We start from the raw sequence: 47,071 nt of genomic DNA, 5'->3' as shown, positions 1-47,071 counted from the left end.
CGCATTTTTCAATGCGTTTAAAGGTTTTGGTATGTATTCAACTGTCAAACTCTCGATATTAAAATCCTTGTAAAAAGACCTTCAAAATCTATGAAAATATCCCATTTAGGTATATAATGGTATGAGGAGTGAAATAATTATGAGAAATATAATTGGAATAGGACTGGTAATTTTTATAGTAATTCTTTTGCTTTCTCTCTTGGGGAAGGTTATTAATTTTGCCTTTAAGATTTCCATCATTGTCATAGCTGCTGCTATAATAATGAAGCTTTTAGACAATTATTCAAAAAGAAATGACAGATTCTAAAAGATTTCACGTTATGGTGGAGTCTTTTTTGATTAAGACTATAGATTGATAAAACTTGTTTGAAAGATTAGTAAAATATTGTATGAATGGGCATTATTGCAACAATAGAATTTGTGTTATTACGCCAATATATGATAAAATTAACCGTGAATAATTATGAGGTGACCTATGGAATTTTTAAAAAATTTATTTTCAAGAGGATCTAAAAAAGAGATAAAAAAGATTGAACCAATTGTTGATAAAATTGAAGCTCTTGACAAGAAGATGCAAGAGCTATCAGATGAAGAGCTGAAGAATAAGACACAAGAATTTAAAAATAGATTGAAAGAAGGAGCTACACTGGAAGACCTTCTAGTTGAAGCTTTTGCTGTCGTTAGAGAGGCTTCCTGGAGGGTACTGGGCATGAAACAGTACCGAGTTCAGTTAATTGGTGGTATCATCCTTCACCAAGGTAGAATTGCAGAGATGAAGACAGGGGAAGGTAAGACCCTAGTTGCAACTTTACCTGCTTACTTAAACGCTTTAACCGGCGAAGGTGTTCACATAGTTACAGTAAATGACTATCTTGCTAAGCGTGATATGGAATGGATGGGAAAGGTCCATGAGTTTTTAGGCCTTAGTGTTGGATGTATAGTTCATGGTCTGGACAATGAAGAAAGACAAAGAAACTATAACTGCGACATCACCTATGGTACCAATAACCAATTTGGTTTTGACTACCTAAGGGACAATATGGTTATCTATAAAAAGGAACAAGTTCAAAGGGGACTTAACTTTGCCATTGTGGACGAGGTGGACTCCATCTTGATTGACGAGGCTAGAACTCCTCTTATAATCTCTGGTATGGGCGATGAATCTACGGATATGTATATTAGGGCTGACAGATTTGTTAGAACTCTTACTGGTAGAATAATCGATCCTAATGAGGAAAAACAGGATATCTTCGATAAGGAAATCAAGGAAGAGACTGTGGACTTTGTGGTGGACGAAAAGAAAAAGACAGCTTCTTTAACGGAAAAGGGTACTGCAAAAGCTGAAAAGTACTTTGGTTTAGAAAACCTATCCGACGTTTCTAACATGGAAACTGCACACCATATAAACCAGGCTTTAAAGGCTCACAATACCATGAAAAATGATATCGACTATGTTTTAAAGGACGGAGAGGTTCTAATTGTTGATGAATTTACTGGTCGTATCATGGAGGGTAGAAGATACTCTGATGGCCTTCACCAAGCTATCGAAGCTAAAGAGGGTGTAAATGTTCAGTCTGAATCCAAGACCCTTGCAACTATAACCTTCCAAAACTATTTTAGAATGTATAATAAGTTATCTGGTATGACAGGTACTGCCAAGACGGAAGAAGACGAGTTTTCAGAAATTTACAATATGGACGTTGTGGAAATCCCAACCAATAAGCCGGTTATCAGGGAAGACCAACATGACAGAGTATATATAAATACAGAGGCTAAGTACAATGCCATTGTAGAAGAGGTAAAGAGGGTTCATGAAACTGGACAGCCAATTCTTGTTGGTACTGCGTCCATCGAGGTTTCAGAGATAATCTCAAGTCTACTCAAGAAGGAGAGAATTCCCCATGAAGTGCTAAATGCTAAGCATCATGAAAGGGAGGCTGAGATTGTTGCTCAAGCGGGAACTTTTGAGAAAGTTACCATTGCAACCAATATGGCAGGTCGTGGTACGGATATTATCCTTGGTGGAAACGCCGACTTTATGGCAAAACACGATATGAAAAAACAGGGCTATGCCCAATATATTATAGATGCTTTAGACTCCTTTGTTGAAACAGACGATGAGGAGATTAAGGCTGCAAAAAATGTATATCATAATCTCTATGAAAAGTATAAGGCTAAGACTGATGAAAATGAAAAGAAAGTTCTTGAAGCGGGAGGTCTTTACATTTTAGGTACTGAAAGACATGAGTCTAGACGTATAGACAACCAGCTGAGAGGTCGTTCTGGTAGACAGGGAGACCCAGGTAGTTCTAGGTTCTATGTATCTTTAGAGGACAATCTAATGAGGCTATTCGGTGGGGAGACCATCCAACGATTTGCTGAAAAAGGCGACTTCCCAGTGGATGAGCCAATTGAGTTCAAGCCGGTTACCAAGGCTATTGAAAGGGCACAAAAGAAGGTTGAGGTCAATAACTTTGGTATTCGTAAGCACGTTTTACAATATGACGATGTAATGAATGTTCAAAGAAAAATCATCTACGGAGAAAGGGAGAGGGTTCTTCAAGGCGAGAACATGAAGGACTATATCCTTGAAATGCTTCATGAGATAATCTCTTTAGCTGTAGATAACTTTACTCAAGGGGGAGACAGTCCTCAGTCATGGGACATGGAAGGTCTTATCCTATATCTAAAGTCTGCCTTTATGCCAGAAGGGTACTTGGACTTTTCAAATATGGAATCTTGGAAGAGAACTGATTTGAAGAATTACTTGACCGAAAGGGCATTACAGGCCTATGAGGACAAGGAAAAGGAAATGGGCTCTGAAAGGTTTAGAGAGATAGAACGGGTTATCCTTCTTATGGTGGTTGATAGAAAGTGGATGGATCATATTGATGCAATGGACCAACTACGTCAAGGTATTGGACTTCGATCCTATGGTCAACAGGACCCTGTTAGAGCATACAACGAAGAAGGCTTTGATATGTTTGAAGAGATGAACCACTCTATTAAGGAAGATACTTTAAAAGGGCTATTTAATGTTAGACCTGTTGAAGAGATTGAAAGAAAGAAAGTGGCTAAGGAAACTAAGACTTCCGAAGAACAAACTACTGTTGTTAAGGGCAAAAAAATTGGACGAAATGATCCGTGCCCTTGTGGAAGTGGTAAGAAATACAAAAAATGTTGTGGAAAGAATGCCTAGGTGATCCATGGACGTATATTTGATAAATGAAGAGATAAAGTCCTTAAATTCCAACTTACAGGAAGTATGTGATTCACTTTGACTTACCAAAGTTAAGAGAAGAACTTAAAAAATTGGAAGAGAGCACTTTAGAGGAGAATTTTTGGGATGATAGTGAAAGAGCCCAAGGGATATTTTCTGAAATAAAGGACTTAAAGGACAATATTTCTGAATATGACAATCTGAAAGAGGACTTGGAGGACTTGGAAACTCTATTTGAGTTGGTAAAGGAAGAAGAGGCTTCGGAATATGAAAAGGAAATACAAAGTAGACTAAGAAATTTGACAAAAAACCTGGATAAGCTAAAGTTAAAAACTATGCTTGATGGGGAATATGACAAGAACAATGCCATATTTGCCATAAACTCTGGTGCAGGTGGAACGGAAGCCCAGGACTGGACGGAAATGCTTCTTAGAATGTATACAAGATGGATTTTGGATAGGGGTTTTTCCTACAATATACTGGACTACAACCGGGATACTGAGGGGGGAATCAAATCTGTAACCATTTTGGTAAAGGGAGTCTATGCCTATGGATATTTAAAAGCTGAAAAGGGAGTCCATAGACTTGTAAGGATTTCGCCCTTTGACTCCAATAAGAAAAGACATACTTCCTTTGCGTCGGTGGATGTATATCCGGAAATTGAAAACCACAAGGATATAGACATAGATCCAAATGATTTGAGAATTGACACCTATAGGGCAAGTGGTGCCGGAGGACAACATGTTAACACGACGGACTCTGCCGTTAGAATTACTCATATTCCTACGGGAGTGACGGTTCAGTGCCAGTCAGAAAGAAGTCAAATTTCCAATCGTGAAACTGCTATGACCATGCTTAAAGCAAGGTTAATTGCAATAAAAGAGGAAGAAAACAGAGAAAAGATTGAGGACATTCAAGGACAATATAATAAGATTGCCTGGGGTTCTCAGATAAGGTCCTATGTATTTCACCCCTACTGCTTGGTAAAGGATCATAGAACTCAATATGAAACTGGAAATATCCAGGCGGTAATGGATGGAGAGATAGACGACTTTATTGACGAATACTTGAAGATGAAAGCTATAAAAAAGAATTAGAGAGATTATGCTCTCATGGAAATCAATCAGGCACTCGATTTTTGTCTAGCCTGTCAAGGACTCGAAACTTTTGAGGAATTGGCCAAGGCTTGATGAGGAGTGCCTTATTTTATGAGGTGGACATTGAATATAGATTTAAAAATTGCTAAGGAATTAAATATTACGGAAAAACAGGTTAATAGTACCATAAAATTGATAGACGAGGGAAATACCATTCCCTTTATTTCAAGATATAGAAAGGAAGTGACTGGAAATCTTACGGATGAGGACTTGAGAGCCCTTGAGGAACTTCTCAACTATTTGAGATCTTTAGAACAGAGAAAGTCAGACGTGCTTAGGCTGATTGAGGAGCAGGGAAAGTTAAGCCCAGAGCTTAAAGAAGAAATAGAAAAGGCAGAGCAGCTAAAAGAAGTCGAAGACCTCTACTTACCCTACAAGCAAAAGAAACGTACTAGGGCAACTCAAGCAAGGGAAAGGGGACTTGAGCCTCTTTGTGATTTGATGCTTGAAGCTAATAGTACCAGTGAAGGTTTTGAACAATTGGCAAATAGCCTTATAAATGAAGAAAAGGATGTAAATGATTCACAGGACGCAATTAAAGGGGCAATGGATATAATTGCAGAAAAGGTATCAGAGACAATTGAATTTAGAGATATTCTAAGGCAGTCTGCAAAGGAAAACGGTGGAATCATATGTTCAAAATCCGGTGAAGACCCATCAAAGACCTATGAGATGTACTACGATTTTCTTGAAAGGTTGAAACACTTAAAACCACATAGGATACTGGCTATGTTTCGTGGGGAAAAAGAAGGGGTTTTAAAACTTAAATTCGATTTAAATGATGTGGAAAATATCCAAAAAATACTGGAAAAATTCGACTATTTACAAGAAAAATCCTACTATCACTATGTACAAGAGGCGGTAGTTGACGGTTATAAAAGGCTTTTATTACCATCTATAGAAACCGAAGTAAAAAATGAATTAAAAGAAAGGGCAGACAAAGAGTCAATCAAAGTGTTTGGGAAAAATCTAAAACCCTATCTTATGCAACCTCCTATAAAGGATTGTGTAGTATTGGGGATTGACCCAGGGTACAGAACTGGTTGTAAAGTGGCGGTGATTTCAAGCCATGGAAAACTTCTTGACTACAAGACCATCTATCCTACTAAACCAAAGGAGGATATTGTGGGATCCAAGAAGGTGCTTAAAGATTTAATTGAAAAATATCAAGTAAATCTAATATCCATTGGAAATGGAACTGCTTCTAGAGAAACTGAAAATTTGGTCTCTGAACTCATTGAAGAGTTAAAGAAAAAAGACCTCTTTTACACCATTGTAAACGAGGCTGGAGCATCCATCTACTCTGCTTCCAAGCTTGGTCAAGACGAGTTTCCAGAACTTGACGTTACTATAAGGGGAGCGGTTTCTATAGCTAGGAGAATTCAGGATCCTTTGGCGGAACTTGTTAAAATAGACCCAGAACATTTGGGAGTAGGACAGTATCAACATGATGTAAATCAAAAGGAGCTTAAAGAAACCCTGTCCAACGTGGTGGAGGACTGTGTAAACTCTGTTGGAGTCAATGTAAATACTGCATCGGCATCGTTACTTAACTATGTATCTGGAATTAGTAAATCCGTTGCAAAAAACATTGTAGAATATAAAGAACAAAATGGTCCTTTTAAAAATAGAGAAGAATTAAACAATGTAAAGGGACTTGGACCAAAGGCATTTACCCAATGTGCAGGATTTTTAAGAATACCAGACTCAAAAAATGTCTTGGACAATACAGCGGTGCACCCAGAAAGCTACTCTATTGCACAGGAATTACTTAATAGAGACCTTAAAAAAGTACAAGTGTCAAGGGTTTCAGTGGAACTTGACATAGGAGTGCCTACCCTAGTGGACATAATAAAAGAATTGAAAAAACCAGGAAGAGATCCAAGGGATGAAATGCCAAAACCGATTCTTCGTTCCGACGTACTTTCCATAGAGGACTTAACAGAGGGAATGGTACTAAAGGGAACAGTAAGAAATGTTGTGGACTTTGGATGTTTTGTCGATATAGGAATAAAAAATGATGGACTGGTTCACATTTCACAGATGTCAGACAAATTTATAAAACATCCATCGGATATGGTTGAAGTTTCAGATATAGTAGATGTTAAAATCATAAGCATAGAGAAGGAGACTGGAAGAGTAGGGTTAAGTATGAAAGGGGTTTAACAACCCCTTTTAATCCCCGTTTTTAGGATTTGAAATATTTTATTCTTTTTAAATAATCTAGGGAGGAGATTAAGGGGGTTGCGACTCCCCCTCACATCCCCTCCCTAAAACCCACCCCTTCTACACCCCTAAACGCTTTTGGGAGTTGCAATCCCAAAGGCCCTAGCTGTAAAAGATGTAGGAAAGCTGTCGGCTTTCCTTCAAAACTCCGTAGCGGGCACTCAATCCACAATAATATTAAAATTTGGTAGATGGAAATAAAACTTGAAAACTAATATATTTGTAATTTGATATTGAGTGCGGGATTACTTCTCATTAATTCTAGCACTCAAATTCTTCTGTTTTAATAATTCGTTTTAAAATGTTAAGATTTGTCAACAATCCCTATTTAATCTTTTTTTTTTTTTTATTATATGCTATTCTTTTATTGTAAGTAAAACAATTGTCAAACGATGTTTTATGCATTTTCGAATTTGAAATTAACGACTCTTGACTTTTAAAAATTAAAGTGTAAAGGCCTTTAATTATCTAGAATATTGTGATATTGAAATAGAAAAAGGACCTTCTGGATGGATAGGAACTTGTGAAGGTAAATGGAGTCCTGATTCTATTTAAATAATAAAAGGCTTTCTATCTAATTAATTTATCGAGGTGAAATATGTTAAACAAAAAGAGACTTATACTCCTAACTTTAGTAACTTTGGCAGTTGTCATAGTAGCGGCTTATGTTTTTACTGGAGGAGGTTTTTCTTTAAATAGTGTAGATGTTGGTGGTAAGACTTTAAGACTTAAACAAAATGATAGTATATTTGGATTCACAAGTGGGGAAAAGTATTCTATTAATGATACTATTCACGGAAGGTTTTTGAATGTTACTCTTGACAATGCTGAAATAATTGATGACTTGGGCGACTTAAAGGTAGCAGATAAAGAGGATTTAGAGTTTTTTAATGGTACTAAAGTCAAGGAAGGATATAAGATAGTCAAATTGGATTTTACTCTGGAGAATATAGGAAGCAACGAAGAAAACATCAATTCAAACTATCTATATTCCAAAAACATATCTCAGTATCCTAGATTTGGAAGTGAAATCAATGAGGAGGATATAGTTCATAGTGCTTTTTTAGTTAAATTACAACCTGGAGAAACAAAGAAAAATTCTATAGGGTATTTGCTTTCTGAAGATGAATTAAAGGAATCAAAAGGCGATGAATTTTATTATCAATTTGTTTTACCTTTAAGGGAAAAAGTTAAGGATGATGAGGTTAGCCAGGTAGAATATTTCTTTTTCAACTTTAATTAATTATCAAAAACGGCGAATCTTATAGGGGATTGATAATGATACATTTATTAAAAAATTCATGGGAAAAAGATAGAAAGATAATTATGCCCATTATAATTATTGCGCTTGCTGTAGTCCTTAAATTTTCTTCTATAGCTGGAGGAAAATTAAAGGATTACTACTTTTATTTTTATGAGGGAATGGACTTGTTTGAGCCCGAAGGTTCCCAAATTTTTGAGTTGCCATATTTATGGTTTTTGCTACATTCCTACATTCTATTTATTGTCGGTAGAGATTGTACGGATCAACTTGATGTCCTGGAAACAAAACTTTTACTTGAAAAAGGTAAACTGAAATTTCAAATTATGAAATTTATTTTCTTATTATTTAAAGGGGCATTTTCATTGATTCTTTTCTTGATCTTTATTTTCTTTTTTAAAGAAACTGTAGGAAGGTTTATACCTGGGATTGAGGGACTTGTGTATTTTAGTGAGGAATATTTCCCTTTGCAATTATATGATGAACAGGTTTTATATGTAACGGTTATTAGGGATTTTTTTGGAATTTTAATATTTTCTGCAATCGAACAAATTTTAGCTTACTTTGTTGATAATAGGATTAGCTTTTTAATTGTAAACCTAATTATGATAATAGGAATATTTACAGGAATCCCTACCTTATTAATAAATGGAATGATGGTGAGAAGATATCTAGTATCTATGGATTGGTATTTTTATGTGCTAGTTTTACTTGTTTTAATTTTAGGAGCGTTTTTTATATTTTACTTAAAGGAAAAAAGAAAAGACTATATAGGAGTATTTAGATGATAAAGATAGAAAAAGTGACAAAGAGATTTGGTGGAAATACTGTCCTTGACAACATTAACCTAAATTTTTATCCTGGGAAAATTTATGGTATTCAAGGGAAAAATGGGTCTGGAAAGACTATGCTTATGCGAGCGATTTCAGGATTGCTATCTTTAACTCATGGGCAAATAGAGGTTTTTGGAGATGTAATTGGAAAGGATAGAGATTTTCCTAGAAGTATAGGAATTCTCATAGAACATCCTGGACTTTTAAACGAGCTTACGGGATTTGAAAATATTAAAATGGTAATGAGCATAAAGAATATCGTTTCTGACGGTGAAATAAGAAAAGCTTTATCTGATTTTGATTTAGACCCTAACTCTAATTTAAAGGTAAGAAAGTATTCCTTGGGAATGAAACAAAAAATTGGTATTTTAATGGCGATCCTAGAAAAGTCAGAAGTTATCATTTTAGACGAACCAACCAATGGGCTTGACGAGTCCTCTGTTAGAAAACTGAAAGAAATGATATTAGATTTAAAAGATGAAAATAGGATTATTATTGTAGCTTCCCATGACAGGGAGGATTTGGAAGAGATAAGCGATGAGATTATACAGATGGAACTTGGGAGGGTTAGTAATTGAAAGTTAGACGTATTAAACTAATCATTCCCTTTTCTCTATTTCTATTTTTAGTTTATGTTGGTGTTGGAGCTTATAAAATAAATAAAAAATACCCAGATTATATTCGAGAAAATTATAAGATAGGTGATAAATTTACTTTTGGTCAAAATGAGAATATTAGCATTATTGCGACTGATATGAGATTTGAAGATTTTTCGTCTGATGCTGAGGACCAACAAGGATTAAATAAAGTTTTGTTAATTGACTTTGAATTTGAGAATAAATCTAATAGGGAGATTGGTTTTACTCCAATGATCCTTTCTATAAGGAATAATAAAGGATATATAAATGGGGTTCCTTATGAGATAGTTAGAACTTATAATGAGAAAGAGGAACTTGACAAATTTAGCAAACAAAGAATGGTTCCAAATAGTAAAGCAAAACTAACTTTACCTTTTTTTACAGGATATAACAAAAGTGAAGAGTTAAAAACCGATGAACTTGAAAATTATTATATAGTTATATCTCAATATCCTAGGTATCAGCGATTGTTTTTAAGGAGATAGTATGAAGGATTTTAAAATAGAATTAAAAAGAGCTTTTTATAATAGAAAATTTTTAATTGCTCTACTATTGGGTTTTTCTATTGCTATATATAATTATGTTACCAACATAGGATTAACCGATATATACGAATTTGGCGTTCAATATGAAAAGTATAACATGGAAACACCACAAGGGTTATTTACTCATAATATCATTAGTGCTCCACTTGAACTTCCTATTACCTTGTTCTTTTATGGAATTATTATTTTGGGTGCATTGCCCTATGCAGATTCTTATGTAATAGATAAAAATACGGGATTTAATAAAAATATTTTAAGTCGTACCAGCAGGAAAAATTATTATATATTCAAGTGGATTGCTGTGTTTTTTTCAGGTTTTATTACTTGTTTATCGGTAATTCTATTTAATTTTCTCCTAAACATGACAATTTTACCCTTGCTTTCACCAATAGTTGACGGTATGGGAAATAGTTATGGACAAGACAGTTCCCAATTTCTTCTTGATTTATTTACAAACCATCCCATATTACATTTTTTGTTATTTGCCATTATTATAAGTGTTTACATTGGGGTTATTTCTACCTATGGCCTTTTGAGCTCGTCATTTTCAGAAAATAGATTTATAGCAATACTGACTCCCTTTTTAATCATACAGTCACTGGGAGTAGTGCAAAAACTATTGAGGAATGATTTAATCTATCTACCTATTAATATAAATACTGGAAATGGTCAGATAAACTTAACATTAGCATTCTTCGAAATAGTTACTATGGGAATAGTTTCTTTCATAGTCTATACGTTCTTAGAAGAGAAGAGGAGCCACAGTCTTGGAGTTTAAATTCAAATTAAAGTATTTTATAATATCCTGCATGATGCTTTTTATAATAGGATTTGCAATTGGTATGACAATATACTCAAATAATATTTTAAATATTTTGCCACCAGGAGTTAAACCTTCGGCTTTAGATTTAATAAATGAAATATTAAACAATAACATATTTTCGACTTTTCTCCTGCTATTACCCATATTCTTAAATGAAATTTTGGAGAGAAGAGAAATCTATCTTGAAAGTATGATAATAAGGCATAGGAATTTTAAGGATATCTTTTATAGGGAAATGAAAAATCTAATAATAAAAAATATTGTCTATCTTGTCATTTCAGTGATTTTTATAACTTTGTCCATAAAATTACATGGGGAGTCTTTTAAATTAATCAATTGGAATGTAAAGGAATCATTTTTTAGTTTACAAAATAATATGACGATAGATAATATAGAATTGACTACGATATTATTCATTACAGGAACCCTTTTACTTTATTTTTTAACAGGATTTATAACCAAGTTAGGTTACTTTTACAATAGAAGTTTTTTTCCGGGGTTTATATATTGTTTTGTAATATTTGTTCTGGATTTAGTCGGTAGGAATTATTTAAAAGAGTTGATATTTCCATATGTTAATACAGATAGAAGCATAGAATTTGTCTTAATGGCTCAAATAATACTAGTTGCTTTAATAATAGTAGCAGCCACATTTTACTCTAAAGTAGGAAAAGAAAGGTTTTTATTCAACACAATAAAGTTTAAAAACACAGAAAACTAAGAAATATGAAGATATAAGCATAAGAAAAGCACTCAGATTCGAGTGCTTTAATGTTTTAGTATTTGTTTGGATTGTATTCTTTATGAACATTACCTGAAAGTTCAATACTTGGCTTTAGTACAGCCTTTCCTGGCTCCCAACCAGCTGGTGTTGCATCGCAACTATTTTCATGAACGTGTTTTAAAGCTTGTAATGTTCTGATTGTCTCTTTGAAATTTCTTCCAACTGCCGGTGCTATAACTTCATAGGACTGAACATTTCCTTCTGGGTCAATGATAAATCTTCCCCTCATGGATACAGAAGCATCCTCACTATATACGCCATAGGCTTTAGAAATTTCACCGTTTTGGTCTGAAACCATAGCAAAAGGAATTTTCTTTCCATCTAACATTGGAAGAAGCTCTTGGTCTGACCAAGCCTTGTGAACATATGGTGAATCAACAGAAATTACGGCAACTTGAGTTTCAAGCTTCTCAAATACCGGACTCATAGCAGCAACTGCTGCCACTTCAGATGCTCAGACGAAAGTGAAGTCTCCAGGGTAGAAAACTAATACAGTCCATTTTCCCCTATAGTCCTCCAAATTAAACTTCTTTACATCGCCATCAATATATGCAGGCGCCTCAAAAAGAGGTGCGCTTTTAGTAACTTCTATCATTTTTCAAATCTCCTTGTAAAATATTTGAGGTTTACCCCTCAATTTGTATTATACCCTAAAATGGAACCGTTTCAAAGTAATCCATATTTATTTAAAAACATAAATAAATATTAATTTAGACAATCATAGAACGCTGGTGGTTTTGTGAAAAGTATGATTGTACATAATGGTAATCTCAAAATCAACTTAATTAGTAAAGTTGACAAAAAAATTTTGATGTAGTATTGTAAAAATAAATATGGATTTAAGATTGCAAATAAAATATCATTCTAGAATTTAAACATTAGTAAAGTTAGGTAATATGTATTTAATTAAAACTAAGTTTACATAAGATAGAAGAGTGTTTTGGAAGAAAAAAGGACTCATCTAATAGAATATTAACCATAATCATAAAAATAATAGATATTTCAAAACAACAAAAATAAAAGAAAATTCAAATCTACAAAAAATTCCATTTAATAAGGGGTCAAAGTATGAAAATAATCAACAAGCTAAATATTTCTCTATATGTCCTTATGATATCAGCAAGTGTGGGTTTTTATAGCAACTTAAATAGAGAAGATTCTATGAAAGCATATTGGATTCTGCTTTTTGTTGTTCCCTTAATTTTATTATCAATCAAAAACAACAAATTATTTACCAAGTATAAGACAAAATTAGTCTATTGGGATATGCTTTTTACCATTTGGGTAATGGTTATACCACTGATAAAACTTCCAAATGGACGTTCAAGGTTAATTATGGCTATCGGTGGTTTTGTGTATGCATATATTGTAGGAAAAAGAAAAGTTAAGCTAATGGGAAGTACTGTAAAAACTAGATAAATAAAGATATTAAACAAAGGCAATTAAACTTGCCTTTATTTTTTTGAATTAAATATAATTAAGTACAAAACAAAGTATATTAGGAAATAAACTGTCTGAAGGAAAGCAGACAGCTTTCCTACTGCTTTTTTAGCAGGGTGTTCAGGGACGGCTAGTCCCTGAATTTATGGAGGGGCAAAGGGTTGGGATTTAAAGGGAAGGGAAAGGGAACCATCAAATAGGTTCCCAAGTCCCTTCCCTTTATTTTGAAAAGAACATAAAACTTTTAAATTGAATTTATCGAAATTTATCAAATTTCGCCAACCCCTCGCCAGGTAGGCAAAAAACAAGCTCCATTATGCCTCCCTCTTTAAGATTAGAAAAGAATATTAAGCTTAAATTACCAAGCACACAAACATGAGTGCTCGGTTGCTTTGCAAAATTCCAAATACAAATATAAAAGGTTATAGGAAAGCCAACAGCTTTCCTACCTATTATCCCGCGGGGTATTTAGGGGCTGCGTAAGCCCCTAAATCGTTGGAGGATTCCCGCACTCAGTAAAAAATAGTGGTTAGTTATTTCTATTCTTTGTCTGTTCTACTGCAAAATAAAAAGAGTTATATGGAGCTGAGTGCCCGATTAAAAAAGGTTGTTTTTTCTCTCACTTCTAACTTCTCACTTCCCACTTCTATTCAAGTGGGTATACTACTTACATAACTATATCTGTGAGGTGGTGCTATGGCAACAAGGTCAGATCTTTTTCTTGGGTTGTCCAATGAAGAGATTGATGAATTTATTTTAAAAAGTGGTGGACTTTGGTCGGTTTATAAAAAGGGAGAAGTGGTTTTTTCTCAAGGTGAAGTTCCTGAATTTTTATTTATTCTAGATAGGGGTTCTGTTGTGGTTGAAAATATTTCTCTTAACGGTCAGCGTTCTATTGTGAACCGTTTTACAAAACCTGGAACGGTTTTTGGGGAGGTTTACCTTTACTTGTCTCCAAGGGCCTATGACTATAGCTGTGTTGCTGATGTTGAGACAAGGATTTGTAAGATTCCCAAAAATGCTTTTTTAATGGAAAATGAAGAGTTTCATAACTCCAAGGTCATAAATAATATGTTACTTATTCTATCCCAAAAGGCCTTTTATCTAAATCAAAAGCTATTGGTCCAGTCTGCAAAGACTCTTAGGGAGAAGTTGTCAAGATTCTTCTTGATGAGAGCATTTGATAAAAATGTGGATTTGGAATTTAATCGTGAGGAATTGGCAGACTTTTTAGGGGCAACCCGGCCTTCTATTTCTCGTGAAATCATGAAGATGCAAAGAGAGGACCTCATTGAAATAAAAGGAAGTAAAATCCTTATACACCGTGATAAGTTAAAAAAATTTCTATAATGTAACAATTGTTACAGAACTTCTGATGTCTAGATACTAAAATAGAAGTATCTTAAAAGGAGGCAAAGAAATGGAAAATATGTTTTGTTACCAATGTCAGGAGGCAAATAATAATATTGGCTGCATGAAGTCTGGTATGTGTGGAAAAAGACCAGAAGTTGCCAATAAACAGGATTTACTTATTTGGGTGACTAAGGGGCTTGGCTATGTTGTTACTAAACTTAGAAAACAGGGAATAAGTATAGCTCAAGATATTAATAGTCTAGTTAGTCACAATCTATTTACTACTATTACAAATGCTAACTTTGATGAAAAAGCAATTGATAGAAGAATTGAGTTGACGATTGAAAAAACTCAAGAGCTTAGGGAACTTTTAAAAGATCAGCTTAATCTTCCAAAGGCCTGCCTATACAATGATTTGAATAGGGAGAACTGGGAACAACAAGCAAGGCAAGTAGGTGTATTAAGTACTATTGATGAGGATGAAAGGTCTTTACGAGAGCTTACAATTTATGGCCTAAAGGGTCTATGCGCCTATGTTAAACATGCAGAAGTTCTTGGAAAGATTGATGATGAGATCGACGCCTTTATTCAAAGGGCATTGGGAGACACTTTAACAAATTTAACAATTGATGAGCTTATTTCACTAGTTTTAGAAACTGGGGAATATGGTGTTAAGGCAATGGCTTTACTGGATGAGGCAAATACTTCTCATTATGGAAATCCAGAAATTAGCAAGGTGAATATCGGTGTTGGAAAAAATCCTGGTATCTTGATTTCTGGTCACGATTTAAAGGATTTGGAAATGCTTTTAAAACAGACTGAGGGTACAGGAGTTGACGTCTATACTCATAGTGAGATGCTACCGGCAAACTACTATCCTAAGTTTAAAAAATATAGTCATTTTATTGGAAACTACGGTTCATCTTGGTGGAATCAAAGAGAGGAATTTAAGTCTTTTAATGGGCCAGTACTATTTACTACAAATTGTATAGTTCCACCTCTTGATGAATATAGGGACAGGATTTACACTACAGGTGCTTCAGGATTTTCTGGGTGCAAGCATATTGAAGGCGAAATTGGAGAAGAAAAGGACTTCAGTGAGATCATTGAACATGCAAAGAGTTGTAAGCCACCTGTAGAGATTGAAAAGGGGGAAATCATTGGAGGATTTGCCCACAATCAAGTGCTTTCTCTTCAAGACAAGATAGTTGATGCAATTAAATCGGGGAAAATCAAGAAATTTGTCGTAATGGGTGGTTGCGATGGTAGACAAAAGGGTAGAAATTACTATACAGACTTTGCCAAGGCTTTACCCGAGGATACTGTAATCCTTACTGCAGGTTGTGCAAAGTATAGGTATAACAAATTGGATTTGGGAGACATTGACGGCATCCCAAGGGTTTTGGACGCTGGACAATGCAATGACTCCTATTCCTTGGCGGTAATTGCTCTTAAATTAAAGGAAGCTTTTGGATTAGATGATATAAATGAACTCCCAATTGTATACAATATAGCATGGTATGAACAAAAGGCTGTAATCGTACTATTGGCACTATTGTCATTGGGAATTAAAAATATTCATCTAGGACCTACCCTTCCAGCATTTTTATCAGAAAATGTTGCTAAAGTGCTTGTGGACAAATTTGAATTGGCACCAATTTCCACAGTGGAAGAAGATATTGCTACTTTAATTTAATATATTGGAATTTGATGATATAATAACTAGTGAATGACTGGTAAAGGAGGCACGAAATGGATAAGGTAATCGATAAAGATATGTTAATTGGTCAACTTGTTGCTCAATTTCCAGAAACTGCACCTGTTCTAATGGGAATCGGTATGCACTGCCTAGGTTGTCCTGCATCTCAAGCAGAGACAATTGCAGAAGCGGCAATGGTTCATGGAATTGACGCAGATGCTTTAGTTGAAGAATTGAACAAAGCAGTAGAAGCGGCTAAGTAACATGGGAATGAAAAGCATAGAGGTTCTGGTTTTAGAACATGAGGAAATTTCACGTCTACTTGAAAGACTTGAAGAAGAATGTGTTAAAATACTGGAAGGCTCAGAGATAGATTATGAATTTTTTGAAAACTCAATTGAGTTTATAAGGGATTTCGCTGATAGAGTTCACCATATGAAAGAAGAGGACATCCTCTTTAAACATATGTCAGAAACCCTTGGAGTACCGGCGCAAAAACTGATAAATAGTGGTATGTTGGTGGAACACCAAATGGGACGACATTATATTACAGAACTAGAAAAGCATCTAGAGACCTTTAGAACTCAAGGGGATATTACAGATAAATTACAGATAATATCCTATACAATGTCCTATGTAAACCTGCTAAGAATGCATATAGAAAAGGAAAATACAGTGGTATATCCCTTTGGAGAGAAGAATCTTCCAAAAGAAGTAATAGAAAAAGTGGAGGAAGAATCGACAAAAAGGCAGGAAGAAGACAAAGTTGAAGAGGACAGAAAAGAAAAACTTTTAAAGAAAATATTCAGATAAAAGGAAAATCGAGTACCCAAAACTTTAGGTACTCGATTCTTCATGTGGAGGCAAATAAAAAAATTCTTGGATATCATGAGATACCAGTGTTCTAATTACCATACAAAAATTTAATTCATATAAAAAAATGGTAAAAGAACAATCTAACACACAACTCTAATATCAGATATTAAACCGGTGCTTGATATATATATCATAACATATATTTAACGAATTGCAAACCTTTTCTTTTTCTCTATGTAAAATCAAGATAATGAAATTATAGTTATAAAATCTCAAGAAAAACTTAGCCTATGTAAAAAATAGTTAAAAATTCAAATCGAAGTAAACCGTCCGAAAATCGCACTGTTTGAGCGGTAGTAAGTTTGCGATTTTCAGGTTTACAAGATTATGAATTTTCCTATTTTTGGAATGAGATAAGTTTTTTGAGATTTTTATCTAATGACAGATTGATCAAGCACTCAAACATGAGTGCTCGATTTAATGAGATATGATCAAGCACTCAGTTAATGAGATATGATCAAGCACTCAAACATGAGTGCTCGATTGCTAGCGCAAGAGGTGGTCCCGCACTCAATATCAAATTACAAATATAATAGTTTACCTATTCTATTTCCATATACCAAATTTTAATATTATTGTGGATTGAGTGCCCGACTACGGAGTTTTGAAGGAAAGCCAACAGCTTTCCTACGTCTTTTACAGCTAGGGCCTTTGGGATTGCAACTCCCAAAAGCGTTTAGGGGTGTAGAAGGGGTGGGTTTTAGGGAGGGGATGTGAGGGGGAGTCGCAACCCCCTTAATCTCCTCCCTAGAATTAGAAAAAAATATAAAACTTAAATCGAAATTTATCAAATTTCGAATAACATTACAATACTAAGGATTAAAAGGTTATAGGAAAGCCAACAGCTTTCCTACCTATTATCCCGCGGGGTGTTTAGGGGCGGCGTTAGCCCCTAAATCGTTGGAGGCTAAGAAGGGGAGGTTCTAGGAGGGGACGATAGGAACATACGAAACGTTCCTTAGTCCCCTCCTAGGTTTAGAAAAGAAAATGATTCTATAAGAATAATTTCTCAAAGTTTTTAACTTTGACTATAAACCTCGCCGGTAGGCGAACTCAAACCTACTGGTTCCCAAGTCCCTTCCCTTTATTTTGAAAAAGAATATAAAACTTAAATCGAAATTTATCAAATTTCGAATAACATTACAATACTAAGGATTAAAAGGTTATAGGAAAGCCAACAGCTTTCCTACCTATTATCCCGCGGGGTGTTTAGGGGCTGCGTAAGCCCCTAAATCGTTGGAAGGGTAAGGGGGAGGGAGATTTTAAAGAGGGAGGCCGTTAGGAAACATTACGAAACGTGTCCTTAGGCCTCCCTCTTTAAGATTAGAAAAGAATATTAAGCTTAAATTACCAAGCACTCAAACATGAGTGCTCGATTTAATGAGATATGAGAGGTGGGAGATGGGAAGTGGTCCCGCACTCAATATCAAATTACAAATATAATAGTTTATCTATTCTATTTCCATTTACCAAATTTTAATATTATTGTGGATTGAGTGCCGGACTGCGGAGTGTTTTGAAGGAAAGCCAACAGCTTTCCTACATCTTTTACAGCTAGGGCCTTTGGGATTGCAACTCCCAAAAGCGTTTAGGGGTGTAGAAGGGGTGGGTTTTAGGGAGGGGATGTGAGGGGGAGTCGCAACCCCCTTAATCTCCTCCCTAGAATTAGAAAAAAATATAAAACTTAAATCGAAATTTATCAAATTTCGAATAACATTACAATACTAAGGATTAAAAGGTTATAGGAAAGCCAACAGCTTTCCTACCTATTATCCCGCGGGGTGTTTAGGGGCGGCGTTAGCCCCTAAATCGTTGGAGGCTAAGAAGGGGAGGTTCTAGGAGGGGACGATAGGAACATACGAAACGTTCCTTAGTCCCCTCCTAGGTTTAGAAAAGAAAATGATTCTATAAGAATAATTTCTCAAAGTTTTTAACTTTGACTATAAACCTCGCCGGTAGGCGAACTCAAACCTACTGGTTCCCAAGTCCCTTCCCTTTATTTTGAAAAAGAATATAAAACTTAAATCGAAATTTATCAAATTTCGAATAACATTACAATACTAAGGATTAAAAGGTTATAGGAAAGCCAACAGCTTTCCTACCTATTATCCAGCAGGGTAAAAGGGATTGCAAATCCCTTCCTCCTTACTCCTTATCTTCTATATACTTAATACAAAGATCTATACTTGCTTGAACTCCTTTAAAGTGGGTTCTTTCCATTGCGTGGGAAGCATCTACTCCTGGGCCTATTAGTGCAACTCTAAGATCTTCTCCTGCATTTAGTGCAGCAGTTCCGTCGGATCCATAGAATGGATAGATGTCCAATTTGTAATCTATATTGTTTTCCTTTGCAATTTTTACAAGTCTTCTCTTTAACTCCAAATCATATGGTCCTGAAGAGTCCTTTGCACAAACTGTACAAGCGTATTCTGAAGAACTTTGTCCTGTTCCTGGAGCCGCCATATCAACTACGATAAATTCGTCGGTTTCCTTTGGAATACCAGTACTTGCACCATGTCCGATCTCTTCATAATTTGAAATGAAGAAGTTTAAGGTGTGCTTTGGTTTTATGTTGTTATCCACAAAGTGCTTTGCTATCATATACAAAATATAAACACATGCCTTATCGTCTAGATGTCTTGATTTGATAAATCCAGAGTCTGTAATTTGAGTTCTAGAGTCAAGATAGATATAGTCACCTACATTGATTCCAAGCTTTTCAGTGTCTTCCTTGGACTCTGTCTCTTCGTCAATTCTAATTTCCATGGTTTCTGAATCTCTAGGTGCTGTCTTTGCATCTTTATAAACGTGGATTGAGGTTTGCTCATGAAGACAAGTACCTGTATATTCTTTACCTTCTAGGGTTGAAATGGTCACATATTCCCCTTCAACAGCAAAATATCCATATCCGCCAATTAAAGTAGTTTTCAATCTACCACTAGGTTTGATTTCCTTTACCATCAACCCAAGGGTGTCCACATGGGCAGCAAAAGTTGATTGCTTTTCGTCAGATTCTCCCCTTAATGTGGCTATCATAGCTTTTTTATTTGTGAATTTGATTTCAAGACCCAAGTCCTCAAATCTCTTTCTTACAATTTCCATAACCTTTTCAGTATCTCCACTTGGAGATGGAGTATTTAAAATTTCTTCTAAAAAGTCCAATTCCTTTAATTTTTCCATCTTTACCTCCTATGCATTTTAAGAATTAATCTGTTCTAGACTTTACTGTTAAGTTCTAGACATCATCTTTATTATACCCTATATTTAAATAAAAAAGATGCCGCCACAAAGTTAATTACTTTGTAACGGCTTCTTATTTGCTCGTATATAGAAAAATATTAAATTTTTTCTGTCAATTTAGTTTGAGACATAAAATCCTCTTTTGATTCTTCTTCCTCGTGCTTTTTCTTATACTCTTCCTTTAGAGACTTTTGAGTTAGACCAACAAAACCTTGCATAAATAATAAGGAGATAATTGAATAGATTCCAGTCTTAAAGTCGAAAGTAAAGAAACCAGCGACAATTATGGAACCGTCTATCAACAGTACCGATATATTTAGAGGTAACTTTGTGTAGTTGGTCAAGGACTGTTCTAATATAGCTGTACCACCAGTAGAACTTCCTGCTCTAAAGACAAATCCAAGTCCAAGACCTGCCATGATTCCTCCCAGAATTGCTGCAAAGAGTTTGTCTCCTGTAAAGATAGGTAAAACTTTTGTTACCTTTACCAACGCAGGCAGTAGGAAGGAACAGTAAATTGTATTAACTGTATATTTCTTACCAAGTAAAAGTAGACTCAATGCAAGTAATGGAAAAGTGGTCCAGAAAATTGTACTTTCAGCGGTGAAGCCAAAAAAGTGTTTTAATATAACTGCAATTCCGGTAACCCCTCCGGAAACTAGATTATAGGGAACATAGAACATATTTACACTTATGGCAAATAGTAGAGTTCCAAAGGACATCAATATAAAATTTTTGACAAAGTGTTCCAAATCATTTTTTTGAATAAATTTCATACACAAACCTCCCTTTCTTCGCCTTTTGACACTAGAAACATTGTAACATATTTGACAATAAAAGTGAAACTTTTAAATACTTTGTTAATTTATCACGTAGTGTAATTTTGGACAATTAAAAACTAAGAAATCGATTAGAGCAAATAAATAAAGTAAAACAATACAATTTGCACATTAAATTACATCTATTTAAAGTATGATGTGCTGTTTTAAAGGCGATTAGATTATTTTTTAGGGTAGTCCCAAATGGAAATTTGGGTAAAATCTGCATTTGTTAAATTTGAAGAGCTTATTCCCAGTAACCTAACGGGTCGGTTAATGTCCACATTTCGAATCAAGTAGGATGACTTTAAGTAGATTTCTCTAAAGTCATCGCTTGCGTTGTCCAAGGTCATGGATCGGGTAATCGTTTCAAAATTGTTAAATTTAAGTTTTATACTAATGGTCTTACCCATGATTTTTCTATCCTTTAAGTCTTGGGAAAGTTGTTTACTAAAGTCCTTGACATAACCCATTAGTTCTTTCATGGAGGAGATGTCTCTTGGGAAGGTTCTTTCAATCCCTAGGGACTTTCTAACTTTAGAATTGTCAACTTTTCTATTGTCAACACCCCTAGCCCTATCATAGATTACTTCGCCCAATTTACCAAACTGTTTTTTTAAAAGTGGCTTTTTAAGCTGTAGTAAGTCCCTAACTTTATATACACCAAAGGAGTTTAACTTCTCCTTGGTCTTTTCTCCCACGCCAGAAATTTTTTCAACGGGCAAGTTTTCTAATATTCTAGGAATCATTTCTTTTCTTATTACAAATATCCCCCTAGGCTTGTTCCAGTCTGAAGCAAGTTTTGCTAAGGATTTGTTATAGCTTATGCCTATGGATAGAGTGAGTCCCGTCTTTTTAAAAACCTCCATTTGAATTTCTCTTGCCAGCTTAACAGGATCTTTTTCAAGGTGACTTATATCCAAGCAGGCTTCGTCAATGGACATCTTTTCTATTAGGGTGGAATACTTTGAGATTATTTTAAAGACTTCTCGACTTTTTTTCTCGTACCTTTCGTGTCTTGTTGGTACGATTATTATATTGGGGCATAATTTTTTTGCCATAAAGATAGGCATGGCAGAATGAAGGCCATACTTTCTGGCCTCATAGTTTGCAGTGGTTATAATACCCCTTTCACTTCTGCCTCCAACAACCATGGGATGACCCTTTAAATTTGGGTTGTCCAGTTCCTCCACAGATGCAAAGAAAGCGTCCAAGTCCATATGTAAAAAATTCAACCCGTCTTTCATACAATCACCTAAAACTATTATAACAAAAGAGCCATAGGTTATGACAATAATTATAGCCGCTTAAAACCTTTAAAAATCTATGAAAATAAGTTATCATATAGCTAGTAGAAATAATAAGGAGGTTATTTCGTTTTAATCCGAAAAAAGATATGAAAGAGGATTTAGTAAAAGACAAAGTTTCCCAGTATTTGGGAACTAAAAGAGAGTTTGTAAGAAGGATATTAGCAACCATCATAGGTGACTTTATTTGTGCCTTTGGCATGACTTTTTTCTTTCAACAAAAGGGATTTTTAAGTGGCGGTGTAGGAGGTATAGGACTTCTTTTAAAATTTATGTATGATATACCAGCGGGGTTAACGGTGTTTGTTCTAAATATCCCATTGGTTATTCTAGGATATTTCTTAATCAATAAAAAATTTACTACCTACGCCATGATTTCAGCATTTGTTCTTTCCGGTGCCCTTTTGTTCTTTGACCAATTTCAAAATCCGTTTATTTTAGAGGATAGTTTTCTAGTTGCTGTCATAGGTGGAGCAATTAATGGTTTGGGAATGGGAATTTTGTTCAGAAATGGAAGTTCTCAAGGAGGTCTTGACATCCTGGCGGGGATTTTTAAACAGAGGTTCAATGTTAACATAGGAAATGCCTTATTTGGTATGAATATTATAATCATTCTAATGGGTTCCTATATATTTACTCTGGACAAAGGTCTCTACACGGTTATTGCCATGGCAGTAGGCTACAATTTGCTGGACAAGATTCAAATGGGTCTAGGTGAAAGAAAACAGATTATGATTATCTCATCCCAATACGATGAAATAAAAAGACAGATAATTCAAAAAGTCAACAGAGGGGTTACCTTTTTGGAAGGTTGTGGAGGATATAAAAATACCAATTATAAGGTTATTTACACTGTAATTGGTACAAGACAACTGGCCCAAGTTAAACAGATTGTCTCAGATGCCGACGGTAATGCCTTTATGGCTGTCACCGATGCCTACGAAGTAAAGGGCAAGGGCTTTACATCTTCAGAACTATAAGACAAAAGATCGTATATACCTAATTTAAAGATAGGTTTCTATACGATCTTTTTAAATTCTTTTCTTTAATTTTTTGTAAAACTAATACTTCTTTTTCAACTGTTCTAAGACATCCTCGTCTTTTCCGCCATAAAATTCATCTACATAGTAGCTGTGGTTTTGTCTGATTCCGCCAAGGCCAAGAATTTTAAAATCTTTATATTTTTCATAATCAAAATATCCCGACACGGTTTCAACTACATAACCCGTTTGACTAAGGGATTTTCTAAGGTATGCCAAGGAATTAGAAACATCTACACTTTCCACCTTTGAAACAAGAATTATATCCTTATTTTTGACCACTTGAATTTTCTTAGTGGAGTTTAACCCAGATCTTCCAATGATTGAAGGATAGTCCTTGAAAGACAAGTTAAGGTCTAAGTTCTTACCAGCTCTTCCGATACCGGGAAAAGCTCCACAGTCCGTATATTGCCAAAGTCCAGTGCTTGACTTCACAAAGGAAGACTTTCTTTGGATACTATAGGTCCAGTGGGCAACCCATGTATCAAAATCTGCAAGGGTTCTTCCCCTGTAACTATGGTTTTGTAAAAACTTATCCCTAAACCATGACCCCATGGAATAAAGTCCAACATAGTATCCAGAACTTTCCACTGTTATCATAAACTCTAGGGCGATTTCTGTAAGGATTTTTCTAGAAAGATTATTTTGACACCTGTCTTCAAGATCCAAATATACAGGATATTCAAAGGACTTTCCCTTAAGTCTTTCAAGAAAGAGCTTGGCTTCCCGTCTAGCACCATCTAGGTTCACTGCATATAGATACCAATAGGCACCAACGTTAACATTGGCATCTTTACAACCCCTATAGTTTTTCTCAAAGGAAGGGTCTACTGTTGTAACACCACTTCCCGCCCTTAAAATTGCAAACTCCAGTCCCTTTTGTTTGGCTATGTGAAAATTTGAAGAAGAATTCCACATTGATAGGTCGACACCTATTTTCATTTTTATCACCTCCACTATTATATTGAAAAATAACAAAATATTTACTACTGTTGAAAGAAATAAGTATATGGTATAATTTTCGTTGATATGAATAAAAGAAGATTGATTTTAATAATAAATCCCAACTCAGGTCTTGGAGATGGACAAAGGCTTGGCAGGGAATTAATTGAATATTTGGATGGAAATGGGATAGCTTACGAAGTCTATTTTACAACAAAACACAGGAATGCTAAGGCGATAGCAACAGATCTTACTAAGACTTTGAAGGAGGATATTTCTCTAATCTCCCTTGGTGGGGATGGGACTTTAAATGAAGTTATAAATGGACTTTATAATCATGCTAAAATTAACCTAACTGTAATCCCCGTAGGAAGTGGAAATGATTTTGTTCGTTCCTTTAAACATCCTAAAACCCCAATTGAAATGTTAAAGTGCTCCTTAAATCCTAGAAAATTTGTGGATTATAATATTGGAGAAATACATTCCAAAGGCAAAAAGAGAAAGTTTATCGTAACGGCAGGGTCAGGCTATGACGGTTCATTGGCGTTAAATGTCAACAATCCAAGTCTACGTAGAAGGTTTAAAGGCTCTTCACTTAAAGGTTTTATGTACATTTACTCCGGGGTCAAGGCCTTGGTCGACTATCGACCTGTCAAGGGAAAAATCACAGTGGATGGGGTGGACAGATCCTTTGAAAACATATACTTTGCAACGGTTATGAACACTCCCTATGCTGGCAAGGGGTTTAATATTGCGCCTATGGCAAAGGGGGATGACGGAGTGATGGAATTTTGTTTAGTCCATAGCAAGAGTAAGGGACAGATGCTACCGATTTTATTAAAGGGACTTGCTTTTGGATTAAAAAAGGGCAGGAACATTAGCTATTATAGAGGAAGGAACTTTTCTTTTTCTTTAAGTGCACCTGTAATCTGTCATACTGACGGTGAATACTTTGGTGAAATTTCCAATGCCGATATTAGAGTATTGGAAGAAAGGGTAAGAGTAGTTGTAGAATAGGTCTACAAATAAAATAAACTATTTATATATCTGCTTACTTATCATAGGATAGACAAATTTTTTAAAGATAAAATAAAATTCAAAGCTAAAATAAAAACTTAAGGATTTTTTCAGACTAATAGGGTAAAATTCTATTAGATAAAATAATAAAGATTTTATGTTTAAGTATTAAATTGGTGGGTATATATCATCAATAGTAAAGTATGATTTTCGTGATGGAGGTTTTCATCCCATTAAACTATATTAAATCTCTATTTTACGAAATGAAGCTTACTTAATTACACGTCTAGTGTAAACTTGTTTTTAAACCTAAGGGGTTAAATTAAAAATAAAAAAAGGAATGGTGATTGTAAATGGATTGGACAGATTTAGGAACAGAAACCGCACAATTGGTAAGAGAGGCTGCAAGAAAGATAGATTCTATACTTCTACCTATAGCTGCAGTAAATAGTTTAACCAACATGAAATTGAAGGTTTTACTAGAAGTTGAAAGACTAGAAAATGCAACAATAGGAGAGTTGGGACTTTCTCTTGGCGTAGCAGGCGGTAACATTTCTAATATGTGTAAAGGATTGGAAAAAGAAGGTCTGTTAAAGAGAACAAGATCTTTAGAAGATGAAAGAGTTGTGCATGTAGCTACAACTGACAAAGGTAAAGAGATTATAAACTCAATAAAAGAACAAATGAATGTAAAACTTCATGATAAATTAGGTTCAATGGAAAAGAAAGACTACGAAAATCTAGTAGACATGTTAAAAGAACTTAATCATTGTTTAGATCTTCTTGCTAAAAACTAGACTGGAAGGTGAGTAGATGAAGAAGGGAAATTCAAAATTTCCTAACAACTTAAGGCCTAATTCCATAACCATGATATTGGTTGGTCTTATTGTTTGGAGTTTGATTTTCTCCTTCCTTTTACCTATGTTTTCAGGTGGCGGAGTATCAGAAGTAACCTATGATAAATTCTGGACCATGCTGGAAAAAGGACAAGTTACCTATGTGGAATTAAATGATCCACTGGAGTTTACTGTCAAGGAAAAGGACGGAACGGAGAAAAGATATAGAACTCCATACACCAACTACGGTTATGATAAAGATCTTATCCCTAAGATGAAAGAAGTAGGCGAAGTATCTTGGAAATCACAAAGTTCCAACGTCTTCACAAAGGTTATAATTCCCTATGTGCTTCAAATTTTAGTGTTCTTTGGAATAATCATGCTATTCTCCAGGTTTTTGACCAAGAGAATGGGTGGAAACTCCATGAGTTTCGGAAAAAGCAATGCTAAAATCTATGTACAGTCTAAGCCAGGCAAGAGATTTGACGATGTTGCCGGTCAGGATGAAGCCAAAGAAGACCTTTTGGAAATTGTAGATTTTCTTCATGATCCTAAAAAATATACAGAAATAGGTGCAGTTTTACCAAAGGGGGTACTACTAGTAGGACCTCCAGGAACAGGTAAGACCTTGCTTGCTCAAGCGGTAGCTGGAGAGGCGAATGTGCCGTTTTTCTCTATGTCAGGATCGGAATTCGTAGAGTTGTTTGTAGGGATGGGGGCTTCTAAAGTCAGAGACCTCTTTAAACAGGCGAAGGAAAAGGCGCCTTGTATCGTGTTTATCGACGAGATAGACGCAATAGGTAAAAAGAGGGACACCCACGGAATTAGTGGTAATGACGAAAGGGAGCAAACTCTAAACCAACTTTTAAACGAAATGGACGGATTTGAAGGAAACACAGGAGTGGTGATTCTGGCTGCAACCAATAGACCAGAAATACTGGATCCTGCCCTTACAAGACCAGGTCGTTTCGACAGGAGAATTCCAGTGGAACTGCCAGACTTAGCCGGCAGGGAAGCAATCTTAAAAGTGCATGCCAGAAAAATTAAGACTGAAGCCGATGTGGATTATAGACAGGTTGCATTAATGACAGCTGGAGCTTCAGGTGCTCAACTGGCAAATATAATAAATGAGTCTGCACTTCTAGCAGTAAAGCATGGCAAATCTCGTGTATCCCAAGTGGAACTAGTTGAATCTGTTGAAATAGTAATAGCTGGACAACAGAAGAAGGGAATGGTCATTTCACCTAAGGAAAAAGAGATGATTGCCTATCATGAAGTGGGACACGCTTTAGTAGCGGCAGCACAGACACATCAAGCGCCAGTTACTAAAATCACGATAATACCTAGAACTTCCGGAGCGTTGGGTTACACAATGCAAGTTGAACAAGAGGAAAAGTTCCTTATGAGTAAGGAAGACCTCTTTAACGAAATTGTAACCTTGACGGGAGGTCGTTCTGCAGAAGAAGTAGTATTTAATACAAAGACTACAGGTGCTGCAAATGACATTGAAAGGGCAACAAACCTCGCTCGTTCCATGATTACCCAATATGGTATGACTGACGAATTTGGAATGGTTGCCTTGGATACTAGAAACAATAAATATTTAGATGGAACAACTTCAAGCAACGCTTCACCAGAAAAGGCTGCCCAAGTGGATAATATGATTGAAAAGATCATTAAAGAAGCACAAGAAAAAGCTAAATCCATCTTGAAGGACAATATCGAAAAACTCCATGAAATTGCAAAATCCCTATTGGAAAAAGAAACAATTACAGGCGAGGAGTTTATGGAGATATTAGAAAACAAGAAAGCAGAAGAATCTAACGAAGACGTTGCAGAAGAGAATAAAGAAGAAATATAAAATCTTATTTAATCGAGTACTCGTGCATGGGTGCTCGATTTTGTAATTAATATAGTTTTCAAAATCTGAATTATAAAACTCGAAAGAAATCCCACGGATTTCTTTTTGCTTTTTAAAAATAGGGAAGAATATTAAGCTTTAAAATTATAGTTGCACAGAATTTGAAAAATTCCAAATACAATTATAAAAGCTTTTGAAGGAAAGCCCACAGCTTTCCTACTCCTTTTACAGCTAGGTTTTTAGGATTGCAAATCCTAAATCGTTGGAGGTTAAGAAGGGGTGGTTCTAGGAGGGGACGATAGGAACATACGAAACGTTCCTAAGTCCCCTCCTAGGTCAAGGAAAAAATATACAACATTAATTTACCAAGCGCTCATACATGAGCGCTTGGTTGCGAGCAAAATTTTATCGAAATTTGTGAAATTTCGCATACAGTTTTTGCCCTTATTAGGGAAAAATGATATGATAATCTGTAGTGATTTTATTCTGATACCAATAAAATCTCTCTATTACTGATGGATAGAAAGGTAAATTATCATGTCTTATAGTGAAACTTATATTAAAGAGATAACAAAGGAAATGCTTAACTACTATGATTTCCTTCATGGTGGCGAAGGATATAAAATAATGGATGCAACTGCTGGTTATGTTTCAAAGCATTATATTGACGGCGAAACTGTAACTGTAGCATGTAACGACATCGTCTATAAAAACAGTGCATATTTAGGAGAACATATCGTATCGACTGGAAGGGTAGAAAGGGTAGGTAATACTTCTATCACAATTGGGGTAGAAAATATTATACAGGAAAGAAATATCCTATCCAGCAAGGGTACTTTTGTCATGGTTTCCGTTGATGAAAATTTTAGACCAAAACCCATTGACAAGAAGAAATTAAAGAGGTGATTAATTGAAAAATAATTTTAGAAATCATTCAAATAAACAGTTAATTCAAATGTTCATTCCCTATTTTAAACCCTATAAACATATTTTGTTTTTCGACCTTTTCTGTGCATCTTTAACCACGGTAAGTGAAATAGTTCTACCTTTGATTTTAAGGTATATTACCAACACAGGTTTAAAAGATGTTACAGCACTTTCGTTAAATATGTTATTTAGGTTAGGGATTTTATTTTTGGCAATTAAATCCATGGAGGTTCTTGCCGGTTACTATATGCAAAAGACTGGTCATATTATGGGGGCGAGAATTGAAACGGATATGAGGAAGGATCTTTTTGACCACCTTCATAAACTTTCTGATTCCTATTTTAATGATGCAAAAATAGGACAGATTATGTCTAGAATTACCAACGACCTTTTCGATATTACCGAGTTTTCTCATCACTGTCCAGAGGAATACTTTATTGGGGCGATTAAGATACTCATATCCTTTGTAATCTTAATCAATATAAATGTCCCTTTGACCTTGGTAATCTTTATGCTTATACCAATTATGATATTTGCAACTTCTACCTTTAGAAAGAGGATGAGAAGGGCTTTTAAAGCTCAAAGGAATCACATTGGTGAGATTAACTCTCAAGTGGAGGACAGTCTTCTAGGTGTAAGGGTTGTGAAGTCCTTTACCAATGAAGATGAAGAGACTAGAAAGTTTGACAAGGGCAACAGAGAGTTTCTGGACATTAAAAAGGAATCCTATAGACAAATGGCAGGTTTCTTTGCGGTAACGAGGGTGTTTGATGGACTTATGTACCTAACAGTTCTTGTCCTGGGAGGTTACCTTATGATTAATGGACAGCTAGATCCTGGAGATTTGGTAGCCTATGTTCTATTTGTAACAACTCTGTTAAATACAGTTAGAAGAATTATAGAATTTACAGAGCAATTCCAAAGGGGAATGACAGGAATAGAAAGATTTACAGAACTTATGGAAACGGATATCGAAATATTTGACGAAGAAGATGCAGTCAAATTAAAGGATGTTCAAGGGGACATTGTCCTTGACGAAGTTTCCTTTAAATACCACGACAACGATGACTATGTTCTAAAGGATTTAAATATGCAGATTAAACATCATACCAATGTGGCATTGGTTGGACCTTCCGGCGGAGGAAAGACAACAATCTGTAATCTTATACCTAGATTTTATGAAGTCACAAAGGGTGCCATCACCATAGATGGTAAAAATATAAAGGATTTTACACTAAAGAGCCTTAGACAAAACATTGGTATGGTACAACAGGATGTATATCTATTTTCAGGTACGGTATTTGAAAATATCGAATATGGAAATCCTGGAGCATCAAAAGAAGAAGTAATAGAGGCTGCAAAACTTGCTGGGGCCTATGACTTTATCATGGATTTGCCTAAGGGTTTTGACACATATGTGGGAGAAAGAGGAGTGAAGCTTTCTGGAGGACAAAAACAAAGAATCTCCATAGCGAGAGTGTTCTTGAAAAACCCACCAATACTGATATTGGACGAAGCCACTTCAGCCCTGGATAACAAAAGTGAAAAGATTATACAAAATTCCTTAGAAAAATTATCGAAGGGAAGAACTACATTGACAATTGCTCATAGGCTTACAACGGTACAAAATGCTGACAAGATAATAGTTCTAACAGAAGATGGAATCGTAGAACAGGGCAGTCATAAAGAGTTAATGGCTAAAAAGGGTTATTACTATAACCTATACACCCAAGGAGGGTCGGCTCTAGATACCATGGACTTAGAAAACTTTACAACGCCAGTACTAGAAGGTTAAGTCTATAGAGAGTTAACTATCAAAAGAGAGGATATGATTATTAATCACCTCTCTTTTTTTATGACCAAATTTGTTCAAGGTAAGGGTTATGAGCCTAGTAATGTTAAGAAAAAGTAACAATGAATAAAAAATGTATAAACGAGAACAAAATAAACAGGGAAACCAGAGCGTGCTTGCATGGAAATCGAAATCAGATACAATCATATAATGAAAATCTAGTGAATATTCAAATGTTTTCACCTGAATAAAAACAAATTATGGGATAATTATAAAATAAAAAGCGTAAATATATAAAAATACCCTTGTAATTTCTTGTAAAATAGTTTACAATTATGCACAATTACCATAAAAAAAGGAGGAAAACATGAATAAGAGACAAGGATTTAGTTCATCCCTTGGGATGATAATGGCGACGGCAGGCTCTGCTGTAGGTGTTGGAAATATATGGAGATTTCCATACATTTTAGGAGAATACGGAGGAGCGGCTTTTCTTATCGTATATCTCCTAATGGTTTTGTTGATAGGAATTCCACTTATGGTTACAGAAATGGCCATAGGTAGAATGGGACGAGAAGATGCATCAAAGAGTTTTAAGAAGATTGCTCCAAACACAAAGTGGTATCTTTCTGGGTTCTTGGGGATATTAGCCGCATTTATAATCTTAGGATATTATAGCGTTGTAGCAGGATGGACCCTGAAATATATTGTAAACTCTCTAACAGGAGTGTTTAATTCTGGACTCACTCCAGAAAAGACCACAACCCTATTTAATAATTTTGTTTCATCAGGGTTAGAACCAATACTTTATACCTTTGTATTTATGGCTATAACCATGTTCATAGTCTACAAGGGAATAGAAGGGGGAATTGAGAAGGCCTCAAAGACCTTATTACCTATTTTAGCAATAATTTTAGTTATACTAGCTATTAGATCCCTAACCCTACCAGGAGCCTATAAAGGAGTAGAGTTTTTATTAAAGCCGGATTTTAAAGCGTTTTTTCAAAAAAAGGATGCAATATTAGTGGCGATGGGACACGCTTTTTACTCCCTTAGCCTAGGTATGGGAATACTGATTACCTTTGGATCCTATATGTCACAAAAAGATGATTTAAGTGATGTTGCAGTAAAAATAGCCATAACAGATACTATAATTGCGGTACTTGCAGGCTTTGTAATATTTCCAGCAGTATTTTCATTTGGGTTAGCTCCCTCACAAGGGCCAGGCTTGGTATTTGTTTCATTGCCAAATGTATTTGGAAATATGTTTGGAGGAAAAATATTTTCAGCCCTTTTCTTTACATTACTGGCATTTTCAGCCCTAACTTCAACCATATCCCTATTGGAGACTGTAGTTTCCTACTTTATAGATAGTTTAGGATTAAAAAGATCCCATGCAACACTATTATCAGGAGGACTTATATTTATAATCTGCATCTTTTCAAGTTTATCCATGGGTTCTCACCTTGGAAGTTTTAGAGTATTTGGTAAAAGCTTCTTTGACTTTTTAGATTATATTACAGCCAATGTATTCCTATTAGTAGCAGCATTTGTAGAAGTTGTATTTATGGGTTGGTTCTTTAAAAAGAATAAATTTGTAGAAGAAATAACAGAACTAGGATTAGATAAAAATCCATTGACAGATTTAATCTATAATTCGATAAAATTTATTATCCCAGTAGTCATAGTGGTTTTATTTATTGCAAATAATGGGTTAATAAAATAGACCAAGCACTCAATTAATGAGAAGTAATCAAGCACTCAAACATGAGTGCTCGATTGCTGGCGCAAGAGGTGAACAAGCACTCGGTTTTTACTAATAAAATAATTTTATCCATCTGCTGCTAATTTAAATGAAAAATAAAAAAAGTTATACAGTGCTGAGTGCCCGACTGCGGAGTGTTTTGAAAGAAATCCCACAGATTTCTTACCCTATTTACAGCTAGGGCCTTTGGGATTGCAACTCCCAAAAGCGTTTAGGGGTGTAGAAGGGGTGGGTTTTAGGGAGGGGATGTGAGGGGGAGTCGCAACCCCCTTAATCTCCTCCCTAGAATTAGAAAAAAATATAAAACTTAAATCGAAATTTATCAAATTTCGAATAACATTACAATACTAAGGATTAAAAGGTTATAGGAAAGCCAACAGCTTCCTACATCTTTTAAGTAGGGTTTTTCAAGCACTCAAACATGAGTGCTCGACAGGCATCCCTAAATCGTTGGAGGCTAAGAAGGGGTGGTTCTAGGAGGGGACGATAGGAACATACGAAACGTTCCTTAGTCCCCTCCTAGGTTTAGAAAAGAATACAAAACTTAAATTACCAAGCACTCAAACATGAGTGCTCGATTGCAAGAAAAATTCCAAATACAAATATAAAAGGTTATAGGAAAGCCAACGGCTTTCCTTCTGCTTTTTAAGCAGGGTTTACCAAGCACTCAAACATGAGTGCTCGGCGGTTGCAAGCAATACTAAGGATTAAAAGGAAGTGTTAGCGTTCCTTTCCCCCATACCTTCTTGCTTGCAAATACTGATAATATGATGATCCAAATATCAATATTATACCTACAAGTGAGAAGGGGCTTATAACTTCTCTAAATAGCACAAAGCCTAGAATCGTCGTAAAAACTACTGTCGAGTAGTTAAATATACTAACTTCAGATGCTTCTCCAAATCTATATGATAGGGTTAGAAAAATCTGTCCCAGTCCTGCAAAAACTCCTATTCCTAGTAGCAATAGCAACTCCATTGCTGTTGGCTTAACGAAGTTCATAATCATTAGTGGCAGTGAAACCACACATGAGAAAAGGGAAAAGTAAAAGATGATAGTGTTTGGCTTTTCCGTCTTGTTTAAATGGGATAAAATCGTGTAGGCACCTCCAGCAAAGGCTGCTGATGTAACTCCACTTAATGCTGGAACAAGGTCCATATTAAACTGAGGTCTTACAACGAACATGGTACCTATAAAGCATAGAATGAGGTTTATAATTTTAAGGCTTGTAAGCTTTTCTTTTAAAAAGAGGGCTGCAAAGATAATTACAAAGATTGGTGAACTCTTTTGAAGTATTGTCGCATCGGCAGAGTCCAAATGGTTGATTGCATAAAAATAGGTCACAACTCCCAGATATCCCAGTAGAGAACGACCTATCAATTTTATTTGATTTTCTTTTTTTCCAAAAAAACTGTCTCCATTCTTATAGCATAGGTATCCGCAGAGCATCAGTGTAACTAAGTTTCTAAAGAAAACCTGTTCAAAAAGAGGGATTGTACCTCCAGTAAGTTTTACTAAAATTTGCATAACTGCAAACCATACGCAGGATATTACCATAAAGATAATTCCCTTTCTTCTATTTGATTCTGTATCCAAGAAAATACCTCCTTCAATTTATTAAAATACTAATTGATAATATAAGAACCAATAATCCAAATGTGTATCAAAGCTGAAATGATATTTACAATGGCAAACTCTCTTTTCAACGTCTTATGATGAAACACGGCTCTTCCGGCCATACATCCAGCAAATCCGCCAATTAAAGCCAACAAAAGTAGGTTTTTTTCGCTGAGCCGCCATTGATCTGTCTTTGCTGCAAGCTTATCATATCCATATGCTAAGAAAGCTACGATATTAATAATTATATAATAGGTAAAAGACGGTCTAAAATTCATAGAGGATTTCTCCTTTCTTCCATTAAGTGTTATTATAACAGATAGGGTAATACATGGACAATGAGGTGAATCACTTTGGAAAGTGAAGGAAAAATTTGCCCTTGGGCACTGGGTTCGAAGGAGTTAAAGGACTACCATGACAATGAATGGGGTAAGATATCTAGGGATGAAAATTATCTTTTTGAAATGCTCGTACTGGAGACGGCTCAGGCAGGTCTTAGTTGGGACACTATATTAAAGAAGAGAACTGGATATCAAAAAGCCTACCAGGGCTTTGATCCTAAAAAAGTGGCTAGTTTTTCAGAAAAAGATTATAATAGACTAGTTGAGAACAAAGAAATTGTTAGAAATAAGAGAAAGATTAAGTCGTCCATAGAAAATGCCAAGGCCTTTTTAAAGGTGCAAGAAGAATTTGGCAGCTTCTACAACTATATTTGGTCCTTCACTGACGGTAAACAAATCCAGTCAAATTGGAAAATCCAGGAGGAGATGCCTTCTGAAAGTGAATTGTCAAAGAAGATTTCTAAGGATATGAAAAGTAGAGGGTTTACCTTTGTTGGGCCGACAATTGTGTACTCCTATTTACAGGCGATTGGGATAATAGATGATCATATACAAGGATGTGAAGGTGGTAAGAGATGACCTTAGTAATTGCACATAGAGGTAGTCGAGGAAATCGACCGGAAAATACTTTAGCAGCCTTTAGAGAGGCGGTTAGAGTTGGCGCAGAAGGTATAGAGTTGGATATTAGACAGACAAGGGATAAGGAAATTGTAGTCATACACGACCCGAAGATAAATAGGACGACCACAGGCAGGGGAGAAGTAGAAAAGATGACCCTTGAACAAATCCGCCAGTACGATGCCGGAGTGAAATTTTCAAAAGAGTTTAAAGGTGAAAAGATACCTACCATTAGAGAGGTTTTAAACTTACTAGAGGAACTGGATTTCAAGGGCCTTTTAAATATCGAGATAAAGACCAACAAGTTCTTTCACAAGGGTGTGGAAAAGAGGTTGGCACAGATTGTAAAGGAAAGACCTCGTCCCTTTGAAATAGTCTATTCTGGGTTTGACCTAAGATCTCTATTTAAGATAAATAGGTATGACCCACAAAACGAAAAGTATTGGCTTGTAAAGGATGTAAAGGAAAATCGTAGAAAAATTTTAAATATCGAAAAGAACAATATCATCTCTGGAGTCCATTCAAGCTTGGGCTTTAGCATTAGAGATTCGGAGTTTATTAAGAATATAAAGAAGAAAATTCGAGTTTGGACAGTGAATAGAGACAAGGATTTACTATACTGTTTTGAACAAAATCTTGAGGGAGTAATCACAGACTACCCTCAAAAAGCTTTAGAGTTAAGAGACAGATTTTTAGCTACAAAGATTCAAAAAACGCAATTCTAATCTTTTAATAACAACCTATCGGTCTATAGTTTAATTTCCCATTAACATATTTCAAAAACAATGAATTAACAACAACATAACCTATTTGGAGGGTAAGATGACAGAAGAAAAAATAAAGGATATGAAACTATCTAAAGAGATTTTAGACGCAGTTTCAGACATGGGTTTTGAGGAGTTCACCCCAATACAAAAGAATTCCATTCCACTACTTATGGAAGGAAAGGATGTAATCGGCCAAGCTCAAACGGGAACTGGAAAGACTGCAGCCTTTGGAATTCCTATAATCGAGAAGGTGGACCCAAGCTTTAGAAAGGTTCAGGCCTTGGTGCTATGCCCTACAAGGGAGCTGTGTATCCAAGTATCTGAAGAGATATCCACCTTGTCAAAGTATAAAGAAGGCTTAAAGGTAATGCCTATCTATGGTGGACAGCCTATTGAAAGGCAGCTTCGAGGTTTGAAAAATGGAATACAGATAGTGATAGGTACACCTGGAAGGGTTATGGATCATATGAGAAGGGGTTCCTTGGAGCTATCAAATTTGAAATTCTTTGTCCTAGATGAAGCAGATGAAATGTTTGACATGGGTTTTAGAGACGACATTGAACTCATCTTGCAAGATGTTCCTGAAGAAAGACAGTCCCTGTTCTTCTCTGCAACAATGGCAAAGGAGATAATGGACTTTGCAAAAAAATATCAAAGGAATCCAGAAGTCGTTAGAGTCGTAAATAAAGAACTTACAGTCCCTAAGGTAAAACAGGTCTACATTGAGCTTAGAAACGATATAAAGACAGAGACTCTTTCTAGGATTTTGGACATTGACAACCCAAAACTGACCGTGGTATTTTGCAATACTAAGAAAAAGGTCGATGAATTGACCCAAGAACTGCAGTCTAGAGGTTACTTTGCCGATGGCTTACATGGTGATTTGAAACAAAATCAAAGGGATAAGGTCATGGACAAGTTTAGAAATTCCACCATAGACATTCTTGTTGCCACTGATGTGGCAGCTAGGGGAATCGACGTGGACGATGTGGACTTGGTAGTAAACTATGACATGCCCCAAGACAATGAATACTATGTCCATAGAATAGGTAGAACGGCAAGGGCAGGACGATTTGGTACAGCCATTTCCTTTGTTACATCCAGGGACTATGGAAGTCTAAGGGAAATAGAAAAATATACCAAGACAAAAATAGATAAAAAATCCATCCCAACCATAAAGGAGATGGAGAAGAATAGAAGCTCTAAACTCTTGGAAAAGATAAGGGTTTTATTAAATGAAAAGAACTTTGAAAAGGAATTAAAATTCCTATCATTATTAGAAGAAGAGGACTACTTGCCAAACCACATAGGGGCAGCAGTTCTAAAACTGTTTTTAAATGAACAAAAGTCCTTTAAATACAGAGAGATTGACTCGATTGACAACAATAAGAGACCTCGCTTTGAAAAGGTAAGAGAAAAAAGAGAAAGAAGAGACTTTAGAAACAATAGAGGAAAGACAAAGGGACAAAGGGGAGCTAAGTTAAAAAACTTTACAAGGCTTTTTATAAGTACAGGTAAGAAAAAGGGAGTTTCCCATAAGCATATCCTAGCAGCCCTTTGTAACGAAGGAAAAATCAGTTCAAAAGAGGTAGGACAGATAGACATATTCGATGACTTTTCCTTTGTAAATGTGGACTCGAAAGTTGCACCAAGAGTGGTGAAGAATTTAAACAATAAACATATTAAGGGAGCTAGGGTTTCTGTAGAAAAAGCCAACGAAAAATAAGATAGTAACATTAGGTGATTTAATGAGAATAAGATTAGACAAATTAATTGGAAATATGGGTTTTGCAACCAGGTCGGAGATAAAGAAGTCGGCCAAGAAGGGTGCAATCATGGTAAATGGAGAAGAGGAGAAAAACTCTGGAAGAATTGTTGACACCGAAAAAGATAAGGTGACCTATTTGGGAGAAGTAGTAGAATATAAAGAGTTTATCTACTTGCTTATGAATAAGCCTAAAGATGTGGTTTCAGCCACAGAGGATTTTTTCGATGAAACCGTAGTGGATTTATTGGAAGATTACCACCGAAACTTTAACCCTGCACCAGTAGGAAGGTTGGACAAAGACAGCACTGGACTACTGCTTTTAACAAACGATGGAAACCTAAACCATAAACTTACTTCACCTAAAAATGAAGTAAAAAAGACCTATAAAGTAAAACTTCTAAACGACATAGAAGAAGAAAAGTACAAGAAGGCGTTTGAAGAAGGCATAAAACTATTGCCAGAAGACATAATTACAAAACCTGCCACATTGGAGATAATAGATACAAGAAATTGTTATATAACCATAACAGAAGGAAAATTCCATCAAGTGAAGCGTATGTTTGAAAAAGTGGACAACGAAGTGTTGGAGCTAGAAAGAGTGAAAATGGGAAAATTAGAGTTGCCAGAAGATTTAGAGCCAGGGGAGTATATAGAGATTGATGAAAATGAAGCTAATGCTTCCTTTTAACCTTCTTGCCTACCGGCAGGGGTTTATATTAAAAGTTTTGCTTGGTAAACTTTGAAAAATTATTCTTATATAAATATGTTCTTTTACATCCTTAAAGAGGGAGGCATAATGGAGCTTGTTTTTTGCCTACCTGGCAAGAGGTTGGCGAAATTTAATAAATTTCGATAAGTTCAATTTAAAATTTTTATGTTCTTTTCAAAATAAAGGGAAGGGACTTGGGAACCTATTTGATGGTTCCCTTTCCCTTCCCTTTAAATCCCAACCCTTTGCCCCTCCATAAATTCAGGGACTCGCCGTCCCTGAACACCCTGCTTAAAATAGGGAAAGAAATCTGTGGGATTTCTTTCAAGTTTTTTAATTCGTATTTTGAATTTATATTGACTAAGCTTTATTAAAATTTTTAAATAGGTTATCGACCTATACATTTTTAAAGGAAAGCAGGCAGCTTTCCTACCCCTTATTCCGTGGGTGTTTTCTAACATAAGTTACTAAAGGTTGGTGAAGGATGAACATTTATTTATTTGATCAACGTTATAGACTGGAAGTTTATGAAACTCTATCAATCTTTCTTCCTTCTGATGAAATTGTATTTTTGGATTCTATTTCTGATGATGGATTGATTATTGATACTTCTAATGGAATTAAAATAAAATACTTTGTTAATGGAGAAAGCTTCTATGAAAATCATAGGGAAGTGGAAAGTTTCAATTTGGATTCTTTTATTTCTTTTAAGATGGTTTTAAAGTATGAGTTGGTTAGTTTTTTTAAAGCCTTCTTTAATAAGTCTTCTCCTTGGGGCATCTTAACTGGAATTAGACCGGTTAAGGTTGCAACTGCTCTTTTGGAAACAAGGTCGAGGGAACTGTCTTTGGACTATCTTGAAAATAAAATGCTATTAAGTCCAGAAAAGGCAAAGCTTATTTTAGACATATCAAATACTCAAGGTGATATCAGAGAAAAAATCACAAAAAATAGCTACAGTTTGTATATTAATATTCCTTTTTGTACTGGTAGGTGTTCCTATTGTTCCTACTCTACTCTTATTCTTGAGAAAAATGGTGGAATTGTAAAACCCTACATCAAAAGTATGTTAAAGGAGATAGGCCAATTAAAAAAGAGTTTAGAAGGAAGGAAACTTTCTACTATATATATAGGAGGGGGAACTCCTACGTCTTTAAAGGCGGAGGATTTAAGATTTTTATTAGAAGGTGTCAATAAAATCTTTGACCTTGAAGAAATAGAGGAATTTACCGTTGAAGCAGGAAGGGAAGACTCCCTTTCTTTGGAAAAATTAAAGATTTTAAAGGATAATAAGGTTACAAGAATTTCTTTAAATCCTCAAAGTTTCAAGCCTAATACACTTTTGGAGATAGGAAGAAGACAGGATAACTCAAACCTTATAAGGATGTATGAAGAGGCTAGAAACTTAGACTTTGACAGTATAAATATGGATTTAATCATTGGCCTACCTAAGGAAGATCTTGATGACTTTAATAAAACTCTTGAAGTCATAAAAAGCCTTAGTCCCGATAATTTGACGGTTCATGCCCTTGCCCTTAAAAAGGGATCTAAACTTTTACAGGACAATGACAATTTGCAAAAAGAATATCTTGAGGCAGAGAAGATGATGGAAAGAGCCTTAGAATTTGGCAAAAGTGAAGGTTATGTTCCTTATTATCTCTATAGACAAAAGAGGATTTTGGGTAATTTAGAAAATATAGGATTTAGTAAGCCTGATAAAATTTGCAAGTACAATATTTACATGATGGAAGAATTGCAGGATATTATAGGTGTTGGAATGGGTTCTAGTTCTAAGTTTTTAAAAGGAAATAACCGTTTTATAAATCATAGAAACTTTATGAATATGAGGGACTACTTGGAAAAATTAGAGGATATAATAGAGGAGAAAAGAGAGCTGATTCAAAATGAAAAGTGAAGCAAAAGTTGAAAAGACATTGAACTATCCCATAGAGCAGGTGTGGGAGATATTTACAAATAGACAGGATTATAGGTGGAGAAATGAAGTTGTAAACTTTGAGCCTACAGGGGAAAACACCTTCGAAGAGACAAATTTAAATGATATGGTAACAAAGTATGAAGTCTTGGAGTCAGATCCAATGAACTATTTTAAAATCCAGATGAACAACAAAATAATCAGTGGAATTTTTGACATAAGATTTGAAAAAATTGATGAAAACAAGACAAAAGTAACACTTCATCAAGTCAATGACTACGATAATCTGTTAACTTATTTAACAAATACTTTCTTTCTAAGTCTGGAAAAAGTGCTAAATCGCTACATTTTCCAAGTAGAAACCGAATTAAAGTCTAGAAATGTTACAAGAAAGTAATAAATTTCGTAATAATTTTGTAATAATTCTGTAACCCTTTTGTAACCTTTAAAAATTAAGCCAAAAGGTTACAAAAAGTGTTACAATTTATTAATATTTGTATGACACAAGTGGGAAAAACCATGCAAAATACCAGTTTTAATGTCATTACTCCTTGAATTGTTGACATGGGTTTGGCCATGGGCTAAAATTATCACGTAACAAAAAAGGTTACAAAATAGTTACAAACAATTAAGGAGTGTTATTTTGAATATTAAAACAAAAGTTGCTTCAGGTTTATTGGCTGCTGCAATTGCATTTAGTCCAATGACTACAACTTTAGCTAATTCAGGATTAAATGTATTTAGTGTAAACTCAAAGACTTTATCCGAAACTTCTGCAAAAATAGCTAATAGTACTGAAGCCCTAGAAAATGTATATATCTTAAGTGCAGAAAAAATAGTTGACGGAATCTCCGGAGGCGTATTAGCAGGAGAAAACAAGGGAGCTATAGTCCTAACAGAAGACGGAAAGCTTTCAGAAGAGTCAATGAACACAATTAAAAAAGCAAAGAATGTATATGCGATTGGTGGAGATAAGGCCATTTCTGATGAACTTTTAAAGGGAATTGCCAACTTCAAAGGAAGAATCAGTGGATTTAGTAGATTTGATACAGCTGTAGAAATCGCATCAAAATTGGATTCTAAAAGGAATATCATCATTACTGACGGAGAAGCTCTTGCCGATTCGCTTTCAGCAACAGCCTATGCAGTTAAAAATGATATGAATATTCTTCTTACAAATGGAGAAGAAGTTCCAGAATCTACTCAAAAGTACTTAGAAGAAAATAAAGATTCAGAAATATATTTTGTAGGTGGAGAAAGTTCAATCCCACAAGTGACAAAAGAAAAGGTATATGAAATAGCTGGAAAAGATAAATCCAAGATATCTGAAAATACAATCAAAGGTCATGATAGATATGAAACATCCCTTGAACTTCTAAAGAGATTTGGAAGCTTTGAAGATGTGGTTATAGCAAATGGAAGAAACTATGCAGATGCAATCCTAGCAACAGGATTAAGCTCAAACCTAGACTCTCCAATGCTATTGGTTAACAATATCAGTGCATCAGAAAAAGTTAAGGGACTTAATATTAAAAACATCTACTCAGTATCAACTGGAAACATCTCAACTTCATTCATCAAAAACTTTGTAGAAAAAGTTTTAAACACTACAGGAGTTGAAATGCCAATCAAGGACTTAGAAGGAAATGTAGTAGACAAAATAGTTAAAGAAGTTGCAAGAACAGGTTGGGTTAAGTCAAACCTAAATGTTAGACAACAACCTGGTACAAACTCAAAAGTTCTTGGAGTATTGAACAAAGGCGAAAAGATTTCAGGATATGTAGTAGGGGACTGGTTGAGAATTTCATATAATAATTCTACAGCCTACGTTGCAAATAGCTTTATCTCAGACAAAGAAGTAGAAAAAGACAAACCTAAAGAAGTAGAATCAGCAGGTTCACAAGATAATAACACAAACTCTGATCAAAACTTCAGCTACAAGAAGGTTATGACAGTAAAAGCTACAGCATATTCAATGAACGAACCAGGACTTTCCTGGAGAACAGCATCAGGAATAGACCTTAGACAAAACTCTAAAGTAATAGCGGTAGATAGAAGAGTTATACCACTAGGAACAAGAGTGTATGTAGAAGGATATGGATATGCAGTTGCCGGAGATACAGGCGGAGCAATAAAAGGAAATAAAATTGACGTTCATATGAACTCAGTAAGCGAATGCTACAATTGGGGAGTAAGAACGGTAAAATTGTATATATTAGATTAATTTGTAGAGCGCTCAAAGATGAGCGCTTTTTTCTTGCCTACCGACAAGGTGTTGGCGAAATTTGATAAATTTCGATAAATTTTGCTTGCAACCGAGCACTCAATTATTGAGAAGTGGGAAGTGAGAGGTGAGATGTGAGAGAAAAATCAACCTTTTTTTAATCGGGCACTCAGCTCCATATAACTGTTATTATTTTGCAGTAGAACAGACAAAGAATAGAAATAACTAACTTTTTCTATTCTAGGCTGAGTGCGGGAAACCTCCAACGATTCAGGATTTGTCAAGCACTCAATCCATAGCTATTTAAAAACTAGGTTAATACATATAGAACATGAATACTAGAATATTGGTATTTTAAAATTGAGTGCTCGAAAAACCTAGCTGTAAATAGGGAAAGAAATCTGTGGGATTTCTTTCAGATTTTGTAACTCATATTTTGAATGTCTATTTTCGTTCATAATACAATTTTATTTTCCAAAATAAAAAATATTAATTAATTTTACCATTACTCTTAAAACTTTAATTTTGGTTAATTGAGTGCCCAACTACGGAGTTTTGAAGGAAAGCCAACAGCTTTCCTACATCTTTTTAAGCAGGGTTTTCAGGGACGGCCAGTCCCTGAATTTATGGAGGGGCAAAGGGTTGGGATTTAAAGGGAAGGGAAAGGGAACCATCAAATAGGTTCCCAAGTCCCTTCCCTTATTTTGAAAGAGAATGTAAAACTTTTAAATTTAGTTTTCCAAAGTTTGCTAGATTTTGAATAATACTATTAAAAGGTTATAGGAAAGCCAACAGCTTTCCTACCCCTTATTCCGCGGGGTGTTTAGGGGCGGCGTTAGCCCCTAAATCGTTGGAAGGGTAAGGGGGAGGGAGATTTTAAAGAGGGAGGCCGTTAGGAAACATTACGAAACGTGTCCTTAGGCCTCCCTCTTTAAGAATAGGAAAGAAAAAATCTTAATTTAAAATTTTATCGAAATTTATTAAAATTTCGTAACACCTCCTCTTTACTTTCACTTAAAATCCCTCTTTTATGTTTAGTTTTTTTATTTCGGGTATCTATATAATACAAACCGATAATCACATTTGATGGTTACCCAACTAAAATTTAAAAAGGAATATATCCTATTTATTCAGCTTGAGATGTCAAGCTCTATATGAGAAGGTGTATTCTGGCAGATAGTAGTTGATGGTCGGTTTTTAATATATAATCCTAGAGTTATTACAGATAACAGAGGGTTTAAGACAATTTTTAAAAATATAGAATAGGAAGGATCTGATAAGAGTGATAGAACCTAAAAGCGAATGTTGGTGTAGCCACAGCTAAGGGAAGTTGTTAACGCAATGAGTTAATCAACTTCCCTTATTTTTGTTTCAGTATTCAATTTTTGACTGATCAAGAAAAGCTAGTCTCTTATTTTCTTAAGGGCCTTTAAAACTTCTCTTTTTTCATCGTAATCATCTTTTTTTCCTTCAAGTCTTTTTATAAACTTCTCGTTGCCCTTGCCTAAAAACAGGATTACATCATCCTCTGTCGCCATTTCAATGGCTTTTTGAATCGCCCTAGGTCTATCTTCAATATATTCGTATTTTCCCTTGGATTCTTCCATACCACGTATAATATTTTTGGAGACTTCCCCTATAGGCATCTCCACCTCATCATCCATGGTAATGATGGAGTAGTCTGCATTTTCTCCCACAACTCGTCCGATTTCCTCCTGGGTTTCAGGAGTTCTCGCTCCGCTAACTCCAAATACCACAATACAGTTCTTATCAAAGCTTTCCTTTACCGAAGAGATGATACTTCTCATTCCGTCGCTGGTGTGTGCAAAGTCGATAATCAGATTGAGGTTCTTGTCATTTTCCACAACTTCATATCGTCCTTCAGGAGTCTCAAAGTTCCTAAGTCCCTCTTTAATATCGCCAATAGGCACTCCCATCCTAATGGCAATGGCCACAGCACAAAGGGCGTTATAGATATTATATTTTCCCGCCATTGGCAAAGTTAGTTCTATTTCCTTATCGCCTTCTCTATATATAAAAGTGGAATGGTCAATGTTCATCTCCCTGATTTCACCGACAATTTCACAACCTTCGCTCATCCCATAGGAGATAACGGGAACATAATTTTCCTTAAGCTCCTCATATAACCTTTTGCCATATTGGTCATCCACATTTATAAAATTTTCCCTCTTTGTCATAAAGAAGAGCTTTTTCTTAGTGTTATAATAATTTTCCATGCTACCATGAAGTTCCAAGTGTTCATATGTTAGATTTGTAAAGGCGCCGTAGTCAAAGTCTACTCCTTCAACTCTCTTAAGCTCCAAGGCATGGGAAGAAACCTCCATCACCACAGCCCTATAGTCATCCTCACATAGCTTTGAAAAAGTGTCCTGTAAAATATTTGCCTCAGGTGTAGTCTTTCCAAAATTTATAACCCCATCTTCCCTTTTAAGACCAAGGGAGCCGATAGAAGCGGTTTTTATCTTGGCGTGGTTTAAGATGCTTTCCAACATAAAGGTAGTTGTAGTCTTACCGTTGGTTCCAGTTATACCGACAACCGTCATATTGCCCGAAGGATTATTATAAAAGGCCTTTGAAATCTCCGCCAAGGCACTTCTAGAATCCTTTACCTCTATATAGGAGACCCCAGAAACCTTGTCCACATCTTCGCTATGGACGATAATCTTACAGCCCTGTTCAATTGCCATATCGATATATTTATGACCGTCCGTCTTAAAACCCTTGATTGCAACAAAAAGACTTTCCTCCTTTGCAAGGCGAGAGTCCAAAGTTATATGGTTAAAGTTCCTATGTTTAGAGCCGAACAGTTCAATATAGGAAATTTGTTCTAATAATTTTTCTACTTTCATTTGTCACTCCTAGAATATAAAATACTTATCAACTCTATTCTATGAGACTTTTAACAAATTGTACATATCTATATATTATATTTAAACCTAGAAGCCTTTTATTGAAATTTTATAACAATCTTGACAAAATCCTATAAAAAGCAGGACTTATTTAAAATAATGTCAATCTTTGTAGACACCTTTGTCTTAAAAGTTACATTTTTTTAAAATTTACCTAATTTTTAAGGAAGTTTTTGTACCATCTGTTTAGATGAAAATGATGAGGGTATACTATAAAAGAATCAATTTTAGGGAGGAGGTTGGCGTTTGTGGATAAATTAGAATTATTCATAAAGGAATCTTGTCCTTATTGCCAAAAGGTAATGAGATTTATCGACAAGTATAACCTAAAGGATAAGATTGAAATCAAAGATATTGTAAAAGATGAAGCCAACAAGAATAGATTGGTGGAAGAAGGCGGTAAAAACCAAGTTCCATGTCTATTTATTGATGGCAAACCAATGTATGAATCAAGCGATATCATTGACTATTTAAAAGAGAATCTAGTGGATTAGTCCATTTAGATAATTAAATTTAAAAATTAAAATTATGGAGGTAAAAAATGAAAAAATTATTATTAGGTGCACTATTAATCGGATCAGTACTATTAGTAGGATGTGACAAGGCTGACACACCAGCTGAAACAGACGGAAATGATCCTACAACTACAACTGAAGAAAGTGTAGACACAGAAGCAACAGAAACAACAGAAGCAACAGACGCTTCTAACTAATCAATCATAAAAAATACTCAATAGACATATACTATAATCCAATTAAGGAGGCGATAATATGAAAAAATTATTATTAGGTACTTTAATGATTGGGTCGCTACTATTAGTTGGATGTGATCAGGGAAATAAGCCGGGAGAAAACGAAGCCCAACCAACCCATCCAACGGAAACACTTGGTCCATCAGAGACCATGCCTACGGATGCAGAGGAAACAAAAGAAAGTACCACAGAAGAAACAGCGGAAGAGACATCATCACAGACAAATGATGCAGCAGAGCAACACGATGAACAATATGGTGTAAACGATGCTATATCAATGTTCAAAGAACAATTTCCCCAAGGGGAAATCACCAAACTATCCTATGAAAATGACGACAGGTACCAATACGAAGTCGTAGGAAGGGAAGGAAACAACGAACATTCATTGGAACTAAATGCCGTAAATGGCGAAACAAAAGTTAAGACAGAAAACGAAGATGACGAAGTAAACCCTATTGACCAGCAGTATCTCGATAGGATTGACCAGATGCTAAATAAGGCTTTGGATGACTTTGCCACTGAGTTTGATGCGAAAAACATGCTTGCCAAAAAATGGGATTTAGAATATGATGATGGAAAGCTTGAGTTTAAAACTGAAGTGGTTTCCGGCAACAAAAGTAAAGAATACAAATTCGACGTAAAAGAAGAATTCTAACAGACAATAAGACTAGTAGAAAGTAAACTGCAAATTTTTTAAAACATTCAAGCACCAGTCACTCAACAAATGTAAAGCATCAAGCACTCGACTAAGAGAGGTTGTTGCTTAAAGAGTGTTGGTGCTTGATTAAAATGTAAAACTATGATTTACAAGTAAAAAATGATTTTTTCAAAGTGAAAATCGAGCACTAAAACAGGACCTAATATATATTTGCAATTTAAATTTAACTTTATTACTTTGATAGTGCAACAGTTTAAATGGAGCACAGGAGAAAAATTACATATAATTAATAGGTTTTAGTGTCAAGTCCATAATATTGTGTAAATTAATCTAGTACAATATTTAATCTATCATT

Annotated in this window: 40 protein-coding genes; 32 read left to right on the top strand and 8 right to left on the bottom strand. The window is 35.3% G+C overall.

Annotated elements, in window-relative coordinates:
• The first annotated feature begins 139 nt into the window (after positions 1-139).
• The 10 genes from Q1K37_RS06515 (at position 140) to Q1K37_RS06470 (ending at position 11,424) form a co-directional block, all read left to right on the top strand.
• A complete protein-coding gene (locus tag Q1K37_RS06515; protein ID WP_300410651.1) occupies positions 140-307 on the top strand; it encodes a hypothetical protein in 168 nt (55 codons plus the stop codon).
• A 168-nt stretch (positions 308-475) separates the two neighbouring features.
• Entirely contained in the window at positions 476-3,199 is a 2,724-nt protein-coding gene (gene secA / locus Q1K37_RS06510) for a preprotein translocase subunit SecA (RefSeq protein WP_300410650.1), read from the top strand.
• A 7-nt stretch (positions 3,200-3,206) separates the two neighbouring features.
• Positions 3,207-4,317 (top strand): peptide chain release factor 2 gene (prfB, locus tag Q1K37_RS06505; RefSeq protein WP_300410648.1). Its coding sequence is split into 2 segments (ribosomal slippage): positions 3,207-3,278 and positions 3,280-4,317, totalling 1,110 coding nucleotides; the frame shifts between segments, so codons are not numbered across the junction.
• 123 nt (positions 4,318-4,440) lie between these two features.
• Positions 4,441-6,543: a Tex family protein gene (locus Q1K37_RS06500; protein WP_300410647.1), complete on the top strand. Its 2,103-nt coding sequence runs from the start codon at positions 4,441-4,443 to the stop codon at positions 6,541-6,543.
• 658 nt (positions 6,544-7,201) lie between these two features.
• Positions 7,202-7,846, top strand: coding sequence for a hypothetical protein (locus Q1K37_RS06495; protein ID WP_300410645.1), 645 nt, complete (start codon positions 7,202-7,204; stop codon positions 7,844-7,846).
• A gap of 35 nt (positions 7,847-7,881) precedes the next feature.
• The gene (locus Q1K37_RS06490; RefSeq protein WP_300410644.1) at positions 7,882-8,652 is read left to right on the top strand and encodes a hypothetical protein; all 771 of its coding nucleotides are present in this window, start codon (positions 7,882-7,884) and stop codon (positions 8,650-8,652) included.
• Positions 8,649-9,275 carry an ATP-binding cassette domain-containing protein gene (locus Q1K37_RS06485; RefSeq protein WP_300410643.1) on the top strand — a complete coding sequence of 209 codons (627 nt, stop codon included), beginning with the start codon at positions 8,649-8,651 and terminating at the stop codon, positions 9,273-9,275. Before Q1K37_RS06490 ends, Q1K37_RS06485 begins: the two co-directional genes overlap by 4 nt.
• The gene (locus tag Q1K37_RS06480) at positions 9,272-9,820 is read left to right on the top strand and encodes a hypothetical protein (RefSeq protein WP_300410641.1); all 549 of its coding nucleotides are present in this window, start codon (positions 9,272-9,274) and stop codon (positions 9,818-9,820) included. Before Q1K37_RS06485 ends, Q1K37_RS06480 begins: the two co-directional genes overlap by 4 nt.
• Position 9,821: 1 nt before the next feature.
• Entirely contained in the window at positions 9,822-10,658 is an 837-nt protein-coding gene (locus tag Q1K37_RS06475; protein ID WP_300410639.1) for a hypothetical protein, read from the top strand.
• On the top strand, positions 10,648-11,424 hold the full coding sequence (locus Q1K37_RS06470) for a hypothetical protein (RefSeq protein WP_300410637.1): 777 nt from the start codon (positions 10,648-10,650) through the stop codon (positions 11,422-11,424). Before Q1K37_RS06475 ends, Q1K37_RS06470 begins: the two co-directional genes overlap by 11 nt.
• A gap of 55 nt (positions 11,425-11,479) precedes the next feature.
• On the opposite strand, the gene prxU is transcribed toward Q1K37_RS06470, so the two are convergent.
• Complete coding sequence (gene prxU, locus Q1K37_RS06465; RefSeq protein WP_300410635.1) at positions 11,480-12,082, bottom strand: thioredoxin-dependent peroxiredoxin; 603 nt, start codon at positions 12,080-12,082, stop codon at positions 11,480-11,482.
• Positions 12,083-12,555: 473 nt separating this feature from the next.
• Here prxU and Q1K37_RS06460 point away from each other — a divergent pair, with 473 nt between their 5' ends.
• From Q1K37_RS06460 to Q1K37_RS06440, 5 genes are all read left to right on the top strand, one after another.
• A complete protein-coding gene (locus Q1K37_RS06460; protein WP_300410633.1) occupies positions 12,556-12,906 on the top strand; it encodes a hypothetical protein in 351 nt (116 codons plus the stop codon).
• Between the two features lie 717 nt (positions 12,907-13,623).
• Entirely contained in the window at positions 13,624-14,277 is a 654-nt protein-coding gene (locus Q1K37_RS06455; RefSeq protein ID WP_300410631.1) for a Crp/Fnr family transcriptional regulator, read from the top strand.
• Between the two features lie 79 nt (positions 14,278-14,356).
• Positions 14,357-15,976, top strand: a complete 1,620-nt coding sequence (gene hcp / locus Q1K37_RS06450; protein WP_300410655.1) for a hydroxylamine reductase — start codon at positions 14,357-14,359, stop codon at positions 15,974-15,976.
• Positions 15,977-16,032: 56 nt separating this feature from the next.
• Complete coding sequence (locus Q1K37_RS06445; protein WP_300410630.1) at positions 16,033-16,242, top strand: DUF1858 domain-containing protein; 210 nt, start codon at positions 16,033-16,035, stop codon at positions 16,240-16,242.
• A gap of 7 nt (positions 16,243-16,249) precedes the next feature.
• Positions 16,250-16,792: a hemerythrin domain-containing protein gene (locus tag Q1K37_RS06440; protein ID WP_300410629.1), complete on the top strand. Its 543-nt coding sequence runs from the start codon at positions 16,250-16,252 to the stop codon at positions 16,790-16,792.
• A 2,208-nt stretch (positions 16,793-19,000) separates the two neighbouring features.
• On the opposite strand, the gene Q1K37_RS06435 is transcribed toward Q1K37_RS06440, so the two are convergent.
• From Q1K37_RS06435 to Q1K37_RS06425, 3 genes are all read right to left on the bottom strand, one after another.
• Positions 19,001-20,035, bottom strand: coding sequence for a M42 family metallopeptidase (locus Q1K37_RS06435; RefSeq protein ID WP_300410627.1), 1,035 nt, complete (start codon positions 20,033-20,035; stop codon positions 19,001-19,003).
• 158 nt (positions 20,036-20,193) lie between these two features.
• Positions 20,194-20,871, bottom strand: a complete 678-nt coding sequence (locus Q1K37_RS06430; RefSeq protein ID WP_300410625.1) for a YitT family protein — start codon at positions 20,869-20,871, stop codon at positions 20,194-20,196.
• 224 nt (positions 20,872-21,095) lie between these two features.
• Positions 21,096-22,160, bottom strand: a complete 1,065-nt coding sequence (locus tag Q1K37_RS06425; RefSeq protein ID WP_300410623.1) for a DNA polymerase IV — start codon at positions 22,158-22,160, stop codon at positions 21,096-21,098.
• A gap of 149 nt (positions 22,161-22,309) precedes the next feature.
• On the opposite strand from Q1K37_RS06425, the gene Q1K37_RS06420 reads away from it, so the two are divergent.
• Positions 22,310-23,200: a YitT family protein gene (locus Q1K37_RS06420; RefSeq protein ID WP_300410622.1), complete on the top strand. Its 891-nt coding sequence runs from the start codon at positions 22,310-22,312 to the stop codon at positions 23,198-23,200.
• A gap of 81 nt (positions 23,201-23,281) precedes the next feature.
• On the opposite strand, the gene Q1K37_RS06415 is transcribed toward Q1K37_RS06420, so the two are convergent.
• Complete coding sequence (locus tag Q1K37_RS06415; protein WP_300410620.1) at positions 23,282-24,202, bottom strand: GH25 family lysozyme; 921 nt, start codon at positions 24,200-24,202, stop codon at positions 23,282-23,284.
• 87 nt (positions 24,203-24,289) lie between these two features.
• On the opposite strand from Q1K37_RS06415, the gene Q1K37_RS06410 reads away from it, so the two are divergent.
• The 6 genes from Q1K37_RS06410 (at position 24,290) to Q1K37_RS06385 (ending at position 32,361) form a co-directional block, all read left to right on the top strand.
• Positions 24,290-25,219, top strand: coding sequence for a diacylglycerol kinase family protein (locus Q1K37_RS06410; protein ID WP_300410597.1), 930 nt, complete (start codon positions 24,290-24,292; stop codon positions 25,217-25,219).
• A 353-nt stretch (positions 25,220-25,572) separates the two neighbouring features.
• Positions 25,573-26,016: a MarR family transcriptional regulator gene (locus Q1K37_RS06405; RefSeq protein ID WP_300410595.1), complete on the top strand. Its 444-nt coding sequence runs from the start codon at positions 25,573-25,575 to the stop codon at positions 26,014-26,016.
• A gap of 16 nt (positions 26,017-26,032) precedes the next feature.
• A complete protein-coding gene (gene ftsH, locus Q1K37_RS06400) occupies positions 26,033-27,916 on the top strand; it encodes an ATP-dependent zinc metalloprotease FtsH (protein WP_300410593.1) in 1,884 nt (627 codons plus the stop codon).
• A 537-nt stretch (positions 27,917-28,453) separates the two neighbouring features.
• A complete protein-coding gene (locus Q1K37_RS06395) occupies positions 28,454-28,822 on the top strand; it encodes a hotdog domain-containing protein (protein ID WP_300410592.1) in 369 nt (122 codons plus the stop codon).
• A 49-nt stretch (positions 28,823-28,871) separates the two neighbouring features.
• Positions 28,872-30,638, top strand: a complete 1,767-nt coding sequence (locus tag Q1K37_RS06390; RefSeq protein WP_300410653.1) for an ABC transporter ATP-binding protein — start codon at positions 28,872-28,874, stop codon at positions 30,636-30,638.
• A 364-nt stretch (positions 30,639-31,002) separates the two neighbouring features.
• On the top strand, positions 31,003-32,361 hold the full coding sequence (locus Q1K37_RS06385) for a sodium-dependent transporter (protein ID WP_300410591.1): 1,359 nt from the start codon (positions 31,003-31,005) through the stop codon (positions 32,359-32,361).
• 759 nt (positions 32,362-33,120) lie between these two features.
• Here Q1K37_RS06385 and Q1K37_RS06380 read toward each other — a convergent pair.
• Both Q1K37_RS06380 and Q1K37_RS06375 read right to left on the bottom strand, forming a co-directional pair.
• Positions 33,121-33,996: a DMT family transporter gene (locus Q1K37_RS06380; protein ID WP_300410589.1), complete on the bottom strand. Its 876-nt coding sequence runs from the start codon at positions 33,994-33,996 to the stop codon at positions 33,121-33,123.
• A 29-nt stretch (positions 33,997-34,025) separates the two neighbouring features.
• A complete protein-coding gene (locus tag Q1K37_RS06375) occupies positions 34,026-34,295 on the bottom strand; it encodes a DUF1294 domain-containing protein (RefSeq protein WP_300410588.1) in 270 nt (89 codons plus the stop codon).
• 75 nt (positions 34,296-34,370) lie between these two features.
• Between Q1K37_RS06375 and Q1K37_RS06370 the strand changes: the two genes are divergently transcribed.
• The 7 genes from Q1K37_RS06370 to Q1K37_RS06340 all read left to right on the top strand — a co-directional run bounded on the left by Q1K37_RS06370 (position 34,371) and on the right by Q1K37_RS06340 (position 42,377).
• Positions 34,371-34,937 (top strand): DNA-3-methyladenine glycosylase I, encoded by a 567-nt coding sequence (locus Q1K37_RS06370; RefSeq protein ID WP_300410587.1) that lies wholly within the window; start codon positions 34,371-34,373, stop codon positions 34,935-34,937.
• The gene (locus Q1K37_RS06365; RefSeq protein ID WP_300410586.1) at positions 34,934-35,701 is read left to right on the top strand and encodes a glycerophosphodiester phosphodiesterase family protein; all 768 of its coding nucleotides are present in this window, start codon (positions 34,934-34,936) and stop codon (positions 35,699-35,701) included. The genes Q1K37_RS06370 and Q1K37_RS06365 overlap by 4 nt, the downstream gene beginning before the upstream one ends.
• A 97-nt stretch (positions 35,702-35,798) precedes the next feature.
• Complete coding sequence (locus Q1K37_RS06360) at positions 35,799-37,469, top strand: DEAD/DEAH box helicase (protein ID WP_300410584.1); 1,671 nt, start codon at positions 35,799-35,801, stop codon at positions 37,467-37,469.
• Positions 37,470-37,491: 22 nt separating this feature from the next.
• The gene (locus Q1K37_RS06355) at positions 37,492-38,199 is read left to right on the top strand and encodes a pseudouridine synthase (protein ID WP_300410582.1); all 708 of its coding nucleotides are present in this window, start codon (positions 37,492-37,494) and stop codon (positions 38,197-38,199) included.
• Positions 38,200-38,704: 505 nt separating this feature from the next.
• Positions 38,705-40,135, top strand: coding sequence for a coproporphyrinogen dehydrogenase HemZ (gene hemZ / locus Q1K37_RS06350; RefSeq protein WP_300410580.1), 1,431 nt, complete (start codon positions 38,705-38,707; stop codon positions 40,133-40,135).
• Entirely contained in the window at positions 40,125-40,550 is a 426-nt protein-coding gene (locus Q1K37_RS06345; RefSeq protein WP_300410578.1) for an SRPBCC family protein, read from the top strand. The genes hemZ and Q1K37_RS06345 overlap by 11 nt, the downstream gene beginning before the upstream one ends.
• 246 nt (positions 40,551-40,796) lie before the next feature.
• The gene (locus Q1K37_RS06340) at positions 40,797-42,377 is read left to right on the top strand and encodes a cell wall-binding repeat-containing protein (RefSeq protein WP_300410576.1); all 1,581 of its coding nucleotides are present in this window, start codon (positions 40,797-40,799) and stop codon (positions 42,375-42,377) included.
• Between the two features lie 1,403 nt (positions 42,378-43,780).
• Here Q1K37_RS06340 and Q1K37_RS06335 read toward each other — a convergent pair.
• Positions 43,781-45,247 carry a UDP-N-acetylmuramoyl-L-alanyl-D-glutamate--2,6-diaminopimelate ligase gene (locus tag Q1K37_RS06335; protein WP_300410574.1) on the bottom strand — a complete coding sequence of 489 codons (1,467 nt, stop codon included), beginning with the start codon at positions 45,245-45,247 and terminating at the stop codon, positions 43,781-43,783.
• A 308-nt stretch (positions 45,248-45,555) separates the two neighbouring features.
• Here Q1K37_RS06335 and Q1K37_RS06330 point away from each other — a divergent pair, with 308 nt between their 5' ends.
• Genes Q1K37_RS06330 through Q1K37_RS06320 form a run of 3 tightly spaced genes read left to right on the top strand, consistent with a single transcriptional unit; the run spans position 45,556 to position 46,713 of the window.
• Positions 45,556-45,801, top strand: a complete 246-nt coding sequence (locus Q1K37_RS06330) for a glutaredoxin (protein ID WP_300410573.1) — start codon at positions 45,556-45,558, stop codon at positions 45,799-45,801.
• Between the two features lie 47 nt (positions 45,802-45,848).
• Positions 45,849-46,019: a hypothetical protein gene (locus Q1K37_RS06325; protein WP_300410571.1), complete on the top strand. Its 171-nt coding sequence runs from the start codon at positions 45,849-45,851 to the stop codon at positions 46,017-46,019.
• Positions 46,020-46,077: 58 nt separating this feature from the next.
• The gene (locus tag Q1K37_RS06320; protein WP_300410570.1) at positions 46,078-46,713 is read left to right on the top strand and encodes a PepSY domain-containing protein; all 636 of its coding nucleotides are present in this window, start codon (positions 46,078-46,080) and stop codon (positions 46,711-46,713) included.
• The last annotated feature ends 358 nt before the right edge of the window (positions 46,714-47,071 follow it).

The sequence above is a fragment of the Lagierella sp. genome, assembly GCF_029983815.1.
GTDB lineage: Bacteria > Bacillota > Clostridia > Tissierellales > Peptoniphilaceae > Mediannikoviicoccus.
This window is presented reverse-complemented; position numbering and strand designations above follow the sequence as displayed.

What these genes read in the sequence shown, in the direction of transcription:
- Q1K37_RS06515 (WP_300410651.1), top strand. Translation starts at nt 140, where the DNA reads ATGAGAAATATAATTGGAATAGGACTGGTAATTTTTATAGTAATTCTT.
- secA (WP_300410650.1), top strand. Translation starts at nt 476, where the DNA reads ATGGAATTTTTAAAAAATTTATTTTCAAGAGGATCTAAAAAAGAGATA.
- Q1K37_RS06495 (WP_300410645.1), top strand. Translation starts at nt 7,202, where the DNA reads ATGTTAAACAAAAAGAGACTTATACTCCTAACTTTAGTAACTTTGGCA.
- Q1K37_RS06490 (WP_300410644.1), top strand. Translation starts at nt 7,882, where the DNA reads ATGATACATTTATTAAAAAATTCATGGGAAAAAGATAGAAAGATAATT.
- Q1K37_RS06485 (WP_300410643.1), top strand. Translation starts at nt 8,649, where the DNA reads ATGATAAAGATAGAAAAAGTGACAAAGAGATTTGGTGGAAATACTGTC.
- Q1K37_RS06475 (WP_300410639.1), top strand. Translation starts at nt 9,822, where the DNA reads ATGAAGGATTTTAAAATAGAATTAAAAAGAGCTTTTTATAATAGAAAA.
- Q1K37_RS06460 (WP_300410633.1), top strand. Translation starts at nt 12,556, where the DNA reads ATGAAAATAATCAACAAGCTAAATATTTCTCTATATGTCCTTATGATA.
- Q1K37_RS06455 (WP_300410631.1), top strand. Translation starts at nt 13,624, where the DNA reads ATGGCAACAAGGTCAGATCTTTTTCTTGGGTTGTCCAATGAAGAGATT.
- hcp (WP_300410655.1), top strand. Translation starts at nt 14,357, where the DNA reads ATGTTTTGTTACCAATGTCAGGAGGCAAATAATAATATTGGCTGCATG.
- Q1K37_RS06445 (WP_300410630.1), top strand. Translation starts at nt 16,033, where the DNA reads ATGGATAAGGTAATCGATAAAGATATGTTAATTGGTCAACTTGTTGCT.
- Q1K37_RS06440 (WP_300410629.1), top strand. Translation starts at nt 16,250, where the DNA reads ATGAAAAGCATAGAGGTTCTGGTTTTAGAACATGAGGAAATTTCACGT.
- Q1K37_RS06435 (WP_300410627.1), bottom strand. Translation starts at nt 20,035, where the DNA reads ATGGAAAAATTAAAGGAATTGGACTTTTTAGAAGAAATTTTAAATACT.
- Q1K37_RS06430 (WP_300410625.1), bottom strand. Translation starts at nt 20,871, where the DNA reads ATGAAATTTATTCAAAAAAATGATTTGGAACACTTTGTCAAAAATTTT.
- Q1K37_RS06425 (WP_300410623.1), bottom strand. Translation starts at nt 22,160, where the DNA reads ATGAAAGACGGGTTGAATTTTTTACATATGGACTTGGACGCTTTCTTT.
- Q1K37_RS06420 (WP_300410622.1), top strand. Translation starts at nt 22,310, where the DNA reads ATGAAAGAGGATTTAGTAAAAGACAAAGTTTCCCAGTATTTGGGAACT.
- Q1K37_RS06415 (WP_300410620.1), bottom strand. Translation starts at nt 24,202, where the DNA reads ATGAAAATAGGTGTCGACCTATCAATGTGGAATTCTTCTTCAAATTTT.
- Q1K37_RS06410 (WP_300410597.1), top strand. Translation starts at nt 24,290, where the DNA reads ATGAATAAAAGAAGATTGATTTTAATAATAAATCCCAACTCAGGTCTT.
- Q1K37_RS06405 (WP_300410595.1), top strand. Translation starts at nt 25,573, where the DNA reads ATGGATTGGACAGATTTAGGAACAGAAACCGCACAATTGGTAAGAGAG.
- ftsH (WP_300410593.1), top strand. Translation starts at nt 26,033, where the DNA reads ATGAAGAAGGGAAATTCAAAATTTCCTAACAACTTAAGGCCTAATTCC.
- Q1K37_RS06395 (WP_300410592.1), top strand. Translation starts at nt 28,454, where the DNA reads ATGTCTTATAGTGAAACTTATATTAAAGAGATAACAAAGGAAATGCTT.
- Q1K37_RS06390 (WP_300410653.1), top strand. Translation starts at nt 28,872, where the DNA reads ATGTTCATTCCCTATTTTAAACCCTATAAACATATTTTGTTTTTCGAC.
- Q1K37_RS06385 (WP_300410591.1), top strand. Translation starts at nt 31,003, where the DNA reads ATGAATAAGAGACAAGGATTTAGTTCATCCCTTGGGATGATAATGGCG.
- Q1K37_RS06375 (WP_300410588.1), bottom strand. Translation starts at nt 34,295, where the DNA reads ATGAATTTTAGACCGTCTTTTACCTATTATATAATTATTAATATCGTA.
- Q1K37_RS06365 (WP_300410586.1), top strand. Translation starts at nt 34,934, where the DNA reads ATGACCTTAGTAATTGCACATAGAGGTAGTCGAGGAAATCGACCGGAA.
- Q1K37_RS06360 (WP_300410584.1), top strand. Translation starts at nt 35,799, where the DNA reads ATGACAGAAGAAAAAATAAAGGATATGAAACTATCTAAAGAGATTTTA.
- Q1K37_RS06355 (WP_300410582.1), top strand. Translation starts at nt 37,492, where the DNA reads ATGAGAATAAGATTAGACAAATTAATTGGAAATATGGGTTTTGCAACC.
- hemZ (WP_300410580.1), top strand. Translation starts at nt 38,705, where the DNA reads ATGAACATTTATTTATTTGATCAACGTTATAGACTGGAAGTTTATGAA.
- Q1K37_RS06345 (WP_300410578.1), top strand. Translation starts at nt 40,125, where the DNA reads ATGAAAAGTGAAGCAAAAGTTGAAAAGACATTGAACTATCCCATAGAG.
- Q1K37_RS06335 (WP_300410574.1), bottom strand. Translation starts at nt 45,247, where the DNA reads ATGAAAGTAGAAAAATTATTAGAACAAATTTCCTATATTGAACTGTTC.
- Q1K37_RS06325 (WP_300410571.1), top strand. Translation starts at nt 45,849, where the DNA reads ATGAAAAAATTATTATTAGGTGCACTATTAATCGGATCAGTACTATTA.
- Q1K37_RS06320 (WP_300410570.1), top strand. Translation starts at nt 46,078, where the DNA reads ATGAAAAAATTATTATTAGGTACTTTAATGATTGGGTCGCTACTATTA.